Origin of the sequence: Hyalangium gracile (assembly GCF_020103725.1) — a bacterium.
Taxonomy (GTDB): domain Bacteria; phylum Myxococcota; class Myxococcia; order Myxococcales; family Myxococcaceae; genus Hyalangium; species Hyalangium gracile.
Map to the genome: position 1 here is coordinate 57672 of NZ_JAHXBG010000035.1, position 53940 is coordinate 111611.

A 53940-nucleotide genomic window follows, 5' to 3' on the forward strand; every position below is an offset into this window, starting at 1 on the left:
CCAGGTCGAGGGCCAGCGCTTCCCCGACGAGTACGTGCAGCTCAGCCAGCTCGGGGGCGTGCACGACATGATGGCGCAGGCCGCGCAGACCGTGCCCAAGCGCACCGCGAAGGACTACGGAGACTTCGTAAAACGGCTGCGCGCGGTGCCCACGCTGGTGGACCAGTCCATCGCGCTGCTGCGCAAGGGCATGGCCGCGAAGGTGACGCCGCCCAAGGTGACGCTGCGGGACGTGGCGGGCCTCATCCAGAACCAGGTCGTCGACGCGCCCGAGCAGAGCCCCATCTACCGTGCCGTCTTCGAGGGCTTTCCGCCCTCCCTGAAGCCGGAGGAGGCCCGGCTGCGCGCGGAGGTGGCCGCAGCCATCCGCGAGGCGGTGGTGCCCGCGTACCGCAAGCTGCACTCCTTCTTCGTGACGGAGTACCTCCCGGCTGCCCGCGAGTCGATCGCCATGTCCACGCTGCCAGACGGCGAGGCCTGGTACGCCTTCCGCGTGAAGGACATGACGACCACGGACCTCACGCCGGACGCCATCCACCAGATGGGACTGGCGGAGGTGGCCCGTATCCGCGCGGAGATGGAGAAGGTGAGGGCGGAGGCGAAGTTCAAGGGCTCGCTGGCGGAGTTCACCCGGTTCCTGCTCGAGGACAAGCGCTTCACCTTCGCTTCGCGCCAGGCGCTGGTGACGGCCTATCGGGACGTGGCCAAGCGCGTGGATCCGGAGCTGCCCCGCCTCTTCCGAACCCTGCCGCGCCTGCCGTACGGCATCCGCCCGGTGCCGGAGTTCTCGGAGAAGACCGTGCCCGCCGGCTACTACACACCGGGCTCGCAGGAGGTGGGCCGGGCCGGCATCTTCTTCGTCAACACCTATGATCTGCCTTCGCGCCCGAGCTGGCAGGTGGACGCGCTGGTGCTCCACGAGGCCGTGCCGGGCCATCACTTCCAGATCGCGCTCGCGGAGGAGCAGGGGGATGTGCCCCAGTTCCGCCGCTACGCTGGCTACGGCGCCTTCGTCGAGGGCTGGGCCCTCTATGCCGAGTCGCTCGGGGAGGAGCTCGGCCTGTATCAGGATCCGTACTCGAGGTTTGGCGGGCTCGCCTCGGAGATGCTGCGGGCCGTCCGGCTCGTGGTGGACACGGGCCTCCACACGAAGGGCTGGACGCGCGATCAGGCCATCGCCTTCTTCCGGGAGAACTCGGGAGAGACGCCGAACGACATCATCGTCGAGGTGGACCGCTACATCGTCAACCCGGCGCAGGCGCTCTGCTACAAGGTGGGCTCGCTGAAGATCCAGGAGCTGCGCACCTACGCCGCCCGAGAGCTCGGCCCGCGCTTCGACGTGCGCCTCTTCCACGATCAGGTGCTGCGCTCGGGCGCGCTGCCCCTGTCCATCCTGGAGGCCCGGGTGAAGGCGTGGGTGGCTCGCGAGAAGGCGCGATGAAGCGCCTCAGGGCTCCTGCCGGAGGACTCGCTCGAGCTCGGTGGTGAGCGTCCCCAGCGTGGCCGGATCCACGGCCCCACCTCCATAGCGGGCCTGGCGGTAGCGGGTGAGGAACTCCTCGGCGACGGCTCCGGCGCGCGCTCCTCGCGAGGCGCGCAGGCGGTGGAGCAGCTCCTCATCCGTCTCCGTGGGGCCGGGGACGAGGTCCGCGCCTCGCTTCATCGCGCGGAGGTAGCGTGCGTAGGCCGCCGCCAGGCCCGGATCAGCCCCCCGCATGGCCTGGCGAACCTTGGGCGCCCGCCCGAACCGGTACCGCTTCAACAGGCGCCACACCACACCGACAGCCACGACGAGCCAGGTCAGCGGGTGGTTCGCCACGTCGGCCAGCACCTCCAGGGGAGACTCCAGCAGACGCGCCCATCCCCGGCGGAGCGCGGAGGAGAAGGCCTGCCATGCGGCGCCCAGGGTCCCCGTGGACTGCTGGGCCTCGAGCTCCTCCCGGCTCTGCCAGGGCGTGGGATCGAAGGCGACGAAGCGCCCTTCTTCCGGGAGATACACCTCCACCCAGGCGTGAGCGTCGCGCTCGCGGATCAGGAAGGCGTCGGAGAAGGGGTTCTTCTCCTGGGGCACGAAGCCTCCCACCATGCGCGCGGGGGTGCCCAGGGTGCGCAGGAGCGCCGCCATCGCGCTCGCGAAGTAGGTGCACCACGCGGGCCGGCGCTCGCGGATGAGCACGGCCAGGGGGCTGCCCTCTCCACTCAGGTCCACCGAGAGCGAGTACAGGTGCTTCTCACGGAACCACTGCTCCAGCGCCTCGGCGCGGGCCCGGGGCGTGGTGGCGCCGCGGGTGAGCTCCAGGGCCAGGGGGAGCAGCTCGGCCCGCAGCGGCTCGGGGAGCGCCGTGAGGGCCTCGCCCGGAGGCGGCTCCGCCGGGAGTTGCTCTCGCGGCTCGTGGCGCAGGGTGAGGGTGGTGCCTGTCCTTCCTTCCCCGCGCAGCACCCAGCCTCCAAGCACCTTGGGCGCAGCGCCCGCCACCGAGCGAATCCCGGCCGGAGCGGGGAGGTAGGGGCGCAGCGCCTGCAGCAGCGTGAGCTCGGTGGAGCGCAGCGGCTCGTCTGGCCTGGGAGGCACCAGGGGGAGCAAGGTCTGCTCGAGCGTGCGAGAGGTCGTCCACCGGGTACCATCGAAGGTGTCATACACGGTCGTCCGCAGCCGCTCCGGGCGGTCGCCCCTCAGCTCCATGAGGAGCCTGCCGGTGTCGGGCATCCGGCCCCTGCGCTCGAGGGAGATCTCCGACTGCATGGATGCGCCCGAGAACCGGGGCGCATTCTGCGCCAGCCGGAAGACCATGTCCGTCACCACGCCCTCGCTGGCTCGAACGAAGCGCAGCAGCCCGAAAGCGACGCCGAGCGTCACCAGCGCGAAGGCGCCGAACGCGAGCCCTCCCGCCAGTCCAGCCTGTCCGATGCGGCCTCGGATGAACGCGACCACCAGCAGGCTCGCGGCCATGATCCCCAGGCCCACGAACACCGTGCCGGAGCCGCGCACCGCCGCACTGAGCGCCGCCAGCAGCAGGGCATAGGTGGTGGCGTACGTCTGTCTTCCGCAGAGGCCGCAGATGGCGCTCAGGCCCACCAGGGCGCCGCACAGCGGCCCCATCACGATGGGGGGAATGGGACCGATGACGGGCCAGAACCCACTCATCGCCGCGCCCGCCGCGCCTCCCAGGATCGCCGAGATGAGCAGCAGCCGGGGCGAGTACTCCGGCTGCTTCCCCAGCATCACCAGGAGGAGCAGCAGGCCGGCCACGGGGCCGCACAGCAGCCACCGGTCGTGGGCCAGCGCGTTGAAGGCCAGCGCGGCGAGCACCGGCAGCAGCTCCGCTCCTCGCGCGAGGCGGGAGGTCCTGGCAGGCGTCTCGCTCATGGCAGCTCCACCACTTCCTCGGCAGAGAGCCCCTCGGGCCGGCGGTCGGGCCGGACGGAGAGCACCCTCACGGCGACGCCGTGCGCCTTCAGCTTGCGGATCAGCGCGGCCCGCGCCTCGTCCCAGTCCATCATCACCAGGACGACGGCGGAGAGCTTCCCGGCCTCGGGCAGCAGCGCGGCCTCCAGGGCCGTCATGTCCAGCCGATCCTCCGCCTCGAGGCACGCGAGGATCTCCAGGATGTGCTCGAAGTGCGCCAGGGCCCGGCCCGCCTGGAAGTGGAACACCTGGGAGCCGGCCGCGAAGATGTCGATGATGTACTCCTGGCGGGCGAGCACGTCCGCGATGCCCGCGGCCAGCGAGAGGCTGCGCTCGAACAGCGCGTCATCCCGAGCGGTGCGCGTCTCCACGTCCAGCACCATGGCCAGACGGACGAAGTACTCCTCCTGGTACTCCTTCACGACGAGCCGCCCCGTCCTCGCCAGCGAGGGCCAGTGGATGTCCCGGGTGCGGTCCCCCTCGCGCCACTCGCGGGTGCCGGCCAGCTCGGTGGACTCGCCGACGCTGGAGGCGATGGGGATGCCGCCGGGCTGGTAGTTGCGCCCGTGGGGCACATCGAAGCGCGCCAGCGGGGTGAAGCGCGGGTAGACGAGGAGCCGCTCCTTGCCCGGCGCCCGGCGCGGCCACTTCACCAGCGCGGAGGGAAAGAAGCTGGAGGCCTGGAGCCAGGGCAGCTCGTAGGCCCCGCGCGTGGTGCACTCCAGCGACAGCGTCACTTCCGCCTTCTCGCCGGGAGCCAGCACCTCCAGCACGGGAGGATCGCCCGCCAGCTTCAGCTCCGGAGGCAGCATGCGCTCCTCCACCACCACCTTGCGCGCGGGCCTGCTGCCTCGGTTCTCGACCACCACGCGGTAGAGCAGGGTGTCGCCCGCGGACACGGGAGGCGGCATGCGTCGCGAGAGCGTGAGCCGGGGCCGGAAGGGCAGCCCGGCCGAGATGCCCGCCACCAGCATGCCGGCGCAGAAGGAGAAGAAGGCGATCGCCGGAGGCAGGCCCCAGAGCATCATCAGCGCCGCGGCGCCCGTGGCCCACAGCATCGCCTGTCCGAGCGGCGTGAGCCACGCCCGGTAGCGGTCGCTCAGGTACCGGAGGAAGCGGTGCTCCTCCGGAGGCATGAAGAAGGACCAGCGGCGGCGGCGAGCCATGGCGAGCGGCCTAGCGGGGCAGGGGAACGGCGGAGACGATGTCCCGGGTGAGGGCCTGCTTGTCGGTGCCGGCGTACCGGGCGCGGGTGTCCAGCACCAGCCGGTGCGTCAGCACGGGGACGGCCATCGCCTTGAGATCCTCCGGCAGGACGAAGTCCCGGCCGCTCGCGAGCGCCCGCGCCCGGGCCATCCGCGCATACAGGAGCGCCCCGCGCGTGGACACCCCGAGCCGGACGCTGGCATGGCTCCGCGTCGCGTGGACGACGCGCAGCAGGTAGTCCGCGACGGAGCCCTCCATCCGCACCTCCTCCACGGCGCGCTGCAGGGCCACCACCTCGTCCAGGGTGCACACCGTCTCGAGCTCGGTGACGGGATGGCGCGAGCCCCGCAGCTCGGTGAGCAGGGCGCGCTCCTCGGCCTCGGGCGGGTAGCCGAGCGAGAGCTGGGCGGCGAAGCGATCCAGCGAGGCCTCCGGCAGGGGGTAGGTGCCGTGGAACTCCACCGGGTTCTGCGTGGCGATGCACAGGAAGGGCGAGGGCAGCGAGCGCGTCTCCCCATCCACCGTCACCTGCTGCTCGGACAGCCCCTCCAGCAGCGCGGACTGGGTGCGCGGCGAGGCGCGGTTGATCTCGTCGGCGATCAGCACGTTGGCGAAGATGGGGCCGGCCTTGAAGCGGAAGCTGCCGTCCTGGGGATTGAAGAGGGAGGTGCCGACGATGTCGGTGGGCAGCAGATCCGGAGTGAACTGAACCCGCTTGAACGTCCCGCCGATGCTCAGCGCCAGGGCCTTGGCCAGGGTCGTCTTCCCGGTGCCGGGCACATCCTCCAGCAGCACGTGCCCGCCCGCCGCGACGCAGCACAGCACCAGCTCCAGGGACTCGCGCTTGCCGCGGATGACCTTCTCCAGGTTGCCCAGCAGCCTGGCGATGAGGGTGCGAGCCTTGCCTGTCTGCTCGGTGCTGGGAGGAGGGGAGACCTGGGCGGATGCCGTGCGCATGGGCGCAGCGTAGCAGCCTGGGACGCTGCCTCCGAGAGGCCGCCCCGACCGGGAACCCGTGACAAAGCCCCCAACTCCGGGTGAACCTGAGGAAAATCCTCTGGGGGACACCTTGCGCAAGATCCTGTGCTGTCTGGGAGCGATTGCTCTCCTGCTGAGCGCCTGCGATGACGACTCGACATACGTCGGGAGCGTGACGGAGCCACCCGCTCCGGTGCGTCTGAAGCCGGGCGAGGCTGGGGAGCTGTCCCTGTCGCTGCGGAACGACGGGACCGGGACGTGGAAGACCGGAGACGTGAAGCTGGTCCTGAAGGATCAGCCGGACTGGAAGGGCACGCTCGCGCTCGAGAAGAAGACGAAGCCCGGCGAGGTGGCCACCTTCAAGGGCAGCGTCACCGTGCCGGGACAGCCCGGCCTCCACACGCTGAAGTGGACGCCCCAGCACAAGGGCACCGACTTCGAGAGCGCCATCGAGGTGCAGGTGGAGGCCTCCTGCTCGGACGGCGTCTTCTGCAATGGCGAGGAGCGCTTCGCCAACGGGCAGTGTGTCGCGAGCGCCTCGCCCTGTGACGACGAGACGGCCTGCACCGTGGACGCCTGCGACGAGCAGAAGCAGACCTGCAAGCACACGCCGACCGGCGAGTGCGCGATCTGCCAGGCGGGCCCGACCTGCACCCCCCAGTGCGATGGCAAGCAGTGCGGCGATGACACCTGCGGCGGAGAGTGCGGCACCTGTCCCTCGGGGCAGGCCTGCGCGCAGGCCATCTTCCAGTGCAAGCCCGAGGGGCAGCCGGGGACCTGTCGCTCTCCGCTGCCGCTGCTGGCGGACGGCGTCCCGTTCGTCGGAGACCACGTCATCGCCGGCGACAGCTCCGGCGGAGTCCACCAGCTGGTGCCGTCCTGCAACAGCACCAGCACCGCGGTGGAGACCGTCTACACCTTCACCCTCACCGAGCGGATGGGCATGGAGGCGCGCGTCTCCGGGCCCCACTACGACACGGTGCTCCACCTGAGGAAGAAGCGCACCGCAGACGGCGCGGCCGACTGCCTCGACAATACGCCCGCGAAGACGGTCGCGTGCAGCGACGACTCCTCGCCCCCGGGAGACTACGGCTCTCGCATCACCGTGGCGCTGGATCCGGGCACCTACTACCTCATCGTCGATGGCTTCGATGCCACCCAGGCGGGGGAGTTCAAGCTGAGCGTCCGCTTCGCCGCGCAGGGCTGCGTGCCCAAGTGCGACGGCGTGTACTGCGGCGGCAGTGATGGCTGCGGTGGCAACTGCGGCGTCTGCGGCGACGCCGAGTCCTGCGTGAAGGGCCGCTGCCTGCCGAGCCCCTGCTTCCCCCAGTGCGACGGCAAGGAGTGCGGGGATGACGGCTGCGGTGGCCAGTGCGGCTTCTGCCCCGGACAGGAGCTGTGCGTGGTGGCCACCGGCCAGTGTGACACCTTCGCGGCCTGCGACCACCTGCGCCCCACGTGCTCGCCGGGCTGCAGCGCGGCGGAGTTCTGCGGCACGGACTGCAAGTGCCACCTGGTGGGCGAGCCGCTGCCGGACCTCGTCGTGGACGAGAAGCGGCTGCGGGACGAGATCCTCTTCGACAACGTCTACGTCACCGAGAACTCCTGCGCGAAGGTGGAGGAGTGCGTGTCGGGCATCGGCAACCGCCGCGTGCTGCGCTTCAGCGTGGAGGCGGTGAACCAGGGCAATGCGACGCTCACCGTGCCGCCTCCGGCCAACCGGCCCGACCTCTTCACGTTCTCGCCGTGCCACGGCCACTTCCACTTCAGCGGCTTCGCCACCTACGCCCTGCTGGACCTGGAGGGCAACACGGTGCTCACCGGCCGCAAGCAGGCCTACTGCATGGAGGACACGCAGCGCATCGCCGCCGGGCCCCAGATCGCGTGCTCCAAGGAGTTCGACTGCGACAACCAGGGCATCCAGCGTGGCTGGTCCGACCTCTACGGCAACACGCTGGACTGCCAGTGGCTGGACATCACCGACGTCGCCCCGGGCAACTACCAGCTCCAGGTGACCCTCAACCCCGCGCGCTCCTTCCAGGAGGAGACGCTCGACAACAACACCGCCGTCGTCCCCGTCACCATCCCGGCGCCATAGTGTCCTGTTGAAACGCGGCCTGGCTGGAGGCGTGTGAGCGCCTCCAGCGGAAGCTCTGAGCCCGAGCCCTCAGGGGCGCTGGCCGCGCTCCTCGAGCACCTCCAGCGCGCGCACGCGCCCGCGGTGCAGCGAGCTCTTCACCGTGCCCTCGGGGATGCGCAGCACCTGGGCAATCTCCGGGTAGCTGAAGCCGCGCACCTCGCGCAGCCAGAGCACCTGGCGCTGCAGCTCGCTCACCTCGTGCAGGGCTGCCCCGAAGTGCCGCTGCATCTCCTCGCCCACGGCCTGGGCCTCCGGAGAGGTGGGCTCCTGCGGCTCGTGGCTCAGCCGCTCGCGGCGCTTGCGCGCCCGCAGCCAGTTGATGCTGCTGTTCACCATCACACGGTGCAACCACGTGGTCCACGCCGCCCGCCCGTTGAAGCCCTCGGGCTTGCGGGCCAGCCGCGTGAACACGTCCTGCACCACATCCTCCGCGTCATCGGCGTCTCCCACGATCCGCCGCGCGATGGCCAACGCCCGTGTGCGATGCTGACGGTAGAGCTGGGAGATGTGGGGGAGCCCGGCGACACCGGCGACCATGACATGCCTCCTCGTGCCCCCGCATAGGGGGCCTGGGGCATGAAACGCACGAGCGGCTCAAAGGTTCTGTCCCCCTTGCCGCACCGCGCGGTGTCGGTGGGAGGCCTACTCCGTCTCCTCATCGCTCTTCGTGAAGCCCCACTCCCTGAGACGCTTGAAGAGGGTGGAGCGTGCCAGGCCCAGCTCCTTGGCCACCTTCTCCTTGTTGTTGTTGTGGCGGCGCAGGGAGGCCTCGACGATCTGTCGCTGCACGTGCTCCATCATCTGATCGAGGTTGAGCCCGGCGGGGAAGTCGAAGGAGAGGCTGGAGGCGGCGGAGGGGCCGCGGCTGTACTCCTGGTCGAAGGAGATGTCGCCGGTGTCGATCTTCGGGCCCTTGCGCAGCAGCAGGGCGCGGTGGACCACGTTGCGCAGCTCGCGGATGTTGCCCGGCCAGAGGTGCGCCTGGAGCTTCTCCACGGCGCCCTGGGTGAGGTTCACCGTCTGGCCGCGGGGCGCGTAGGTGCGCACGAAGTGCTCGGCCAGCAGGGCGAGGTCCCCCTTCCGGTTGCGCAGGGGCGGCAGCATCAGGGGGATGACGCAGAGCCGGTAGTAGAGGTCCTCGCGGAACTTGCCCTCGCGCGCGGTGGCCAGCAGATCGCGGTTCGTCGCGGCGACGAGGCGCACGTCCACGTGGGTGGGGCGGCTGGCGCCCACGCGCTTGATCTCCCCGCTCTCCAGCGCGCGCAGCAGCTTGGCCTGCAAGTCCAGCGGCAGCTCGCCGATCTCGTCCAGGAAGAGGGTGCCGCCGTGGGCCTCCTCGAAGGCGCCCTTGCGCGCGGTCTGGGCGCCGGTGAAGGCGCCCTTCTCGTGGCCGAACAGCTCGCTCTCGATGAGCTCCTTGGAGATGGCGGCGCAGTTGACGGGGATGAAGGGCCGCTCCGCGCGGGTGGAGCAGACGTGGAGCGCCTTGGCCACCAGCTCCTTGCCGGTGCCGGACTCGCCGAGGATCGTCACGGCGGCGGAGGAGGGGGCCACCCGCTCGATGAGCTCGATGAGGTGCCGCACGGACGGATCATTGCCGATGATGCCGTGGAAGGAGGAGTCCTGCCGGCCCTGGGACTGGGGCTCGAGGATGAGCTCCGTCTCGCCCACGCGCAGGGTGGTGTTCAGCGGCACCTCCACCTCGAAGATGCGCGCGCTGCCCAGGAAGGTGCCGTTGGTGGAGTTCAGGTCCACCACGTGGAAGAGGCCGTCCCGGCTCGTCACCTTGAGGTGCCGGTTGGAGATGAACCGGTCCTGGACGACGATGGTGTTGGACGCCTCCTTGCCGATGGTGAAGGCGTCCTGGGTGAGCTCGTGGACCATCTCGGTGGCGCCCTGCTTCACGCGCAACTGGGCGGGCTGGCTCTCGGCCTCCAGGCCATCCCTGGCCTGGACGTCCGTGCGCCGGCTCACGGCGGTGGGGCCTTCCTTGTCTCCGCCGCCCCGCTCGCGGAACACCGCGCGCCACTGGCCCAGGGTGATGTCCACGCCGTCCGACAGAGAGGCCTGCTTCACCGACTTGCCGGCCACCCGGGTGCCCTTGCCGGACAGGTCCTCCAGCCGGCAGCTCTTCCCGTCATAGAGGAGGGCCACCTGCTGCCGGCTGACCTCCGGATCCGGAATGACGACGTCGCTGCGCTCGCCACGGCCGAGCACCACGCGCTCCTTGTCCACCGCGAACCTGAGCACTTCCTCGCCACGTCGAAAGAACACCAACTCCGGCATGCCGGCCTCCAGCAGAGGAACCAGGGCGGCTTTACACGACAGGGCGTCGTTCCATCAACATCTCAACGCATCAAGTGGGGACGGAGGCACCCGCCGGGACAGGTAGGGTCTGGCTGGAGGACTGCCAGGGGAACAGGTAGCGCAGGGGGATGTGCACCCGGGCGGCCCAGGAGGACTCGGTGTGCCTTCCGCCCTTGTGGGCGTAGTAGTACAGGTCCTTGCCCTGCTCGTAGCCGCGGGCCTGCAGCACGTCGCGCATGGCCTGGGTGGGGGTGAGCGGATCCCGGTTCGTGCCCGCGTCGATGTAGAACTTCACCGGCACCTTCCAGGGCGCCGTCTCCATCTGGCGGACGAACTCCATCCCGTTCCACATGAAGGAGCTGGAGAGGCAGGCCACCTTGGAGAAGACGTCGGGGCGGCGCATGCCCAGGTAGAAGGAGACGAGGCCTCCCAGGGAGGAGCCCATCAGCGCGGTGTCCTCGCGGCCGGGCAGGGTGCGGAAGTGGGCATCCACCCAGGGCTTGACGGTCTCGACGAGGAAGCGCCCGTAGAGATCGGCGCCTCCCGTCCTGCCGGAGGGCGGGCCTGGGGTGTACTCGAACACGCGGCCGGTGCCCACGTTGGAGACGGCGACGATGATGATCTCGTCCATGAGCCCCCGCGAGACGAGCGCGTGGCTCGTCTTGTCCGCGCCCCAGGACACCCCGGTGAAGGAGGTGGCGTCCTCGAAGGCGTTCTGGCCGTCGTGCATGTAGAGCACGGGGTAGCGCTTGAGGGGGTTCTCCGCGTAGCTGGGGGGCAGGGAGATGATGAGGGTGCGCCGGTTGCCGAGCTGGGGGGAGTAGAAGTCGTGCACCTTCTGGAGGGTGCCGACGGGGGGGCCGAAGAAGGGGTACACGTCCTGGGTGGAGCCCGCCCGGAGCTGATAGTTGCCTCCGACGGACCAGCCCCGGTCCTCGAGGAGCGGCTTGAACTCCATCACGCGCGAGGTGTGCGGCCAGACGTAGGTCCAGACGTGACCTTGCGACCAGGAGGTCTCGCGCCCGGTGCTCCAGGACAGGGGACGCCCGCTGCCCCGCACGGCGATGCGACGGCCCCAGCCGGTGTCGTAGTGGATGCGGATGATCGACGCGCCCTGGGGCAGCCGGCCGCGCCCTCCGCGTCGCTGCCCCCGAGTCTGCTCTCCGCCGTCCCCACGCTCAGCCACGAAAGTTCCTCCCGATCCCCTGTCACGCTGCACGGGGCAGATAACCGGAGCCAGGCCGTGGCGCCTCAGGAAAGTGGGCGTAATTCCGGAAGAAGTTTTCTGGGGAAGATCCGGCGTGCGCGCCGTTCACCGAGGTGACTGTCACAAGGAGGCACGCAATGAAGACGCTGCGCATGAAGGTGCTGGGCTCGTGTCTGGGGCTGTCGCTGGTCGCCTGCGGTGGGGCGGAGACGGAGCCTCAACCCCAGGAGCCGGCTTCGGGAGAGCGCGAAGTCAGGCAGATGGTCACGTGCTACGCGTACCTGCTGGATGGCCCCAACTTCTCCGGCGCGCAGCTGGCGCCGTTCCCGGTGACGGCGAGCCCACCGGCGTGCGTCAACCTGCCGTCGACGTCGAACAACCGCACCTCGTCGTTCCGGTTGGCCAACTGCCCGGCCATCTTCTACGACGGCCCCAACTGCACGGGCGCCTCGTTCGGCGCGAACACGAGCGGCACCATGCCCGTGTGGTTCGACAACCTCGCCACGTCCGTATACTTCCCGTAAGGGGCGGGCCCTTCTTCCACACGGGCACCTCACAGGTCGGGCTGGCACGTGTAGGGCGTGTCCGAGTCGGCCTGCGCGCAGCGATAGCCTTCGCCGCATGCGGCATGGGTCTGCGGGTCGCAGGAAGGCCTGCATGCCCAGCCGTCACAGCTCATTCCGGTGGGGCAGGGAGGGGAACCTCCTCCACATGGCTGGATGCACTCCATCCACATGTGTCCTGGCTTCGCCCGGTCATATCGCACCTGGCACGCGCTTCCCGCGGAGCAGGGTGTCTGCTGGCAATCGGCTCCATGGACGACCACGCACTGCGAGGCGCCTTGGTTGTCCTGGATGCAGTGCTGACCCGTGGGGCAGCCGCGCATTTTGCATGTTGGCAGGCACACGGGTTCGGGAATGGTGTTCGCGCAGAAGAAGCCCTCAGGACAGGCGTTCGCCCTGTCCTTGTGACAGGGCCGGGCGCACCAGCCCTCCTGGCCACCGCAGATGAGGTCGGCTGCGCACGCCGCGTTCTTGTCGAGCGTCAGTGCCAGGCATCGTTCACCTTCCTGGCGGCTGCCCGCGGGGACGCAGAAACCCACCAGCGGCCCGCCACCCTCCGAGGCGATGTCCCGGCACACCTGGCCCTCGGGGCAATGCATCTCCGTGGTGCACTGACTGTCGGAGCAGTACCGCGCGGGAATTCGCGTATCCCAGACGCAGCCGAGAGGCGCCTCGCAGGCACGGTCAGGCCCACAGTCGCGGCGGTAGGTGCCCAGCCGCGTGCGTGCCTCGGTATCGAGCACGGGGCTGCGTTGCCGGCCTCCCGCCGCGGTCGCGGGTCGCAGCAGGTGGCCCAGCAGCAGGATGAGTGGCAGCGCCAGGAGAACTCCCGCGAAGCCCGCCAGGACTACGCGCCGTTCTAGCCGCACTTGTCTCGGCACTCCTTGGAGTTCTCCCTGCCGTGCGCACAATAGCGCTGCACTTCCTCGGGAGAGCAGCGCCTGCGGACAAGCTCCAGCGAGTCCTTGTGGGCAGCCCGATCGACCCGACCCTCCTTACCGAATTCAGAAGGGCAACCCGTCATCATCGTGAGGGCCAGCAAGCCAGTTCCTACGTGCTTCCAGTGCATGGCTCCCTCCCGAACCGTTGCCACCTGGGGGAGGGCTTCAGCGCTTGCCCAGGAAGGAGAGCTTGCCGAGCGAGCCGCTCAGGCGGCCCGAGCGGAACTTCGGATCCTCCTTGTCCGCCGGGAGGATGGAGAGCCCCAGCCCGGCCGTGCCCAGCGACTTCACCAGCTCCGGCTCGACGCGGATCTTCACGTCCATGGCCGGCTCGCTGTACTGGAAGCGCCTGGCCAGCTTCACCGTGCCCGTCCCGCGCACCTCCAGCTGATCGCCGCCAATCTTCAGCGCCTCCACCGTGCCCAGGCCCTTCTCGAAGCGGATCAGCGCCGTGAGCTCTCCCACCGGGACGCGCGGCAGGCCCCCGGGGAACGCCAGCGCCACGAGGCTGCCCTTGCTGGCCATTATCGAGCCATCCACGCTCCCCTTGAGCAGCAGGTCCCTCCCCTCGAGCGACAGCTCCCCGTCCGCCTGGGACAGGTCCGGCTCACCCGCGCGCCCGTTGGCCCCTGGCGTCATCGGCATCGTCAGGTTCAGCACGCCGCTCAGCGAGCCTTCCAGGTCCAGCCCGGTGAAGTTCCTCAGGTTGCCCTGGGACGCATCCAGCTTGTCCAGCTTCACGCGGATCCGGTCCCCACGGGCCCCCGCGCTGCCCGAGAGCTGCCCGCCCAGCGCGTCCGCCTGGAACGCGACTCCCGGCGGGAAGAGGGTGGGGCGCAGGAAGAGCGAGTCGACGATGAGCGCCTCGCCCAGCTCCGCCGGCCCCAGCATGCGCGCCGTGTCCGGATCCCCTGTCGTCAGCGCCGCCGTCGTCTCGCTGCTGAGCGGCGCGGGCGGCTGGCTGATGCGCACCCCCTTCGCCGTCAGGCCGATGAATCCCGGCCGCAGCGAGTCGATGCGCACCACGTAGCCCGACTTCAGCGCCTCGGTGGCGATGCGCGCGCGCAGCGCCCCGTACGGGAACGTGAGGAAGAAGCAGAGGATGAGGGCGAACAGCGAGAAGGCGCTGTAGCCGAGGACGATCTTCCAACGGGCGGTCTTGCTCTGGGTTGCCATGGCGTCACTGCTGCGGCTGAGGCTGAGCCGGCTGCTTCAGCTTGTAGGTGGCGACGGTGGCCCACGCCGTCAGGGTGTCGGAGGCCGGGCGGGGCTCGATGCGCAGGTACTTCACCTTGACGATCCCAGGTCCGCTCTCCACGGACCGCAGGAAGTCGGTGAGCTTGCGCAGATCCACGTCCGTGAAGGTCAGCTCCATGCTGCTCTCGAGGATCTTCCCATCCCCGATGCCCACGTCGCCCTTGGGCGTCATGTTCGGCACGTCCAGGCCCGCCGCGGTGGCCTTGTCCGAGACGTAGCTGAGCAGCCGCACGTCGTTGTTGGACAGCTGCGCCTCGATGGCGTTCCGCGCCGAGGTGGCCTGGTTGTAGCTGGCCGCCAGCTCCTGCACCTGCTGCAGCTTCGCCAGCTTCTCCTGCGTCCGGCGCCGGTGCGTGTTGGCGCTGCTGGAGAAGGAGTACAGCGTGAGGAAGAGGACGAAGACCAGCACCGCGGCTCCCGCCACCGTCACCAGCCGCTTCTCTCGCGCGCTGAGCTGCTCGAAGCGCGCTCTCAGATCATTGAGGAGTTGTCTCATGGCTAGGTCTCCGCTCCGGACTGGTCGGGGCACGCCACCTGGATGTCGAGGCGGAAGGTCACCTTCGTCCCGTCCCGCGTCTTCTCCACCTTGCCCGGGTTGACCTCCCGGAAGCAGCGGTGGCTCTTCAGGGAGGTGGTCAGCGTGTCGATCTCCTTGGAGCTGTTCGTCTCGCCCTGGAGGATGATGCGATCCATGTCGATCTGGATGCGCTCGAGCTTCACCGGCACCTCCGGGGAGATCTTCTGCGTCACCTCCGCCAGGAGGTTCACCGCGCTCATCTTCGGCAGGGCCGCCGCCGGGCTCTCCACGCCCCGGAGCATGTTGATCGCTCGGTCATAGTTCGTCTCGCAGTTGCCCAGGATGTTCTTCGTGGTGCTGCACAGCACCGCGTCCACCTTGGCCTCGTTGCGCGAGAGCACCGAGTTGCGCACCACGCCGCTGGCGATGAGCAGCAGCAGCAGCGTGGCCGCGAAGGAGGCCAGCAGCCCCACCTTGTCCTTCACGTAGTCGAAGTCACCCTTGAAGGCGAAGTCGCCCCGGCGCAGGTTGAAGCGCGGCGCCTTGGCGCCCGAGGCCTGGCCCCGCAGCGCCAGCGCGTACGCCTGCGCCGCGGACGGGTGCGCCTCCGCGGGCACCACTCCGCTCGCCTCGTTGGGCAGCGCCAGCACCCGCGTCCGCAGGTGCAGATCCCGCTCGAGCTGCTCGGCGATGCCCTTCAGCCGCGACGTGCCGCCGCACAGCACCAGGGCGCCCACCTGTCGCTTCGTGCGCGCGGTGAAGGACTTGAAGGTGGGGCGCAGCTCGCGCAGCACCGGCTGCAGGCCGCGCACGAAGGCGGCCGCGGCGCGCTCGGAGTCCGGCCCCTGGGCCGTGGCCGCGCTGGCCATCGCCCCGTACGTCTCCTTCCACTGGTGCGCCTCGCCTAGCGGCGTCTGGAACTCGGCGGCCAGCGCGCGGCTCAGGTCCTTGCCGCCACCGGCGAAGGTGCGGGCGAACTCCACCCCCACGCCCGGACGGCCGATGGCCACCGTGGTGCGCTCGTGGCCGATGTCCACCACCGCCACCGCCTCCGCCTCGGCGAGGCCGTCGAAGACCGCGGGCGTCTGGAGGAAGAGGTTCTGGTACGTCACGCCCGGGTGGGTGATGACGCGCGGATCCAGCTTCAGCTCGGCGAGCAGCCCCATCAGCCAGGTCAGCTCCTCCTTGCGCACCACGCCCACCAGCACGTCGCTGCTCGTCTTGTCCTTCTGGCCGACCACCTGGTAGTCGTAGACGGCCTCCGACAGCTCGAAGGGCAGCTGGCTCTCCACCTCGAAGGGGAGGGCGGCCTCCAGCCGCTTCGTGTCCACGAAGGGCATGGTGAAGGCGTGCGTCATCAGCGTCATGCCCGGCAGGGCGACGATGATCTGATCGGCCGGCATCGGGTGCTGGGTGAGCAGCTCGTGCACGGCGGCGCGCAGCGTCTCCGTGCGCTCGCCCTCGCCACGCCGCACCTCGGCGTACGCCTTGGTGGTATAGCCGCGGATTGTCGACTCGAACAGGACACCCTTGACGGAGTAGCTGCCGAGATCGAGGCCAAGAATGCGGGCCATGTTATTCCTCTCTCCAATACAGAATCCGGCCGAGCGAGTCGTCGAGCTTGATGACGGCGGTGAGCGTCTTCTGCACGCTGCCCGCCTCGCCCACGGCCTTGATGGTGAATGTCTGGCTCTTGTCGCCGACGAGCCGGTTCTGGGCCGCGTTGGCCTTGATGCTCGGGTTGATGGCGATGCCCGCGGCCTCCACCACGCTGACGAAGTCCTGCACGGACATGCCGAAGAAGCTGAACATGCGCGCGGAGCGGATGCGGGTGATGAGCTCGTTGATGAACACCGGATCCTGCAGCCGCGGGTCCGGGCGCGCCGGGTCCGCCACCGAGAGGATGGCCATGTACATCATCATCGGATCGTCCGTGTTCACGTTGGGCCGTGAGTTCACGTCCGGGTACACGGTGAGCCGGTCCCGGAAGGCCGCCATGAACATGTCCGTCACGCCGTGCACCCGGTACAGCTCGTCCAGGCTGTCGAAGCGCGCGTTCTTCGCCTCGTAGCGCGGGTCGAAGCGATCGTAGTTGCCGTCCTCCGGCGCGAAGCCCGAGGCGAACGGGTTGACGGGATCCGCCAGGTTGATGGCCGACTGCACCTCGTCCTCGTCCGCCCAGTCCCTGAGCGCGATCACCACGTCCTGCGGCGTCACTCGCACGCGGTTGGCGTCGTCCCGGTTGAAGATGAACTCGAAGCGCTTGTCGTTGAACATGTCCATCATGCGCGCCGCGGTGGGCAGCGCATCCGTGGCCAGCGAGGCCAGGCGGTGGACGTTGAGCTTCTCCTCCTCGTCGTTGATCGTCGACAGGAAGCAGCCCTCGAAGCCTCCGAACGAGCGCTTCAGCGGCTGCTCACCGAAGGCCGCCGCGCCCCGCTCGTCGTCATCCATGGTGAAGTTGTCGTCCTGGGGCTCCGGCTCGTCACGCTCCTTGTCCCCCTCGCCGGTATCGCTCTTCACCATCCCCTTGAGCATGTGGCAGTCCACACGCGCCAGCTTCCAGAGCTGGATGTTGAGCGAGGAGGCGGGCTGCTGCTGCTGGCCGCCCGCGGGGGCCCCGCCGGTGAGCTGCTGCAGCAGGCCACCCAGGTTGGGGATGGGCGTGCTGTCCACCTGCTTCTGGAAGCGCATCAGCAGGCGCCCCAGGGCGACGCCGGAGCGCGCCATGTAGTAGGCCCGCACCTCGTCGCGCTGGTTGGCCGCCAGCTGCAGATCCACCCGCGTGTTGTAGGCGAACTCGGTCGCCACCACGGTGAGCAGGGTGATGGAGATGATGGCGATGATGAGCGCCACGCCGCGCGTGCGGCGATCGCGGCCGGTGGGCGGGAGCGGGCGGGCGGAGCGGCGCCGGGCTGGCTGGGAGAAGAACTTGCGCATCAGAACCTCGGCAGCTCCGTGTTCAGCATGATACGGGCCTGGGTCGTGTAACGCGCTTCCTTGCCATTCTCGTCCAGGGCCACCAGGGTGATGCGCACGCGCGTCGGCAGGAAGGCCTTCTTCTCGGGCCGGCGCGTGTCCCACTCGTCCTCCCACTCCTTGCGCTCGGAGTCCCAGTACTCGAACTCCAGCTTCTTCACGCCCTCGAAGAGGATGTCCGTGGTGCCGCCGCGGTCCATCCGCTCGCCGATGTTGGGGTTCACCCGCCGCTTGAGGTCCTGGCGGCTCTTGGAGCCCTTCTCCGTGGTGGTCTCCACGAAGTACTCCACCACCGCCTGGTCGGACTCCTTCGAGTCCGTGTACAGGCGCTGGTGCGCGAACGTGGTGAAGAGCAGCCGGTCATTCTCGCCCACGAAGTTGGTGGGCCGGTCGTTCTGGTCCCGGTAGCGCTTGGGATCGTACCGGTCGCTCACGAAGGCCGAGCCGATCTCGCGCGCCATGCGGTTCATCGCCACGCGCACCATGCGGTAGTGCTCGGCCTCGCCTTCCACCAATTCCTTGGCGCGGAAGCCCGTCTGGAAGGCCATGGCCACCACCGTGCCCATCAGCGCGGTGATCGCCACGGCGACCATCACCTCCATCAGCGTGAAGCCCTGGCTCGCGCGCTTCATTGGGTGGCCTTTCCGCCGCGCGGCCCGAAGATGCCGCCGCCGCCGGGCGGACGGAAGTTGCTGCCCGGGCTGGTGGGGTTGTTCATCCGGTTGAGCCACTCCATCCGGTTCATCAGCGGCTGGCGCGTGTTCGGGTCCAGCATCTGCCCGTTGGGGCCCTGGAGGGGGTTGGCCACCACCATGCCCGTGGCCGGGTTCACCCACTGGTTGGACGTCTCGGGCGGCTGCTGCCCGGTCGCCGCCGCCGCCGCCGCCGCCGCCCCGCCGTTGCGATCCGAGCCCGGCCCGAGCGACACCACGTGCGTCACCAGGTCGATGCTCTCCACCAGCTTGCCTTCCTTCCAGGTGACGGTGAGGTGGACCTCACGCACCGACTGGGTGAGCTGGTCGATCATCTGCTTGAACATGGGCTGCGCCATGCCCGCCATGCCGGCCATGCCTCCGGCCGCCGGCACCGGGCCGCTGCCTCCGCCCTTGCCGTCCGCGCCGGCCCCGCCCCCGAAGAGGGAGGACAGCCCGCCCAGGTCTCCATCCGTCTCGCCGATGGGCAGGTTGAAGATGGCGCCGATGAGCTGATCGGGCGACACGCCGTCCGTCTTGGGGGCGATGATCTTCGCGCGCCACTTGAAGCCGGGCCAGCCCTCCTCGGAGAAGTCGCCGGACTCCTCGTCGTCGTCGTTGGAGAAGCCCTTGTCGTAGAGCTCCTGCTCCAGGTCCGTCATCTTCGAGCGGGCCAGGAGCGAAGCCACCGTGAGGTGCTTGGAGTAGACGTGGTTGGCCACCGCGCCGGAGTTCAGGTCGAAGATGGCCATCAGCGCCAGCGCCAGGATGGCGAGCGCGACCACCGTCTCCAGCAGGGTGAAGCCTCGGCTCGTGTTCCTCATGAGCGCGGCACCTCCAGCTCCTCGTCCACCACGCTCACCTTGCCGGTGAGCGGGGAGATGGTGAGCGTCCACACGTTGTCGCCCTGGCGCACGTACACCTGGGCCTTCTCCGTGTACCCCTGAGGGAAGAAGTAGAGGTAGGCCACGCCCTGATCCACGGCCTTCTTCTGCTGGCGCGTCCACACGGAGAGGGACACGTTGCTCGGCAGCTCGCGCGGCGCCACCTCCTCGCCAGTGTAGCTGGAGAAGCGCGCGGCCTGCTCCACGCGGTGCTGCTCCTGCTCCATCAGCTCCTTCAGGCCCGGCGCCCCGCTGCCGCTCTGGGTGAAGTTGCGCCGCTCGTCCTTGCCGCGCCTCGCCTCGTCCTCGCGCGAGAGGTTCTCGTCCTTGAGCGCCCCCTCGCGATCCCGGGCGGTGGTGACGGCGCCCTCGGCGCACTCGGCGTGGTAGCGCGAGGCATCGTCGCTCTTCGGATCGGCCAGCTCGAACACCAGCCGGCACGTCTTCCCCGAGAGCGCCGCCGTCTCGTAGAGCGAGCGGATGACGCCGGCCAGCTCGCTCGTCGTCGCCTTGGCCTTGCTGCCGGTGATGGCGCCCACGCCCGTCACCACGGCGGAGAAGAGCACCGCGGCGATCAGCAGCGCGATGCAGATCTCGATGAGCGTCAGGCCGCGCTGGGCGCGACGCGAGAGCGGGGCAGGGGAGTGTCTCATCGCCGGGGCCTCACGAGTCCACCGCTGGAGATGTCCGCGTCCTCTCCCTGTCCGCCCGGCACGCCGTCAGCGCCGTAGGAGATGACGCCCGTGCGCTCGTTGTTGAACTGGTACAGGTACGGCCGGCCCCATGGATCCACGGGCACCGAGTCGATCACCCGCCCCTTGATGAGCGGCGTGAAGCCCTCTTGCTCGGAGGGGAAGCGCCCCATGGTGCGGTGGTAGACCTTGAAGAAGCCCTCCATGCGGCGGATCTGCTCCATGGCCAGGCGCTGTTTGGGCCCCAGGCTGTGGTCCGTCGTGATGTACGCCAGCCCGAAGGCCATCGCGGTGGCCAGCAGGCACACGATGATGACCACGTTCCTCCCCGTCCGGGAGGGACGCGTCGCCAGCTGGGGGCTCTGGGAAGAGGCGTGGTCGGCCATCATGGGACAGGTCCTCGCGTTCGCGTGCCGACTACTTCTGGGCGTTGCCGGAGCCCAGGCTCTTGGACGAGATGTCCGCGTCGTTGCCCTCGCCGCCGGAGGTGCCGTCCGCGCCGTAGGAGATGATGACCGGCTTGCCGCCCTCGTTCATGTAGACGTACTCGTTGTTCCAGGGATCCCTGGGGATCGCCTCGAGCGCCTGCATGTCCACCAGCCCCTTGAGGCCCGTGCCCGTGTCCGGGTAGTTGCCCTTCTTCGTGTAGTAGAGCTTGAGCGCGTTCTGGATGTTCTTGATGTCCAGCTCCGCGCGATCCCGGCGGGCCTGGTTGAGCTGAGGAATGACCGCCACGCCCACCGCCGCGGCGATGAGGCCCAGGATGGTGATCACCACCATGATCTCGATCAGGGTCATGCCGCGGCTGCGGCGGCGCTGCTGCTTCCGCTTCGTCATCGTCTGGTCCATCGTCTCCCTCGATTGACTTTCTGGCAGGGCCCCTGGGCCCCGCCGAGCCTTTGTGTCACGGCACGCTCTGGGTGGTCTCCACCGCGGGCCCGCGCGCCTCGGAGTCCGAGGCATAGAGGACCACCCCCACGGCCAGCAGGGTCGCCGCCAGGGCGACCATGGCCGCCAGGGTGACGCGTTGGATCCACCGGTCGAGCGTGTCGTTCATCGCCTTCTCTCCAGTTACCGGATGACCGAGTTCACCTGCAGGATCGGCATCAGGATCGAGAAGGCCACGAATGCAATCACCGCGCCCATCATCACGATGAGGATGGGCTCGAGCAGCGAGGTGAGGGCGCCGATGCGCACGTTCACCTGCGTCTCGTAGCTGTCCGCCACGGACACCAGCATGTCCTCCAGCTGGCCGGAGCGCTCACCGATGGCGACCATGTGGTACACCAGCGGCGGGAACTGCCCGGAGCGCTTGAGCGGGTTGGAGATGCTCTCGCCCTCGCGGATGGAGTCGCGCGCCTTCTCCACCACGTCCGCCAGCACGGAGTTGGTCATCACCGCCTTGACGATGTCCATGGCGGCCAGCAGCGGCACACCGCTCTTGAGCAGCGTGGCCAGGGTGCGCGCGAAACGCGAGATGGCCAGCAGCCGCACCAGGCTGCCGAAGACGGGCGCCTTGAGCGCGAACTGGTCCCACTTGGGCTTGCCGGCGGGGCTGCGGAAGTACGTCACCGCCGCGACGATGGACAGCGCGATCCCCGGGAAGATGATGAACCACCAGTCCTGCAGCGCGTTGCTGAAGGCGATGAGCATCTTCGTGGTGATGGGCAGCGGGGCGCCCGTGTCCGTGAAGATCTTCGTCACCTTGGGGACGACCACCGTCATCAGCAGCACGAGGATGCCGCCGCCCACCACCATCATGATGGCGGGGTAGAGCATGGTGCCGACGATCTTCTGCCGCAGCCGGGCCTGGCTCTCGGTGAAGTCGGCCAGGCGCAGGAGCACCGTGTCCAGCGCGCCCGAGGCCTCGCCGGCGCGCACCATGTTCACGTAGAGCGAGCCGAACACCTTCTGGTGCTTGCCGAGCGCGTCCGCCAGCGAGGAGCCCTCGTTCACGCGCTGCTTCACGTCCGACAGCACGCGCTTGAGGCGCTCCTTCTCCACCTGGTCCACCAGGGCGGTGAGCGACTCCACCAGGGTGACGCCCGCGCCCAGCAGCGTGGCCAGCTGGCGCGTGGTGATGGCGATGTCGTCGGTGTTGATGCGCCCACCGGCCAGCTTGCGCAGGTCGATGTCGCGCGCGGCCACCGCGGCGCCCGAGCCCTTCATCACCGCGCCGCGGCTGCCCTCCGCCTGGCCCAGCACGTCCGTGAGGAAGATGCCGTCCTTGCGCAGCTGCGCGCGCAGCGTCTTGGGGGACTCCGCCTCGAGCAGGCCCTTGACGGTCTTGCCCGCGGTATTCAGACCTCTGTATTCGAAGACCGGCATGGTGACTCACCCCAGCCCCTCCCAGGAGGGGCGGTGGCTAGATGTCCTCCTGAGTGATGCTGAGGACCTCGGCGATGGTCGTCTCTCCCAGGGCCACCTTGCGCGCGCCATCCTCCAGCAGCGTGCGCATGCCCTTGCTCATGGCGGCCTTCTTGATGGTGGACGCGTCCACGTTCTTCAGCACCAGCTGGCGCACGTCGTCGTCCACGAGCAGCAGCTCGTAGATGCCCGTCCGGCCGCGGTAGCCGGAGCGGTTGCAGTTGGGGCAGCCGGCGGCCTTGTAGATCTTGTCCACCCCGTAGCGCTCCTTGAGGGAGGCGCGAGTGTGGGTCAGCTCCTTGAGCTCGTCGTCCGTGGGCGTGTACTGGACGCGGCAGTCCGGGCACACGCGGCGCACCAGACGCTGCGCCAGGATGGCCGTCAGCGACGAGGCCACCAGGAAGGGCTCCACGCCCATGTCCACCAGACGGGTGACGGCGCCGGCCGCGTCGTTGGTGTGCACCGTGGAGAACACCAGGTGGCCCGTGAGGGACGCCTGGATGGCGATCTCCGCCGTCTCCTTGTCGCGGATCTCGCCCACCATGATGACGTCCGGATCCTGGCGGAGGAAGGAGCGCAGCCCCTGGGCGAACGTCAGCCCGATCTTCGGGTTGATGGCCATCTGGCCAATGCCCTTGAGCTGGTACTCCACCGGGTCCTCGACGGTGAGGATGTTGAGGTCCGGGGTGTTGATCTTCGACAGGGCGCCGTAGAGCGTCGTCGTCTTGCCGGAGCCGGTGGGGCCCGTGACGAGGATGATGCCGTGCGAGCGCTTGATGACCGCTTCCATCCCCGACAGCGTGTGCTGGGCCATGCCGATCTCGGACAGGTCCAGCAGCGTGGACGTCTTGTCCAGCAGACGCATGACGATGCGCTCGCCGTGCGAGGTGGGGATGGTGGACAGACGGATGTCGATGTCGCGGCCGGCCAGCTTGATGCGGATGCGGCCGTCCTGCGGCAGGCGCTTCTCGGCGATGTTCAGCTGCCCCATCACCTTGACGCGGCTGACGATGGAGTTCTGGTAGCGCTTGGGCGGCTTGATGATCTCCTGGAGGACGCCGTCCACCCGGAAGCGCACCATCAGCTCGCGGTCCATCGGCTCGATGTGGATGTCGCTGGCGCGCTCCTTGGCGGCGCGGAAGAGCACGGAGTTCACCAGCCGGATGACGGGCGCCTCGTCGTCCGTGTCCAGCAGGTCCTTGGGCTCCTCCAGCTCATGGGCCAGCGAGTCCAGGTCCGTGGCCTCCATCTCGTCCACGAGCTGCTCGGCCTCGTTGATGGACCGGTCATACACGCTGTTGATGGCGTCCACGATGGTGGAGGCCAGCGCGATGCGCGTGTCCAGCGAGGCGCCCAGCAGCATGCGCGCGTGGTCCATCGCCGCGGTGTCCAGCGGGTCGGCCACCGCGATGGCGATGGAGTCGTCCTTCTGCAGCGACAGGGGGATGATCTTCGCCTGCTTGGCGAAGTTGATGGGGACCTTCTTCACCAGCTCCGGGTCCACCTCCTCCACGAAGATGCGCTGGAGGTAGGGCAGATCCAGCTGGAGACCGAGCGCCTTGGCCACGTCCTCCTCGGTCGCGGCCTTGATGCCCACGAGCACCTCGCCCAGCCGGCCGCCCTTCTCCGCCTGCGCGGCGAGCGCCTCCTGGAGCTTGTCCTCGGGCAGGCCCATGGTGACGCGGAGGATCTCTCCGATCGGGCGGCCGGACAGGAAGGCCGGGCCGTTGGAGACGACCTGGGTGGCGTCGTTGCGCGGCGGGACGGCCTCGGTGGGCTGGGCAGCGGTGGGGGTGGCGTCGGTCGTCACGTTCATGGGGTTCTCATCCCCTCACCAGCCGTATCCGGCTGGATACGCAGTCTCTCGGGGGATTCAGGCGGGGGCACTGATCCCTCCGAACCCTGGGGAGGCGGCGGGACTTCCCGCACCTCCGTTCCCGTCTCCACCGCGGGTGCGTCCCCAGCCGGCGGCGCGCTCGGTGCGGTCTCGGTAGCCGCCCCTCCCGGAGCGTCGGCGGGCGCCTGGCCGCCTGGCGACGGGGCGACGGGGCGCGTGGAGCCCTGGCCGCTCGGCTTGATGACGCGCTCGCCGGGGCTGCCCGGGCCGCCGTTCTCCACCCGCTGCTGCTCGCGCAGCATGGACTGGTTCATGCGCGACAGCGGGCCCGGCTTGCGGCTGAAGTCCACGGCCACGTCGTAGCCCGGCACCTGGCCGTAGAACTCCTCCACGAACTGCTGCCGCTCCCTCATCTTGCGCTCGAAGATGGCACGGAAGTCCGACTGGTCCTTGATGATGTAGGGCGTCAGGAACAGCAGCAGGTTGGTCTTCGTCTTCTTGCGCGTCGTCTGGCGGAACAGGTGGCCCAGCAGGGGCACGTCTCCCAGCACCGGCACCTTGGCGACCGACTCGATGGTGCGGTCCTGCATGATGCCGCCGATGACGACCGTCTCCTGATCCTTGGCCACCACCGTCGTCTTCGCGCTGCGCTTGGAGGTGGTGGGGCCGAGCACCGGATCGCTGGAGGCGATCTCCTCCGTCTGCTCGGTGATGACCAGGCGGATGAAGTCGCTCTCGTTGATCTGCGGCTTGACGGTGAGCTTCAGCTCCACGTTCTGGCGGGTGATGGGGGCGAACAGCGAGCCCAGGCCGCCGAGGCTGCCGAGCAGGGAGTTGGTGCCGGTGGTGCCGGTGGTGCCGGTGCCCAGGCCGCCCAGGCCGCCCAGCGAGCTGGGCGAGAAGCCGGCCTGGAAGGGCACGTTCTGGCCCACGGTGATCTCCGCCTCCTCGTTGTCGCTGGTGAGGATGTGCGGGGTGGAGAGCACGTTCACGTCCGAGCTCTGCTGCAGCGCGTGCAGCACCACGCCGAAGGCGGGGATGTCGATGCCCAGCTTCTGCAATTCGGGGATGACGGGGCCCTGCAGGCCCGCCAGGAAGCCGCCGAAGCTGGCCAGGTTCGCCAGCGAGAACGAGGGCGGCAGGCCCTGGCTGGTGTACTTGGTGCCGAACAGGCCCGGCACCGCGCCCTGGTCCGTGTTCAGCTTGTAGCCGCTGTGGAAGTTGATGCCGAACTCGGAGTTGCGGTCCAGGTTGACCTCCATGATGACGGCCTCGACGAAGACCTGGCGCCGCGGGATGTCCAGCTGCTCGATGACGCGGACGATGTTCTTGAAGTCCGACTGGCTGGCGACGATGACCAGCGCGTTGGTGGACTTGTCCGCGGAGATCTTCACCTCGCCGGAGAACAGCTCGGCGGCCACCGTGGGGTTGCGGATGCCACCGCCCGGGGGCGGCTGCGGGGTGGGCGTGCGCGGCCGGTTGGCGGTGCCCTGCGCCAGCGACTGCAGCGTGCTGGCCAGCTCCTCGGCGTCCGCGTTCTCCAGCGGGTAGACGTTGATGCGGCCGCCCGACTCGGTGGGCACGTCCACCTCGCGGACGATCTGCTGGATGCGCTCGAAGGCGGCGGGGCTGGCCACGATGATGAGCTTGTTGGTGCGCTCATCCGGGATGATCTGCGACAGCGTCACCGCGCCACCGCTGTCCTGCCCGCCGGCGGCGGCGACCTCGCCCGGAGGCGCGCCCGGGGAGACGCTGGGCACGAAGCCACCGGTGCGCTGGCCCGGGCGGGACTTGGCCTCGAAGAGCTTCTGCACCGTGCTGGCCACCTCCTGCGCGGTGGCGAACTGCACCTGGATGACGCGCAGCTCGTCGCTGGAGGCGCGCGTGTCCAGCTGGTTGATGATGCGCTCCAGGCGGTGCATGTTGGAGCCCACGTCGTTGACGATGACGGTGTCCGGCGGGTACGGGATGGTGTCGCCGTCCTTGGAGACCAGCTGCTGGAGCACCCCGCGCAGCGGCTCCACCTCGACGTAGCGGATCTTGAAGAGCTTGGTCACCATCTGCTCGTTCGTCGTGTACGGCGTCTCGCCGTCCACGATCGTCGGGATGGGGTTCTGCTTGGCCGAGCGCTTGTCGACGATCTTCAGGAAGCGGCCGTGCGGGTAGACGGCCAGGCCGTTGGAGTCGAGCGCGGCGAGGAACGCGGCGTAGAAGGAGTCCGCGTCCACCTCCACCCGCCCGTTCTCCGGGCCGATGATGGAGATCTTCCCGCGCACGTTCTCCGGGAGGATGAACGTCTTGCAGGTGGCGTCCGAGACGGTCTGCACCAGCTTCTCGATGTCCACCTTGTCGAAGTAGATGCCGTAGCGGGCGCGGCGGCGGGCCTCCTCGCAGGTGGGCGTGGTGCGCCCCTCCGCCTTCGGAGCGCCTTCGCCGCTGGCGACGACGCCAGGAGCGGGCTGCGGGTTGATCTGTCGGTCCCCTTGAGCAGGGGTGCCAGCGGGCGGCGGGCGGCGCTGCGCCAGGGCGGGCGAGGAAGCCAGCGCAAGGCAAAGCAGGAGCGACCAGGGCGAGAGCGTCTTCATGGAAGGGCTTGCACTGCGGGGGTTAACGGACGTTGTACGTCTTGCGGATCGGCGTGCCGTTGCGCTCGATCTCGATCTCGATGCGGGAGGATTCCTTGAGCTTCGAGTAGACCTCGAGCGCCTTCTCGGGGCTGTTCAGGTCGAAGCCGTTGATGCGGCGGATGACGTCGCCGTTCTGGACGCCGATCTTCGAATAGATGGAGTCCGGGCGGATGGAGAAGAGCTTGAAGCCCTGGGCCTGCCCGTCCTTGAAGGCCGGCACGATGCGCGCCTGCATGGCCACCTCGTTGAGGTTGGCCAGCGTCTTGTCGATCTCTCCGCGCGGCACCTCGTACTCGTTCTCGCTGGTGGCGCGGATGCCCGTGCCCAGCCCGCTGTTGGGCGCGGGCGTGGCGGCGGCCACCGGAGGCGGCGTGAAGGCGGGCGCCGGCGTGCTGCCGTCACCCGGCTGGCCGTCGATGAACTCCTTGCGGCTGTTGTTGATGACGATGACGCGCTCGCGCTGGATGTCCGTGACTTCCGCGCCCTGGATGCGGTCGCCGACCATGTACGTCTGCGAGCGCTGGGTGACCATGTCCTGCACGGAGGCGAAGGACCAGTTCTTGTCGGAGGCCACCAGCGTGCCGAGCAGCTTCACGCGCAGGCCGCTCTTCACCGGCTCGGCGTTGTCGTCGTACGTGGGCGTCGCCGCGGTGGGCTCCTGCACCACGGGCTCGGGCTCGGGGATCTTGATGCCCGTCAGCCGGGACAGGGCCTCCAGCTCCAGCGAGGCCAGCCGCTCGGCTTCCTTGACGCGCTGAGGGGTGCGCGCCGCTGGTTCCGTGCTGGCCTCCGGCGCGATCTTGGATTCCACGAACAGGTTCGCCGTGCGCGCCACCATCCAGGCGACGAGCAGGATGAACACGAGGTTCACGGTCCAGAAGTACTTGCGGAAGAAGAGTTCCATCAGGGAGTCCAGGGGAAGCTACGGGGGATTGAGCAAGCCGGGTGCCACTCCAGGGGCGGCAAACAGCCCGTGGCCTACGGCCAAGTGCTCGAAATTATTCCAGGTGGGGGCGACACCCGGGGCGGGCGGGCAGGGGGTGCCGGGGCTTCGGACAATTTGTCAAAACCGGGCGGGGGAGGGTGTGACGGGCTGTCATTCGTCCTGGGAGGGCGGCTCCCGCTCCTCGGGGGCGTCCGGCTCTCGCTCGGAGGGCAGGCCCGAGGCCTCGCGCTCCAGCTTGCGGTAGATGGTGCGCGCGGCGATGCCGAGCAGGCGGGCGGCCAGCGTCTTGTCCCCCTTGGTGTGGCGCAGCGTCTCGTGGATCACCCGGCGCTCGACTTCCTCCATGGGGGTGCCGATGGGGATGATCAGCTGGCCCGCCGAGCCCAGGGGGCCCTTGCGCACGCTCTCGGGCAGGTCGCTGGCCTCCAGCACCTCGCCCCGGGCCAGGACGACCGCGCGCTCCACGGCGTGCTCGAGCTCTCGCACGTTTCCCGGCCAGGCGTAGTTCTCCAGGATGCGCAGGGCCTCCTCGGAGAAGCCGCGCAGCGACTTGCTGTTCTTGGCGGCGAAGCGGCGCAGGAAGGCGTCCGCCAGCAGGGGGATGTCCTCGCGGCGCGAGGCCAGCGCGGGGACGCGGATCTCCACCACGTTGAGGCGGTAGTACAGGTCCTCGCGGAAGCGGCCCTCGGCCACCTCCTTCTGGAGATCCTTGTTGGTGGCGGCCACCAGGCGCACGTCCACCTTCACCGTCTGGGTGCCACCCAGCCGTTCGATCTCTCCCTCCTGGAGCACGCGCAAGAGCTTCACCTGGGCCGACAGCGGCATCTCTCCGACTTCATCCAGGAAGAGGGTGCCGCCGTGGGCGCGCTCGAAGCGGCCCTCGCGGCGAGCCACCGCGCCGGTGTAGGCGCCGCGCTCCACGCCGAACAGCTCCGCCTCGAGGATGCTCTCGGGCAGGGCGGCGCAGTTGACGGCGATGAAGGGGCCCTTGGCGCGGGTGGAGTGCTCGTGCAGGGCGCGGGCGGCCAGCTCCTTGCCGGTGCCGGACTCGCCGATCAGCAGCACGGTGGCCGTGGAGGGCGCGGCCTGGCGCAGCGTGTCCATCATGGCCCGGAAGGCCGGGGACTGGCCCACCATGGCCTTGCCGCCCGAGGCGCCGATCTCCGCCAGCTTCGCCTTGAGGGACTTGTTCTCCGCGACGAGGGCCTGCTTCTCCAGCGCCTTCTGCACGGCCTTCACCAGCGAGTGGCGCTTGAGCGGCTTGGTGATGAAGTCGTAGGCGCCGTCCTTCATGGCGGCCACGGCCGTCTCCACCGTGGCGTAGGCCGTCATCAGCACCACCTCCACGTCCGGGCGGATGGCGCGCGCGGCCTTGAGCAGCTCCTGGCCGTCCATGCCGGGCATCATCAGATCCGTCACCATGACGCTGACCTCGGGCTTGCGCAGCAAGTCCAGGGCTTCGGTGCCATTAGAGGCGGAGAGGGTGGCGAGCCCCTCTCGCTGGAAGATGCGGGCGACGGAGTCGAGATTGGCGCGGTCGTCGTCAACGACCAGGACCGTGGCGGTAGTCATGGGGGCAGGACCTCTTTACCACGGTCCTGCAATACGCATTCCCCGATTCTCGGTGTATCATGAAATATTGATTTACTCAGATTTCCGCCGCGCTCCCTATGTTGACTCTGCCCGGTTACACGCTTCGAGGTGCTGTGAGGGCCACGGGCACCCACCTGCTCTGCTACGGGGTGCGTGAGCGGGACGGCGCGTCGGTGATGCTCAAGACGCCCACGTCCGTCTCTCCGGCCCCGCGTGAGGCCGAGCGCTATCGCCGCGAGTTCCGGATCCTCCAGCGCCTGCGTGACGTGCGGGGCGTGGCCCGCGTCGTCGGCTACGAGCAGATCCAGGACCGGCCCGTGCTCCTGATGGAGCCGGTGGAGGGGGTGCCGCTGTCCGAGCTGACGGGGCGGCCGCTCGCGGTGGCCCAGGCCCTGGACGTGGCCGTCTCCCTGGCCAGCACCCTGGCCGCGCTCCACCGGCGCGGCGTCATCCACAAGGACATCAAGCCCGCCCACATCCTCGTCACGCCCTCGGGTGAGACATGTCTCATCGACTTCGGGATCGCGACGTTCCAGCTCGTCGAGCACGTGGAGGCGGCCCCCGCGCCCCACATCGAAGGGACGCTGGCGTACATGTCTCCGGAGCAGACCGGGCGCATGAACCGGTCGGTGGACTACCGCACGGATCTGTACTCGCTGGGCGTCACCCTCTACGAGCTGCTGGCGGGGAGCCTGCCGTTCCAGGCGAGCGACGCGCTCGAGTGGTTCCATGCCCACATGGCGCGGGTGCCTCCGCCGCTGAGCGAGCGGGTGCCGGGCCTGCCGCCCATCCTGTCCGCCATCGTGTCGAAGCTGTTGGCGAAGGTCGCCGAGGAGCGCTACCAGAGCGCGGAGGGGCTCAAGGCGGATCTCGATCGCTGCCAGGAGAGCGTGCGCCGGGGCGTGCACGAGGACTTCGCGATCGGCGGGCATGACTTCCCCAACCGCTTCCAGCTCCCGCAGCGCCTGTACGGGCGGGACACGCACGCCGCCCTGCTGCTCCAGAGCTTCGAGCGCGTGGCGCGGGCCGGGAAGCCAGAGCTGGTGCTGGTGCGCGGCTACTCGGGCATCGGCAAGTCCGCGGTGGTGAACGAGCTGCACAAGCCGGTGGTGCGCCAGCGCGGGTTCTTCCTCAGCGGCAAGTTCGATCAGCTCCAGCGCAACATCCCCTATGCCACGCTGGCGCAGGCCCTCCGCGGGCTGACACAGCAGCTGCTGGCGGGCAGCGACGAGGCGCTGGCCCGCTGGAGCGGGCTCCTGAAGGAGGCGTGGGAGGGGTACGGGCAGCTCCTGGTGGACGTGGTGCCGCAGCTGGAGCTCGTCGCGGGCAGGCAGCCGCCGATGCAGGAGCTGCCTCCGGCCCAGGCCCAGCACCGCTTCAACACCGTCTTCCGCAAGTCCCTGGGTGTCTTCGCGACCCCGGAGCACCCGCTCGTCATCTTCCTGGATGATCTGCAGTGGGCGGATCTGGCCAGCCTGCAGCTCATCCAGCACCTGCTCACCCACCCGGAGACGCCGCCGGTGCTGTGGATCGGCGCCTACCGCGACAACGAGGTGGACGCCGCCCACCCGCTGCGGCAGGTGCTGACGGAGCTGCGCAAGGCGGGTGTGCGGACCACGGAGGTCCAGCTGGAGCCGCTGAGCCTCGAGGAGGTGCGGCAGCTGGTCGCCGATACGCTCCCCGGAGCGGGGCCGGAGCTCGTCGGGCCCCTGGCGGTCGTCGTCCGGGCCAAGACGGGGGGCAACCCCTTCTTCCTGCTGCAGCTCCTTCAGACGCTCAACCAGGACGGGCTCCTGGTGCGCACCCCCGAGGGCTCCTGGCGCTGGGATGCCGAGGGCATCCAGGCCCGGGGCTACTCCGACAACGTCGTCGACTTCATGGTGGGCAAGCTGCGGCAGTTCCCGCCGCGGACCCAGCACCTGCTGCGGCTGGCGGCCTGCGTGGGCAGCTCGTTCACGCGCTCCCTGCTGCACCTCATCTCCGATCTCGCGGAGGGCTCCGAGCTGGAGCAGGGCCTGGAGCCCGCGCTCCAGGAGGGCATGGTGGTGCGCGCCGGCCAGGACCACTACCGCTTCCTGCATGACCGCATCCAGCAGGCGGCCTACGCCCTCATCCCCGAGCCGGACCGCAAGGCCATCCACCTGCGCATCGGCCGGCTGCTGCTGGCGAGCATTCCTCCCGAGGCCCTGCCGGAGAAGCTCTTCGGCGTCGTGAGCCAGCTCAACGCGGGCGCGGAGCTGATCGACGCTCCCGCGGAGCGCCGCCGCCTGGCGCTCCTGAACGCGGACGCGGGCCGCAAGGCCAAGGTCTCCACCGCCTTCCGCTCGGCCAGCGCGTACTTCGCGACGGCCTTCCAGCTGCTCCCGGGCAGCCCCTGGGAGACGGAGCCCAAGCTGGCCTTCACGTTCCAGCTCGAGCAGGCGACCTGTGACTTGATGAGCGGCAACGCCGTCGAGGCCCGTCGCCGGGTGGAGGAGCTGCTGACCCGGGCCCGCACCCGCGTGGAGATGGGGGGCGTCTACCGCCTGAAGAGCATGCTGCTCATCGCCTCGGGCGAGATCGAGGCCGCCGCGGAGTGTCTGCTGGAGTGCCTGGCGCAGATGGGCATGTCCATGTCGCTGCGCCCCTCCTGGGAGGAGGTGAAGGCCGCCAACGACGAGCTGTGGGCCATGCTCGGGGATCGGCCCATCGAGAGCCTCGCCGACCTGCCGCGCATGGCGGATCCGGACATGGAGGTGCTGATGAGCGTCCTCAGCCTCCTGTTCCTGCCGGCGTACCTCACCGACCACCGGCTGCTCACCTTGCAGCTGTGCCGGATGCTCCTCATCCTCCTCCAGCATGGCAACACGGCGGCCGCCGCGCATGCGTACGCCTGGTACGGCGTGGTGACGGGGCCCATGTTCAAGCGGTACCGCGAGGGCTATGCCTTCGGCCGGCTGGCCCTCGAGCTCGTCGAGCGGCATGAGCTCGGCGCCCTGCGAGGGAAGATCCTCTACATCATGGAGGTCATCAGCACCTGGACGCAGCCGCTGCCCAGGACGCAGGACTCCATCCAGCGAGCGTTCCAGCACGCGCTCCAGGCGAGTGATCTCCAGATCGCCTGCTACTGCAGCTACCACGCCGTGACGTACCGCTTCGCGGTGGGACAGCCCCTGGAGGAGATCGCCCAGGAGGCGAGCGCGCGCCTGGCCTTCGTGCGGAAGATGGGCTTCATGGATGTGCAGTACATCCTCCTGCACACCCGGAGCTACGCGCAGGGCCTGCGCGGGCTCACGCGCGCGCTCGGCTCGCTGAGCTGGGAGGAGTTCGACGAGACGTCCTTCGAGCAGCAGCTGGTGCCCGGGCGGATGACGACCGCGCAGTGCTGGTACTGGAGCTTCAAGATGCAGGCGCGCTACATGGCCGGCGCCTTCATCGAGGCGCTCGAGGCGGGGGACAAGGCGGTCGCGCTCGCGTGGTCCTCGCTCGGCCAGATCCAGCTGTTGGATCTGCACCTCTTCCATGCGCTGACCGTGGCGGCCTGCTTCGGCACGCTCACCTCCGAGGAGCGGGCGAAGCGCCTCGAGGAGCTGCGGCGGCACCAGCAGCAGCTGGGAGAGTGGGCCCGCTTCTCTCCCTCGACCTTCCTCGCGCCCGAGCGAATGGTCCGCGCGGAGCTGGCCCGCATCACCGGCCGGCACGAGGAGGCGGTCCAGGCCTACGAGGAGGCGCTCGAGGCCGCCACCGAGCACGACTTCATCCAGTACGTGGCCCTGGCCAGCGAGCTCGCCGCCCGGTACTGGCGCGAGCGGCGCGTGCGGACGATCGCGGACACCTACGCCAGGAGGGCTCGGGAGGCGTACCTGCAGTGGGGCGCCACCGCCAAGGTCAAGCACCTGGACGCGCAGTGGCCGCAGCTGGCCACCGCGGCCAATCGCGTCGATCGCGACTCCCTCGAGGCGGACCCGGAGCTGTTCAACGTGGTCAGCCTCGTCAAGGCCCAGCAGCTCGTCTCGGGCGAGCTCGTGCTGGAGCGGCTGGCGACCACGCTGCTGCTGGTCGCCATCGACAACGCTGGCGCCCAGGACGGAGCCCTGCTGCTCCCGCGCGGGGGGAAGTATTCGGTGGTGGCGGTCTCGGGCAGCCCGGCCGAGGGCCTCTCCGTGGGCATGGACGAGTCCCAGCTGCCGGCCTCGCTCCTCTCCTATATCCGGCGCACGCGCGAGCACGTGCTCATCGGCGACACCTCGCAGCCCCATCCCTTCTCGGCGGATCCCTGGTTCCAGCGCGCCAGGGCTCGCTCCGTGCTGTGCCTGCCGCTGGTCCGCCAGGAGGAGCTGCTCGGCGTGCTGTACCTGGAGAACCGTCTCCACGCCAACGCCTTCACTGCCGCGCGCCTGTCGCTGCTGAGGCCGCTGGCCTCGCAGGCGGCGATCTCTCTCGAGAACGCCCGGCTCTACTCCGAGCTCCAGCGCACGGAGGGCGCGCTGCGCCAGGCCAACGACGAGCTGGAGCAGCGCGTGGAGGAGCGCACCCGGGAGCTCAAGCAGGCCCAGGCGCGGCTGATGGAGACGGCGCGCGCGGCGGGCATGGCCGAGGTGGCCGCCAACGTGCTCCACAACGTCGGCAACGTGCTCACCAGCGCGGTGATCAACCTCCAGACGATGCGCAAGACGGTGGACTCCTCGCGCGCGAACCGGCTCAAGCAGGTGGTGGCCCTGCTCGAGGAGCAGAAGGGCGACCTGTCCGGCTTCTTCGCGAAGGATCCTCGCGGGGGCCGGCTGCCGAGCTACCTCGCCGCCCTGTCCGAGGAGCTCCAGCGCGATCAGTCCTCGCTCCGCGAGGACATGGAGGCCATGGACAAGCACCTCGAGCACATCCGCGCCATCGTCCGGGTCCAGCAGAGCCATCACCGCGATCCCTTCGTCATCGAGGAGTGCGATCTGGCCCAGCTCATCGCGGACGCCCTGAGCATCCAGCTGCCGACCCTGCGGCGACATGACGTCACCGTCACGCAGGAGCTGGCCTCGCTGCCTCCGGTGACCCTGGAGAAGCACAAGGTGCTGCAGATCCTCATCAACCTCTTCAGCAACGCCAAGAACGCCATGAGCTCGGTGTCCGCGGGGGAGCGCAGGCTGCACGTGCGGCTCGAGTCGGTAGGGAACAAGGCGCGCATCCAGGTGGTGGACAACGGCGTCGGCATCTCGCCGGAGATCCGCTCCCGGCTCTTCTCCCAGGGCTTCACGACGCGCGAGGGCGGCCATGGCCTGGGGCTGCACTCCAGCGCGCTGGCGGCGCGGATGCTGGGTGGCATCCTCACGCTGGACAGCGAGGGCCCCGGCAAGGGCGCCACCGCCACCTTGGAGCTCCCTCTCGAGTAGACGCCGCGAGGCAGGAGCCGCGCTGTACGTGTCGGTGCCTTCACTCGTGGTGGTTGCCGCGGCGCATTCTGACTTCGAGCGCTCGCGCGGCTCGACCGTCCGCGAGCCCGATCGGTAACATCTCCGCCCTGGCTCATCCTGGGAGGGTCTCGTGAAGGTCGATCAGAAGGCCTGGACCCTGGAGGACGGCTGGCGCGACACGGCGCGAGGCGGCGCCGGAGCGGGTGCGCGGCTGGTGCTGCTGTTCGGCGCGCGCGCGCGGCTGCTGGAGGCCGAGCCCTTGCGGCAGCTTCGCTCCTGGTACCCCGAGGCCCTCATCGTGGGCTGCTCCACCGCGGGGGAGATCTGCGGCACCGTGGTGCGGGACGACTCCCTGGTCGCCACGGCGGTGGCGTTCGAGCACACCCGCCTCCAGCTGGTCCGCTCCCACGTCGAGGTCATGGAGCAGAGCCGGGTCGCCGGTGAGTTCCTGGCCCGGTCGCTCCTCGCGCCGGGGCTGACCCACGTCCTGGTGCTCTCCGACGGGCTGAAGGTCAACGGCACCGAGCTGGTGCGCGGGCTGCGCGCGAGCCTGCCCGCCTCGGTGGGGGTGACTGGAGGGCTCGCCGGGGATGGCTATGACTTCGGGCGCACCGTGGTGTGCGGCAACGGCCCGCCCGCGGAAGGCCAGGTCTCGGCGGTCGGCTTCTACGGCGAGCGGCTGCGCATCGGCTACGGCTCGCTCGGCGGCTGGGATGCCTTTGGCCCGGAGCGCCTGATCACCCGCTCCCGGGACAACGTGCTCTACGAGCTGGATGGTCGCTCGGCGCTGGCCCTCTACAAGGAGTACCTGGGAGAGCACGCGGCCGGGCTCCCCGCCACGGCGCTGCGCTTCCCCCTGGCCCTGCGCGGCAAGCACGAGGGCTCGGTCATCGTGCGCACCATCCTCGGCATCGACGAGAAGGAGCAGAGCATGACCTTCGCGGGCGACATGCCGCAGGGCAGCTACGCCCGCCTGATGAAGGCCAGCTTCGAGCGCCTCATCGACGGCGCCGCCGACGCGGCCCGGGCCGGGCTCGAGCGGCTGGGCCGCTTCCAGCCCGAGCTGGCGGTGCTGATCAGCTGCGTGGGGCGCAAGATGGTGTTCAAGCAGCGCGTCGAGGAGGAGGTGGAGCGCGTGCGAGAGGTGCTCGGGCCGCACCCGGCGCTGGCGGGCTTCTACTCGTATGGAGAGATCTCTCCGCACGGCGTCGTCACGTCGTGCGAGCTCCACAATCAGACCATGACCCTCACGGTGTTCAGCGAATCGTGACCTACCACCCGCTGCTCGAGCGACAGCTTCGGCGGTTCTTCGGTGAGCTGGATCGGCTGCCACCGGGCCTGGAGCCATTCCTGGCCGCGGTGAGCGACGCCTACCGGGCCTCGGACGAGGATGGGCGCCTGCTCGAGCGCTCCCTGGAGCTGATGTCCCGGGAGCTGACGGAGCGCAACGACGAGCTGCGCGGCGAGCTTGCGGGCCGGCAGCGCATCGAGGAGGCGCTCCTCCAGGAGAAGGCCGAGCAGGCGGCGCTGTTCCGCAAGCTGGAGGAGACGCACAGCCAGCTCCTGCAGTCGGAGAAGATGGCCACCATCGGGCAGCTCGCCGCCAGCCTGGCGCACGAGATCAACAACCCCATCGGGTTCGTGAACAGCAACCTGGGCACCCTGCGCGGCTACGTGACGGATCTGCTCGAGCTCATCACCGCCTTCGAGGCGGAGGAGGAGCGGCTCGGCGAGGCCGCCCGCCAGCGCATCGCCACCGTCAAGAAGCAGGTGGACCTGGCGCTCCTCCGGGAGGACTCCAGGTCGCTGCTCGACGAGTCCGCGGAGGGGATCCGCCGGGTGCGACAGATCATCCGGGACCTGACGGAGTTCTCCCACGTGGACGACGCGCGGTGGCGCCTGGTGGATCTGCACAAGGGGCTCGAGAGCACGCTCAACATCGTGCACAACGAGGTCCGCCACGTGGCGGACGTGCTCAAGGAGTACGGCGAGCTGCCGGAGGTGGAGTGCCTGCCGTCCCAGCTCAACCAGGTCTTCCTGAACATGCTGGTCAACGCCACCCACGCCATCAAGGGCCGGCGAGGGACGATCACCGTGCGCACCGGCAGGCAGGATGGCGGGCACGTGTTCGTCGAGATCTCCGACACCGGCGAGGGAATTCCGCCCGAGAACCTCAAGCGCATCTTCGAGCCGTTCTTCACCACCAAGCCGGTGGGGAAGGGGACGGGGCTGGGGCTGGCGCTCTCCGCCGGCATCGTCGCCCGCCACCACGGCCGCATCGAGGTGCGCAGCGAGGTGGGGGCGGGCACCACGTTCCGGATCATCCTGCCCGTGAAGCATGTGGCGCAGCCGGTCGCCGCGCCTGCCTGACGCTCACGGCCGCCAGCTCCCGGTCAGGCGTGAGGTGGCGGGGGCAGACCCTCCGGGATGCCGGTGGGCGTGCCCTCCCGGCGGGAGGCCTGGACCGTGCTGCCATACAGGTGGCTCTCCAGGAACCATAGGTCCTGCTCGACCTCGGCGAGGATCCGGGTGAGGAGGTCCTCGGAGACGGGGTCCTCCAGGTTCTCGCTGCGGTGGATGCCCTGGCGGATGGAGGCCGCGTAGGCGGTGATGCGGAGGAGCAGGGCCCGGACGTGCTCCTCGCCGCTGACGGCGGCCAGGTCATACTCCTCGAGCTCGCTGTTGCGGATCGCCAGGCGGATGGTGCCCTCGGCGTAGCCTCCGAGCGCGCCTGCCCGCTCGGCGAAGTCGTCGGCGTGCTTGCGGACGTGGTCGGCCACCGCGTCGAACAGCTCGTGCCGGCTGATGAAGTGCTTTCCGCGCACGTTCCAGTGCGCCTGCTTCACCTGCCAGTGCAGATCGATGGCGTTGGCCAGGCAGGTGTTGAGCAGCTCGATGAGCTCCTCGCGCGTCTCTTGGGAGAGGCTGACGTGACTGGGAAACTTCATGGCGTGCGCCCTCATGGGAGAGAGTGGGCCCGGAGGGGAAGGCTCCGGTCTGCCCTGAGGGTGGCGATGATGGCCCGGCCCGCCAACCTGGGAAGTGGCATGACCGGCAAGAGGGCGGGCTCACGAGCCGTGGGTCCGCAGGCGATCTGGACCTGGGTCCAATCCCGCCCGCGGCCCCACCGGGCCTCAGTGAGAGGGAGCAGGCGCGACCGTCTCTTCCTCGTCCGCGCTCGCACGCCTGGCGTCACCCCGCAGGCGCTGCACCAGCACGTACAGCCCGGGGATGAAGATGAGGTTGACCACGGTGGACACCAGCATGCCGCCGAAGATGGCCGTGCCCAGCGAGTTGCGCGCCGCCGAGCCCGCGCCCGTGGCCAGCATCAGCGGCACCACGCCCAGCAGGAAGGCGATGGACGTCATGAGGATGGGCCGCAGCCGCACCTCGGCCGCCGCGATGGCCGCCTCCAGGGCGCTCTTGCCCTGCTCGCGCAACTGCTCGGCGAACTCCACGATGAGGATGGCGTTCTTGCTGGCGAGCCCCACCAGCATCACCAGCCCGACCTGGCAGAACACGTCGTTGGCCAGCCCGCGCAGCACCTGCAGCCCCAGCGCGCCCAGGATGGCCAGCGGCACCGAGAGGATCACCACGAACGGCAGGCTGAAGCTCTCGTACTGCGCCGCGAGCACCAGGAACACGAAGACCAGGCCCATGGCGAAGATGATGATCGTCTGCCCGCCGCTCTCCTTCTGCTCCAGGCTGATGCCCGTCCACTCGGCCGTCATGCCCGGGGGGAGGTGCTGGGCCGCCAGCGTCTCCATGGCCTCCAGCGCCTGTCCGGAGGACACGCCCGGCGCGCCCTGGCCGTTGATCTCCGCCGAGCGGAACAGGTTGTAGTGGCGGATGACCTGCGCGGACGTGGTGGGCGCCACCTTCACCAGGGACTCCAGCGGGATCATGTCCCCACTGTCGCTGCGCACGTAGAAGGAGCCGATGTCCGACGGGCTGTCCCGGAACTGCTGATCGGCCTGCAGGTACACGCGGTAGGTGCGGCTGGCGTAGTTGAAGTCGTTGACGTACTGGCTGCCCATGTAGAGCTGCAGGGTGCTGAAGATCTGCTCGATGGGCACGCCCAGCGCCTTGGCCTTCTGGCGATCCACCTCCACGTCCAGCAGCGGCGAGTCCGCGGTGAAGGAGGAGAAGACGCCGCGCAGGGTGCCTTCCTCGTTGCCCCGGGCCACCAGCTCCGCCACGGCCGCGCCCAGGTTGTCCAGCGTGCCGGTGCCGGAGGTGTCCTCGAGGATGAACTGGAAGCCGCCCACCTGGCCCACGCCGCGGATGGCCGGCGGCTGGAAGGGCAGCACGCGCGCCTCGCCGATGCGGCCCAGCGGGCCACGCAGCCGCTCCACGATGCCGGCCACCGAGTGCTCCCGGCCCACGCGCTCCTCCCAGGGCTTGAGCATGACGAAGGCGGTGGCGATGTTGGGGCCGGAGCCCGTGAAGGAGAAGCCACCGATGACGAACATGGTCGTCACCTCGGGCTGGGCCCGCAGCACGTCCTCCACCTGGAGCAGCACCTTCTGCGTCTGCGCCAGCGACATGCCGTCCGGACCCTGCACGGAGATGATGAGGTAGCCCTGGTCCTCGTCGGGGATGAAGCCCGTGGGCACCGCGCGGAACAGCGCCACCGTGCCGCCCACGCACAGGAAGAAGGCCAGCAGCACCAGCACCGGCCGCTTGAGCAGCACGCCCAGCGCCCGCCCGTACGAGCGCTTCGTCCAGTCGAGCGCCTGGTCGATCTTCCGGAAGACGATCCACTTCGGCCCGTGGCCGTGGCGCAGCAGCCGGGCGCTCAGCGCCGGGGTGAGGGTGAGGGCGCAGAAGGTGGACAGCGCCACCGAGGCGGCGATCGTCAGCGCGAACTGCCGGTAGATGGCGCCCGTGGTGCCCGGGAAGAAGGCCACCGGGACGAACACCGCCACCAGCACGATGGAGATGGCCACCACCGCGCCGGACACCTCCTTCATGCCCTCGCGCGCCGCCTGTCGGGCGCTCAGCCCCTTCTCGGACATCAAGCGCTCGATGTTCTCGATGACCACGATGGCGTCATCCACCACCAGGCCCGTGGCCAGCGTCAGGCCGAAGAGGGTGAGCGTGTTGATGGAGAAGTCGAACAGCTTCACGAAGGCGAAGGTGCCCACCAGCGACACCGGCAGGGTGATGGCGGTGATGAGCACGCTGCGCCACCCGTGCAGGAACAGGAAGATGACCAGGATGACCAGGATGATGGCCTCGATGAGGGTGCGGACCACCTCCTTGATGGAGGCGCGCACCGCCAGCGTGGTGTCCGTGCCCGGCTTGTACTCCATGCCCGGCGGGAACTGCTTGGACAGCCGCTCCATCTCCTTGGTCACCGCGTCGCGCACGTCCAGCGCGTTGGCCGTGGGGAGCTGGAAGATGCCCAGGCCCACGCCCTCGTAGCCGGTGAAGCGCATCATCTGCCCGTAGTTCTCCGCGCCCAGCTCCGCGTGGCCCACGTCCCGCACGCGGACGATGCGCCCGTCGTTGGTGCGCTGCAGGACGATGTCGTTGAACTCCTCGGGCTCGATGAGCCGGCCGCGCGCGCGCACCGCGAGCTGGTAGGGCTGATCCTCCCGAGAGGGGGACTGGCCCACCTGGCCCGCCGCCACCTGCAGGTTCTGCTCCTGCAGCGCGCGCTGCACGTCCTGCGGGGTGAGCTTGCGGCGCGCCAGCTCCGTGGGATCCAGCCACAGGCGCATGGAGAACTTGCGCTCGCCGAAGATGCGCACCTCGCCCACGCCGCGCACGCGCTTGATGGCGTCCTTCAGGTTCACGTCCGCGTAGTTGCTGAGGAACTTCGAGTCGTAGGTGCCGTTGGGGCTGTAGAGGCCGAAGCTCATCAGCAGCTGGCTGGAGGCCTTGTTGACGACGATGCCCGTCTGGTTCACCTGCGCGGGCAGGCGCGCGGCGGCGCGGCTGACGCGGTTCTGCACGTCCACCGCCGCCACCTCGAGATCGCGCGTGGGCTCGAAGGTGATGGTGATGTTGCTGGTGCCGTCGTTGCTGCTCGTGGAGGAGATGTAGCGCATGCCCTCCACGCCGTTGAGCTCCTGCTCGAGCGGGATGGTGACGGCCGTCTCCACCACGTCGGAGCTGGCGCCCACGTAGTTGGCGGTGACCGTCACCTGGGGCGGCGCCAGGTCCGGGTACTGCGAGATGGGCAGCGTGGGGATGGCCAGCACGCCCACCAGCGTCAGCAGGATGGAGCAGACCGCCGCGAAGATGGGCCTGCGGATGAAGAAGTCGACGAACACGGTGCTTACGCCCTCTCTCTGTCTGCCGGGCCCGGACTAGCGGGCGCCTCCGGTCGAACCGCCGCCCTCGTTGCCCGCGGACGAACCCACCACGGAAGGCATGGCGGCCGCCTTCACCTTCACCGGCGCCCCGTCACGCAGCGACTGGAGCGAGGACACGGCGACGCGATCACCCTCGCGCAGGCCGTTCTCCACGATGTAGTTCCGCTCTCCCAGGCTGCCCAGGGTGATGGGGCGCCGCTGCACCACCGTCTTGCCTTCCTTCTCCTGCACCACGAAGGCGAAGGGCTGGCCGCTCTGGCGCACCACCGCGAGCGCCGGCAGCTGCAGGGCGCGGCGGGTGGAGTACACCAGGCGCGTGCGCACCAGCTCGTTGGGGCGCAGGCCCACGGTGTTGCGGAAGGCGGCCTTGAGCTCCACCAGCTGCGTGCGCGGATCGGCCTGCGGAGCGACGAAGAAGACGGGGCTGGACATGAGCACCTTGCCCTCCGCGTCGAGGATCTCCAGCGGCGTGTTCGGCTGCAGCGCGCGGGCACGCGTCGAGGGCACGGACACGCTCACCTCGAGCACGTCCGCCTGGGCCACGCTGGTCAGCGGCGTGGTGGCCCCGACGAAGTCACCCACGCGCACCAGCACGTCACCCACGGTGCCGGCGAAGGGCGCGCGCACCACGTAGTACTGGAGCTGCACCTCGCGCTGGGACACCTGCGCGGAGGCGGCGCGGGTGGCGGCCTCGGCCGTCTGCGCCTGCGAGCGGGCACGCTCCAGCTCCTGGGCGCTCACCAGCCCCTCCTTATAGAGGGCCTCGGTGCGCTCCAGCGTCTGCCGCGCCAGCTCCAGCGCGGACTGGGCGGAGCTGCGCTGGGCCTGGGCGCTCTCGAGCGCGGCGGACTCCTGGCGCGCGTCCACATCCAGCAGCGCCGCTCCCGCCTCCACCTTCTGGCCGGGGTTCACGTGGATGCGGCGCACGTAGCCGGCAACCTGCGGCAGCACGTTGACGCTCTGCCGCGAGAGCAGGCTGCCCAGGTACTCGCCCGTGTCGCGCGTCTCGCTCGGCGCCAGCGTCACCGCCTCCACCTCGCGGGGAGGGGGCGGCGCCTTCGGAGGCGGCGGGCTGCCGCAGCCCACCACCGTGGCCACCAGGGCCAGGCCCCACACACTCTTCATCAGCGCCTCAGGGGGGCGCACCCGTCTCACCAGTCGCACCGGGCCTCCGTCAAGAATGCATCCAGGCGTGCCTGGACGAGCTCGAACTCACGCAGCGCCAGGGCCAGCTCCGCCTGACGCAATGCCGCCGCGCTCTGAACAAGCTCGAGGCTACCGCTGCGGCCAATCTCGAATGAACGGCGGGTCAGTTGGTCCGTCTGCTCGGCGAGCGAGCGACCCTCCGCTGCTGTCTTCACTAACGCCTCGGCCACCTCCACGCCGCGCCGGGTGCGAGCCACCTCCAGCTCCACGTCGCGCCGGGTGCGCTCCAGCGTCGCCGCCGCCTGCCGCTCGATGCCGGCACGCTCGCGCACCAGGCCGCCGCGCAGGCCGCCTTCCCAGATGGGCACCGACAGCACCGCGGCGATGTTCCACGTCAGCACACGGCCCGGGCCGGGCTCGGTGGTGAAGGCCAGCGCGTTGCTGGTGAGGGCCAGCGTCGGCAGGTAGCCGGCCGTGGCCTGGCGGCGACTGTCTCGGGCGGACTCGAGCTGGGAGCTGGCGGCCACCAGGTCCGGCCGCTCGTTCACGGCCTTCAGCGGCGCGCAGCTCTCCTGGGTCTGCACCACCAGCCCCTGGAGCTGGAAGCCCTGCGTGACGCCCACGCCCTGATCGAGGCCCAGCGCCAGGCCGAGCGCCTCGCGCGCCCGGCGCAGCTGCTCGTCGCCGGAGATGAGGGACTGGCGCGCCACCTCCACGTCCTGCCGCGTGCGTGCCAGGTCCAGCTGCGTGGCCGCGCCCAGCTCCACCGTGCGCTGGACGAGGGCGGCGCGCTCGAGCGCCTGCCGCAGCCCCAGCCGGTTGAGCTCCGCGGCGCGCTCGGCGGACACCACCGCCACCAGCGTGCGCGCCAGCCCCAGCGTCAGCCGGCGCTGGACGTCCTGCAGGCTGGCCTCGGCGCTGCGCTGGGAGGCCTCGGCCGAGGACAGCCCCCGCCACGCGCTCACGTCCACCAGCGACTGCGTCAGCGCCACCGTCCCGGAGCCCAGGGGCGCGGTGGGGGTGCGTCCATTCTCGGAGGGGGGCAGGTTCAGCACGCCGCCCGAGCTGGCCAGCACGGGGTTGTCGGGGTGGAGCACGTCCACGGCAACGCCGCCCGACAGGCGCGCGTTGGGCAGGAGCGCGGCCAGCGCCTGGCGCCACCGTCCCTCGGCGCGCTCCACGCCGGCCTGAGCGCTGTCCAGATCCGTGGAGCGCTCCCTCAGCAGCGCGAGGGCCTCCTCCCAGCTGGCCACCTGGCGTGACGCGGGCGGGACGGGGGCCAGCATGGGGTCCTCGACCTTGGGCTGGAACGGGGTGGGAGGGGGCAGGGGGGCGGCGGGCTGCGCCAGGGCCGCGGTGCTGAAGAGCCCGACGAGGAGCGCGAGGCGAAGGGGCATACCAGGGGCGGAAGGCGAGGGGACTGCCCCGACGGACCTTTCCGGCGCTCGCCCTGGAGCAGCCGTGTTCATCGGTGCAGTTGACAATCGTTGCAAAGTGCAACCATTAATACGTGCAATGAACCTCGCGGAGCAAGTCGCTTCTGTTCGCCGCGCCATTCACCGGCTGCTCAAGCGCCGGCTGAGCAAGCGTACGGATCGACCGTTCACGCAGATGTTGGTTCTCAAAGTGATCGACCGGGGTGGGATTCGCAGCCAGGCGGCGATCGCGGAGCAGCTGGTGATGGATGCGCCCGCGGTGAGCCGGATGGTGGATCGGCTGGTGGAGGACGGGCTGCTGAGTCGCTGCGAGGGAGCCGATCGCCGCTGCGTGCGCCTGGAGGTGACGGAGGCGGGCCGCAAGGAGCTGGCGGTCTGTCTGTCCGAGCTGGAGCGGCTCGAGGGCGAGATGCGCAGGCACCTCACGGTGGAGGAGATGAAGACGCTCCACCAGCTGCTGGAGAAGGTGCACGCCGGGGTACAGCGCGCCGACTCCTCCGAGGATGAGGAGCCGGCGACGTAGGGGGGCTGGAGCGCCTTACGGCCCCTGGACGCCGAAGCAATCGTCCACGCACGAGGAGAACGCCTCCGCGCAGGTGCGGGACTCGACGCACTGCGAGCACTCCTCGACCTTCTCCCGGTGGTTCTCGTTGTCGTTGGCCTCCTCGCACCTGTCGGCGCACTGCCCGGTGTCGAGGTCCGCGTTGAGGCACTCCTTGTAGTGGTCACAGTAGCTCTGGCAGTGGCTCGAGCATCCCGTCGCGCCGAGCAGCGACAGGGTGGCCAGCAGGACTCCCGTCATCAGGTTCTTCATGTCGTTCCCTCCGGGCGCGGATGCTCGCATGGGAGTCCGGGCACGGCCAGCCTCATGCGCTGGCGGCCGACACGGGAGCCGAGGCTTGCGGCAACTGGATGACGAAACGGGCGCCTCCTTCCCGGGGAGACTCGGCCACCAGCGAGCCGCCGGCGCGACCGATGTACTCGCGGCAGAGCGCGAGCCCCAGCCCGGTGCCCTTGCCCGGGGGCTTGGTGGTGAAGAAGGGCTCGACCAGGCGCGGCATGACGTCCGGAGGAATCCCCGGGCCGTTGTCCTCCACCTCCAGGCACACCCCGTCGGCGGAGGGCCGCGCGCGCAGGACGATGCGGGCGGGCCGCCGCGGCTCGGAGTGCTCGATGGCATCCGCGGCGTTGACGAGCAGGTTGAGCAGCACCTGCACCAGCTGGCGCTGCCCCACGCGGACCCGGGGCAGGTCCGCCGGTATCTCGCGCACCACCTCGCCCAGGCTGTTCAGGCGCACGGAGGCCAGCCGCTGCGCCTCCTCCACCGCGTCGGCCACGGCGCACTCCTCCACGGTGATGGACTTGCGGGAGAACTGGCGCAGGTCCGTGACGATCTGCTGGATGCGCAGCACGCCCTGCTGGGTCTCCGCGAGCACCTCTCTCAGGTCCTCCCGGCCCGGCACCGGCGGGTGCTCGACGAGCTCCTCCTCCAGGAAGCTCAGGTTGGCCTTCACGAAGGCCAGGGGGTTGTTCACCTCGTGGGCCACTCCAGAGGCCAGCTGGCCTACCAGCGCCAGCCGCTCGATCTCCGCGCGATGGCGCTCGGCCTGTACGCGGCGCTGCTCGCTGTCCGCCAGCTGCTCGAGTGCCTCCAGCCGCGCGTGGTGGGCCTTCTTCTCCGCCGCGACCAGCCGTCGATAGGTCAGCGCGCCGTAGGCGGACACCAGGGACGTGAAGCCCAGGCCCATGAAGTGGGAGGCGATCAGGCGCGCGGGCGCGGCCGAGAGCACATCCACCAGCAGCAGGCTCAGCAGGGTGCTGGGGATGGTCACCAGCACGGGCAGCCAGCGCTCCGGGATGAAGGCGGCCATCATGAGCGGCAGGATGTAGAAGGCCCACAGGTGGGGGCTCTCGGTCCCGCCCGACAGCTGCACCTCGGTCGTGAGGGCGATGGCGCTCGTGACGCCCGCGATGATGCCCACCGCATCCAGCGAGAGCGTCTGCCGCGTCACGAGGACGCCCAGCAGGGCGAAGACGGCGGCCCAGGCCAGCTGCGCCCCGGCGACCGGCAGGTGCAGGCCGCCGAACATCAGCGGGTGCATGCTGAGGCTCAGGACGAGCGCGGCGGCACAGATGAAGAAGCTGCGCCGCCGCATGGCCAGGGAGGCCTGCGCCTCGGAGGGCTTCTGGGGGGCGGCGTCGGACACGGCGAGCAGGACGGGACGAGGAGAGAGGTCTGGCGGACGGCCCGCTCGAAGTCCACAGGAGGGCCTGGAGAGAGTCAACCCCTGGGGGCTCTCCCGAGGCCCTCGGCCCGCGGTCGAAGCCAGGAGGGCTCAGAGCCGGCAGGAGCCGCCGGGCAGGTAGATGGCGGCGTGGTCGAAGTCGCTCGAAAAGTGGATGAGCCCGAAGCCGTCGGTGGTGTTCGAGTACCCGCTCAGGGTGAACGAGTGCGAGCAGCTCGTGCAGCTCAGCGTGTAGTTCACGGTGGTGGGGTTCACGCCGGCCCAGGTGGTCGAGGCGTCATGGGCCCCGAGGTACTGGTCCGAGGTGATCACCGCCGAGTGGCCGTGCCCCCAGCGATCCACGAGCGAGTAGTTGAAGAGGCGGCCCTGGGGATCGAACGCGATGAACGTGAAGCTCAGGTCCGCCGAGCCGCTGGTGATGAGGGCGCACTCGTCCAGCGGCAAGCCGTCGTGGGTGATCTGGCTGAGCTGCATCGTCGGGCCGGTGTTGTCGACGAGCAGGCTCACCTGTCCCTGGGTGGCCAGCTCTCCGAAGGTCGCGTTGTACGTCTTCACGGTGACGGTGTGCTTCACGTTCGTGCTCAGCGCGCGGGTGTCCAGGATGAAGCCCAGGTCCGGGATCGCCCAGGTGTCGGTCGAGGCCGGCACCTTGAAGTAGCCAGCGCCATCCGGAGCCACCTGGGTGAGCACGAAGGTGGAGCCGTTCCACTTGTAGTTGTTCCACACGGCCTTCGAGGGCGTGAGGCTGCCGTCGACGTGGACGCTGTAGTACGCCCCGCCCGCGCGACGGATGGCGGGGAAGTTCAGCATGAGGTGCGGGGTCCCTCCGAAGGAGGCGTTCTTCACATAGAAGAAGTACGTCGGATCCGTCGTCGCCAGGCCGGTGGCCGCGTCGATGTTCGTCGAGGGGATGTTGCCCACCCGGGTGATGACAGGGCCGAGCGGCATCCCGCCGGACAGGCGGATCTGGTTCAGCGAGCCCTCGCTCACCTCGTACAGGATGTCGGGATCGAGCGCTCGCGCCACGGACGAGGCGTAGCTCGGGACGTCCGCCACCAGCGCGCTCGACGCGGGCGTGGTGGCCAGGTCGATGCGGCGGATGCGCCCGATGGGAGAGGTGCGCTCGGCCACGTAGAGGGCGGTCCGCGCGTCATTGGCCCACGCGAGGCGATACGCCCGGTCGAGGCCAGGAACCAGCGTGGTGCGCGCGAGCGTCTTGAGGTCGAACTTCACCAGACGCGTCCCGTCGGAGATGTACGCGGTCTGGAAGTCCGCGCTCATCGCGAGCCCCACGGCGGAGGTGAGCCCGGTGGCGATGGGCGTCTTCTGGCCGCCGAAGAGGTTCACCTTCCAAAGGGTTCCGCTCGAGCTGTCGGCGATGTAGCCCACGGCGTTGGCTGAATCGATGACGATCTGGTGCGGCGTGCCGAGGCCGTTGGTGACCTCGTTGTGCGTCGGCGAGCCGGGCGCCGTCTTGAAGAGCCGTCCGTCTCCGGTGGTGACGTAGGGATAGAAGCTGCCGGAGACGTAGAGGATGTCGACACCGAGCGGCCCGGGGATGCCCGTGTGGACCGTGGTGACGGTGCCGGTCGCCACGTCGAAGCGAGACACCTCGCCCGCGCTGTACTCGGTGAAGAAGAGCTGCTGGGTGGTGGGGTTGAACGCGCTTCCATAGCCCCCGCCCAGTCCCGTGGCGAGGGTGGTCACGGTGGCGGCGCTCGCCCCTGTGGCAATGAACAGGGCCAGGGCGGCTGCCAGGCGCAGAACCTTCATCGTCGTCTCCTTTGAGGTGGGAACTCGAAAGGAGTACGAGCGTCTTTGGGGATATTCCCCGGATTTCCTCCGGCGATTTCCGGGGGGCTTCACACCCCCCGGGAGGAGCCAGTGCTCAGCTCGGCGCCGGGCCCTGCCGCGCCCAGTTGCGGTGCGCGGCGATGGCGGTGATGAAGAGCGCGTTGAACTTCTTCATGTCCGCCTTGGCGTTCTGGACGACGCCCGGATCGCTCGCGAGGTCCTGCGCTGCGGCGATCTTGCTCAGGCCCGCGGCCTCCACCAACTGCGTCCCCGCGCCGGAGAAGCCCAAGGCCTTGCAGTGCTTGTAGGCCTCGCGCACGAAGTCCGCCGCGTCCGGGATGAGCTGCAGCGCGGCCACGCTCTTCTCACCGCCCGGGACGTAGATGGCGTCGTACAGCACCGAGTGCGTCGTCAGGAACGTGCGCACCGGCGCCACCTCCGTGCCGTCGTCGCTCTTGACGGGGCTGAGCGAGGGGCCCACCACCTCCAGGATCGCGCCGCCAGCCTCCAGCGCCTTCTTCACCTGGGCCAGCTCCTTGGCGGAGAACCCGTCCGCGATCAGCGCCGCGACCTTCCGCGTCCGGATGGAGTCCTTCGGCGTGTTCTCCATGCTCAGGGACGGGGCCTTGTCGACGGTGTTCTTCGCCTTGCTCGCCTTGGCCGGCTTGGGCGCCTTGGGCACCGTGACGCCCACCGCCTTCGCCACGCGGGTAGCCAGCTCCGCGTCGATGTTCGCGAGGATCTGCTGCACGACGCGCTCGCGGACCACCATGCGCTCGCACTTGCCGAGCTCGAACTGCAGCGCGGCGATGAGGTGCTCCTGCTCCGGCTTGGAGAGGCTCTTGTAGAAGAGGGTGGCCTGGCTGAAGTGATCGTTGAAGCTCTCGCTGCGCTGGCGGACCTTGTTGCCCTCGAGGCGCTCCGGGTGATGCTTGAAGGCCTGCTGGGGATTGGCCAGGAACGGGCACCCGCCTCCCAGCGAGTTGGGGTGGTAGTTGGCCCGCCCCGTGTTGATCGTGTCGCGGTGGAAGCCGTCCTGCTGGTGGTTGTGCACCGGGGCCACGGGCCGGTTGATGGGAATCTCCGCGAAGTTGGGCCCGCCCAGCCGCGTCAGCTGCGTGTCCAGGTACGAGAACAGCCGGGCCTGCATCAGCGGATCATTGGTGAAGTCGATGCCCGGCACCACGTTGCTCACGCAGTACGCCACCTGCTCCGTCTCGGCGAAGAAGTTGTCCGGGTTGCGGTCGAGCACCAGCTTGCCCACCCGCTGCACCGGCACCTGCTCCTCCGGCAGGAGCTTCGTCGCGTCCAGCAGATCGAAGCCGTACTTCTGCGCGTCCTCCTCGGAGACGATCTGCAGGCCCAGCTCGTACTCGGGGAAGTCGCCGGCCTCGATGGCCTCCCAGAGATCGCGCCGGTGGAAGTCCGGATCCTTGCCGGCGATCTTCTGCGCCTCGTCCCACACCAGCGCGTGGGTGCCCAGCAGGGGCTTCCAGTGGAACTTCACCAGGTGGGACTTGCCCTGCGCGTTGATGAGGCGGAAGGTGTGGACACCGAACCCCTCCATCATCCGGTAGCTGCGGGGGATGGCGCGATCCGACATCACCCACATGATCATGTGGGCCGTCTCCGGCACCAGCCCGACGAAGTCCCAGAACGAGTCGTGCGCCGAGCCGCCCTGGGGCATCTCGTTGTGCGGCTCGGGCTTCACGGCGTGCACCACGTCCGGGAACTTGATGCCGTCCTGGATGAAGAAGACGGGGATGTTGTTGCCCACCAGATCGAAGTTGCCCTCGGGCGTGTAGAACTTGGTGGCGAAGCCGCGCACGTCGCGGACCGTGTCCGCCGAGCCTCGCGAGCCCTGCACCGTGGAGAAGCGGACGAACACCGGCGTGCGCAGGGACGGGTCCGTGAGGAACTTCGCCTGGGTGTACTTCTCCAGGGACTTGTACACCTGGAAGTAGCCGTGGGCGGCCGAGCCCCGCGCGTGGACCACACGCTCGGGGATGCGCTCATGGTCGAAGCGCGTGAGCTTCTCGCGGAGGTGGAAGTCCTCCAGCAGGGTGGCGCCCCGGAGGCCCGCCTTGAGCGAGTCATCCGTATGCGAGATGGGGATGCCCTGGTCCGTGGTGAGCACCGTGTCCGCCGGGCGCTCTCGGAAGGGCTCGAGGCTCTGGTTCTTGCTCTGGGTAGAGGAGGTCGAAGCGGGCTTGCGCGGTGCCATAAGCTCCTGAAGGTGTAGGCGTGGGATCGCCCCGGGATGGCGTCGCAAGGTGTTCACGCACGGGCCGTGCGGCAAGGTGGAGCGGCGCGGGTGTGTCCTCGTGGACGATCGGCCTGCACCGCCGGGGCCCGGAGCCGGGCTCAGCGCAGGCGCAGACCGTGGATCCAGTTGCCGCGGGTGGCCAGCACGGCCATGTCGCCGAAGATGGCGGGAGAGGCCTCGATGAGGCCCTGGAGCTTGAGCGAGTCCAGCTCCTCGCCGGTGCGCGCGTCGAGCAGGTGCACGGTGCCGAGGATGTCGCCCTGGAGGATGAAGGTGTGGCCCTGCTCGTCCTTGCAGGCGGTGGGCGAGGACCAGGCGTAGCTGTCCAGCTTCTTGCGCCAGCGCTCCTCGCCGGTGGCCTTGTCGAGCGCCACCATGAGGCCATCGTTGAAGCCCGGACAGCGCGAGAGGGTGAAGACGACCTGTCCGGCGATGTCTCCGGTGCCGACCAGGGGCGTGGCGAACGCGCCCGCGTCCACCTTCTTCGGCGGCCCGAGCGAGCCCTCGCACGGGTAGGAGCGCTCCCAGAGCACGCGGCCGGTGAGACCATCCAGCTTGCGCAGCCAGGACCTGCCGCGCGGGCCCGTCTTGTCCACCTCGGTGCCGGTGTAGAGGACGGGGCGGTCGTTCTCGAGCTCCACGGGGATGCTGGCGTCGGTGTCGTCGCCCGCGTCGAAGGTCCACAGGGGCTTGAAGGTGCGCAGATCGATGGCCTGGATGGTGCCGCCGTTGTCGGCGAAGAAGGCCAGGTTGCCCACGGCGGAGATGGAGTTCTCGATGCCGTAGTGGGGGCTGCCCTCGGGCGTGTAGCGGTAGCGCAGCACCTCGGGGCGCACCTTGAGGCGCAGCTTGATGGAGTCGAAGTCCGTGTTGAGCTTCAGGGCGTAGAGCAGGCCGTTCTCGCCGCCCAGCAGGTAGCTGTCGGTGCTGCGGTTGAGCAGGCCCGAGCTGTCGAACGCCCCCCAGCTTCGCGGCGAGGCCTTGTCCTTGCCGGGCAGGAAGAAGACCTCGCGGTGGCTGATGAGATCGTAGACGTGGAGCCCGATGGGCTTCTTCTGGGGGATGCCCTGGCCGACGAAGAGCAGCGGGTAGCCCCGGGGATCGAGCGAGACGCTGCCCTTGATGGGGTTGCCGGTGACGATGGGCGGCCGGGTGGGACGGCCTGTCTTCAGATCCAGGAAGTACACCGAGCCGTCGAGCGAGCCCTGGATGACCTCGACGAGGCCCTTGTCGAAGCGGCGGCGGCCCAGGCGGACCATCGAGTGGCGCATGACGTCGGGCCACTGGATGATGACGGGCTCGCCCGTCCAGCCTGCACCTCCGCGCCAGGGTGGGCGGCCCTTCGTGGTGTTGGCCGTCCAGGCGAGCTCGAGCTTGCGCTCGCGCATTGGACAGATGCCCCAGGCGCCGCCGGTGCGGGTGGCTCCGCCGCGGAAGGTGAAGACGCCCGCGGCCTGTGAGTACTGCTCGGGGAAGACCTGGGCCAGCCGCGAGGGCGGCGCTTCGAGCTCCTGGCCCTTGACGGTGAGCTGATAGCTGGCGAGCCGGGTGTCACTCGACGGGACGTCGAAGATGCGGGGCTCGGGCCTGCGCGGGCGGGTGGGCTCGGTGCGAGGGGACGCCGGAGGCGGGGCAGGGGAGGGCGCTGGCGTCGCCACCCCGGCGGGGCGAGGCGCGGGCTCTGGCGGAGGCGTGACGGGGGCCGGCGGAGGCGTGCGGCAGGCGCTCGCGAGACAGAGCCCGAGCCCGACGAGGACAGCCAGGAGCCCCCGGCGTCCACCCGCTCGTGCGCTTCGCACACCTTCCACGCCCGCTCCCACGGTGGGTCCTCTGCTGCGCTCTGGCGGACTCAGGTCCCGGTCGCTCGCTGCGGAGCCAGGGCCGGATGGGTGGCGCGCTTGAGGAACTCGGAGGTGGCGAGGATGCCGTTGTCCACCAGCTTCTGCTTCAGCTCATCCGAGAGCGTGAAGTCCGTGGTGGAGACGTTCGCGTTGTCGATGAACACGGTCCGCGTCATCGAGTCCGGATCCAGCCGGAGCTGGTTGGCCGCATCCAGCATGAAGCTGAACAGCGCCTTCGCATAGGTCCTCAGGTCGGTGATGGAGACCTCGGGGGGCGTGCCGAACCGCTCCAGGTGGGCGATCTGCTCCGCGGTGCCCAGGCTGAAGCCCACCGTCTCCATGCACACGCCGACCTCCGGGGCCACCGCTGGCTTGCCGAGGACTGGCTGCCGGAGGAGCCCATCGAAGAGATCGATGGGGTAGTTCCACGAGATGCCGCCGTCCACGTACAGGTTGTTGTTGAAGCGGAAGGCCTCGAAGAAGAGGGGGATGCTCATGGACATGCGCACCGCCTGCCAGATGGGCACGTCCGGCTGCGTCTGCGCAGAGAACACCTCCGGCGTCTGCCGGGTCAGGTTCGTCGTCACCACATAGAGGTTGCGGAAGCAGCCAGGCTCCTTCGCCGCCAGCGCGGAGAGCTGCGCGAAGGTGAGGTCCGGCTGGGGTGTCCCGGTGATGCGAGTGGTGATCTTGCCGATCTGCGCGCGGCACCACTGCTCGAACTCATCGCCCTTGTAGATGCCGAACTCGCGGACCAGCCGCACCGCGTCGCCGATGTAGCCGAACTTGCCGTCCATGAAGGCGGCGAAGTCCGTGCTGCCCAGGATGGAGTTCATCTCGTCCGAGGTGGCGCCCACGGCCACGAGCGCCGCGGTGATGGCGCCCGCCGAGGTGCCTGCCACGTTCTCAACGGTGCGCAGCAGATCCTGCGCCTGGAGTACCTGCAGGGCGCCCACGTAGGCAATGCCCTTCACGCCGCCGCCCTGGAAGACGAGGTTCTTGATGGCCATGGCCCGAGCTTAGCAGGCTCCAGGCTCCAGGCCCGAGCCATGCCTGCCTGCCTACTCCTCGTCAGGCTCGGCCGCGCCACCACCCATGCGGGTGATGTCGTCCTTGTTCACCTTGTCCACGTTGAACTTCTGGGCGCTGGCGATCATCTTCGACACCGTGGGATCGAACTCCACGGGGCTGTCGTCCTTCTTGAAGCGCAGGAAGTTGATGCGGGCGACGACGAAGTTCTTCAGGTAGGGGCTCTGGAAGCCCTTGTCCTTGAGCGTCGTGACGACCCGCGTCACGGCGTCGTCCAATTCCAGGAGCTTGTCGGCCCGGGCCTGGCGCACCTTGAGGGCCTCGGCCATGGGGAGGTCCAGGAAGCGCTCGGCGCGCTTGACGAAGGGGTTGTAGGCGCCGGCGGCGAAGCGAGGGCGCTTCTCGTAGGCCGCGCCCAGGGTGATGAAGGAGGGCTCCTCGAAGAGGTGGGCGAAGTCCGCCTCGCGCCCGGCGCGCGAGCCGGTGAGGCCGCGGTGCATGCGGATGACCTCGAGGGAGCGCTCCTTGAGGTTGTGGGCCTTCTCGGTGTTGAGCGCGAGGATCTGGTAGGCCACGTCCTCCTCGGGGAGGACGAGGGCGACGATGGACTTGGCCCCCAGCAGCCGAGAGGCGTTCAGGCGGTGGTTGCCGTTGGGGGTCCAGTACTTGCCTTCCTTGCGCACGGCGATGACGGGATCGAGGAAGCGATCCAGCCGCTCCATGGCGGAGGCGAGCCGCTTGACGTGGGGCTCGGAGAGATCTCGCTGGTAGGGGGTGGGCTCCACCTTGTCGATGGGCAGGGCGGCGAACACGACGGTGTGCGCGCCCAGCGGATCGCGGTAGACCGAGAGCACCTGGCCACCGTCCTGCTGGATGGCCTGGATGAGCTCGGTGGGCTGCGCGGCGGCTTCGCTGGCCACCTCGGCGGCGCTGAGGCCCTTGGAGCGCGGCTCGACCTTCTTGCGGCGCGGCGTGCTGGGCGTGGTGCTACGCGTCTTGGTCGCTGCCTTCTTCGCTGCCATACATCCCTTTCTAACTAGTGGACTCCCAGCTGGTGGTCCCAGTCATACTCCCCGTCGCTCGCGGCGTGGTGGGTATAATCAAGACCTCATGAGCCCAGTGCCTCGATCATTTCGTCGTCTCATTGGTTGCGCCCTGTTGTTGGGGCTCGTGTTCCTGGTGCTGGTCGTCGTCGTCGCGTCCCTGGTCATCGACAACCAGGTTGGCGAAAGAGCGGAGCGGGCGCTCGCCAAGCAGCGTCGGGAGGTCACGGACAACGTCGATTTCTTCTGTGAGCAGCAAGAGAAGCTCGCCGCGGATCCGTGGTTCCACGAACCAC

Annotated in this window: 39 protein-coding genes (1 of these 39 cut by a window edge); 7 read left to right on the top strand and 32 right to left on the bottom strand. The window is 69.4% G+C overall.

Translation table 11 applies throughout. The features are described 5' to 3' along the window. Window positions 1–1441: the 3' portion of a DUF885 domain-containing protein gene (locus KY572_RS42115; protein WP_224249417.1), read on the top strand. The gene continues 350 nt to the left of window position 1, outside the view; only the last 1441 of its 1791 coding nucleotides appear in the window; its start codon lies off the left edge, out of view; the stop codon is at window positions 1439–1441. Between the two features lie 6 nt (window positions 1442–1447). Here KY572_RS42115 and KY572_RS42120 read toward each other — a convergent pair whose 3' ends face one another. Genes KY572_RS42120 through KY572_RS42130 form a run of 3 tightly spaced genes read right to left on the bottom strand, consistent with a single transcriptional unit; the run spans window position 1448 to window position 5569 of the window. Then, window positions 1448–3367 carry a transglutaminase family protein gene (locus KY572_RS42120; RefSeq protein WP_224249418.1) on the bottom strand — a complete coding sequence of 640 codons (1920 nt, stop codon included), beginning with the start codon at window positions 3365–3367 and terminating at the stop codon, window positions 1448–1450. Further along, window positions 3364–4572 carry a DUF58 domain-containing protein gene (locus KY572_RS42125; protein WP_224249419.1) on the bottom strand — a complete coding sequence of 403 codons (1209 nt, stop codon included), beginning with the start codon at window positions 4570–4572 and terminating at the stop codon, window positions 3364–3366. Before KY572_RS42125 ends, KY572_RS42120 begins: the two co-directional genes overlap by 4 nt. 10 nt (window positions 4573–4582) lie before the next feature. Further along, window positions 4583–5569 carry an AAA family ATPase gene (locus KY572_RS42130; RefSeq protein ID WP_224249420.1) on the bottom strand — a complete coding sequence of 329 codons (987 nt, stop codon included), beginning with the start codon at window positions 5567–5569 and terminating at the stop codon, window positions 4583–4585. A 112-nt stretch (window positions 5570–5681) separates the two neighbouring features. On the opposite strand from KY572_RS42130, the gene KY572_RS42135 reads away from it, so the two are divergent. Then, window positions 5682–7688 carry a lysyl oxidase family protein gene (locus KY572_RS42135; protein ID WP_224249421.1) on the top strand — a complete coding sequence of 669 codons (2007 nt, stop codon included), beginning with the start codon at window positions 5682–5684 and terminating at the stop codon, window positions 7686–7688. A 69-nt stretch (window positions 7689–7757) separates the two neighbouring features. On the opposite strand, the gene KY572_RS42140 is transcribed toward KY572_RS42135, so the two are convergent. From KY572_RS42140 to KY572_RS42150, 3 genes are all read right to left on the bottom strand, one after another. Beyond that, on the bottom strand, window positions 7758–8267 hold the full coding sequence (locus KY572_RS42140) for an RNA polymerase sigma factor (protein ID WP_224249422.1): 510 nt from the start codon (window positions 8265–8267) through the stop codon (window positions 7758–7760). A 105-nt stretch (window positions 8268–8372) separates the two neighbouring features. Continuing rightward, window positions 8373–10016: a sigma 54-interacting transcriptional regulator gene (locus KY572_RS42145; protein ID WP_224249423.1), complete on the bottom strand. Its 1644-nt coding sequence runs from the start codon at window positions 10014–10016 to the stop codon at window positions 8373–8375. Window positions 10017–10086: 70 nt separating this feature from the next. Next, window positions 10087–11223 carry an alpha/beta hydrolase gene (locus tag KY572_RS42150; protein WP_224249424.1) on the bottom strand — a complete coding sequence of 379 codons (1137 nt, stop codon included), beginning with the start codon at window positions 11221–11223 and terminating at the stop codon, window positions 10087–10089. A 158-nt stretch (window positions 11224–11381) separates the two neighbouring features. Here KY572_RS42150 and KY572_RS42155 point away from each other — a divergent pair, with 158 nt between their 5' ends. Then, window positions 11382–11768 carry a hypothetical protein gene (locus KY572_RS42155; RefSeq protein WP_224249425.1) on the top strand — a complete coding sequence of 129 codons (387 nt, stop codon included), beginning with the start codon at window positions 11382–11384 and terminating at the stop codon, window positions 11766–11768. Window positions 11769–12913: 1145 nt separating this feature from the next. Here the strand turns inward: KY572_RS42155 and gspN are convergent. The 15 genes from gspN to KY572_RS42230 all read right to left on the bottom strand — a co-directional run bounded on the left by gspN (window position 12914) and on the right by KY572_RS42230 (window position 29118). Continuing rightward, a complete protein-coding gene (gspN, locus tag KY572_RS42160) occupies window positions 12914–13924 on the bottom strand; it encodes a type II secretion system protein GspN (RefSeq protein ID WP_224249426.1) in 1011 nt (336 codons plus the stop codon). Between the two features lie 4 nt (window positions 13925–13928). Further along, window positions 13929–14501, bottom strand: a complete 573-nt coding sequence (gene gspM / locus KY572_RS42165) for a type II secretion system protein GspM (RefSeq protein ID WP_224249427.1) — start codon at window positions 14499–14501, stop codon at window positions 13929–13931. 2 nt (window positions 14502–14503) lie between these two features. Then, complete coding sequence (gene pilM / locus KY572_RS42170; RefSeq protein ID WP_224249428.1) at window positions 14504–16096, bottom strand: pilus assembly protein PilM; 1593 nt, start codon at window positions 16094–16096, stop codon at window positions 14504–14506. Window position 16097: 1 nt separating this feature from the next. Further along, complete coding sequence (locus KY572_RS42175) at window positions 16098–17462, bottom strand: type II secretion system minor pseudopilin (RefSeq protein ID WP_224249429.1); 1365 nt, start codon at window positions 17460–17462, stop codon at window positions 16098–16100. Continuing rightward, on the bottom strand, window positions 17462–18133 hold the full coding sequence (locus KY572_RS42180; protein ID WP_224249430.1) for a type II secretion system protein GspJ: 672 nt from the start codon (window positions 18131–18133) through the stop codon (window positions 17462–17464). The genes KY572_RS42175 and KY572_RS42180 overlap by 1 nt, the downstream gene beginning before the upstream one ends. Beyond that, on the bottom strand, window positions 18130–19017 hold the full coding sequence (locus KY572_RS42185) for a prepilin-type N-terminal cleavage/methylation domain-containing protein (RefSeq protein WP_224249431.1): 888 nt from the start codon (window positions 19015–19017) through the stop codon (window positions 18130–18132). Before KY572_RS42185 ends, KY572_RS42180 begins: the two co-directional genes overlap by 4 nt. Next, window positions 19014–19730 (bottom strand): pilus assembly FimT family protein, encoded by a 717-nt coding sequence (locus KY572_RS42190; protein ID WP_224249432.1) that lies wholly within the window; start codon window positions 19728–19730, stop codon window positions 19014–19016. Before KY572_RS42190 ends, KY572_RS42185 begins: the two co-directional genes overlap by 4 nt. Continuing rightward, on the bottom strand, window positions 19727–20158 hold the full coding sequence (locus KY572_RS42195; RefSeq protein WP_224249433.1) for a type II secretion system protein GspG: 432 nt from the start codon (window positions 20156–20158) through the stop codon (window positions 19727–19729). The genes KY572_RS42190 and KY572_RS42195 overlap by 4 nt, the downstream gene beginning before the upstream one ends. 28 nt (window positions 20159–20186) lie before the next feature. Further along, the gene (gene gspG / locus KY572_RS42200) at window positions 20187–20618 is read right to left on the bottom strand and encodes a type II secretion system major pseudopilin GspG (protein ID WP_224249434.1); all 432 of its coding nucleotides are present in this window, start codon (window positions 20616–20618) and stop codon (window positions 20187–20189) included. A gap of 55 nt (window positions 20619–20673) precedes the next feature. Continuing rightward, window positions 20674–20826, bottom strand: a complete 153-nt coding sequence (locus KY572_RS42205; protein WP_224249435.1) for a hypothetical protein — start codon at window positions 20824–20826, stop codon at window positions 20674–20676. Window positions 20827–20840: 14 nt separating this feature from the next. Further along, window positions 20841–22097 (bottom strand): type II secretion system inner membrane protein GspF, encoded by a 1257-nt coding sequence (gene gspF, locus KY572_RS42210; protein WP_224249436.1) that lies wholly within the window; start codon window positions 22095–22097, stop codon window positions 20841–20843. 37 nt (window positions 22098–22134) lie between these two features. Beyond that, the gene (gspE, locus tag KY572_RS42215) at window positions 22135–23952 is read right to left on the bottom strand and encodes a type II secretion system ATPase GspE (RefSeq protein WP_224249437.1); all 1818 of its coding nucleotides are present in this window, start codon (window positions 23950–23952) and stop codon (window positions 22135–22137) included. Beyond that, window positions 23949–26558, bottom strand: a complete 2610-nt coding sequence (gene gspD / locus KY572_RS42220) for a type II secretion system secretin GspD (protein WP_224249438.1) — start codon at window positions 26556–26558, stop codon at window positions 23949–23951. The genes gspE and gspD overlap by 4 nt, the downstream gene beginning before the upstream one ends. 22 nt (window positions 26559–26580) lie before the next feature. Beyond that, entirely contained in the window at window positions 26581–27504 is a 924-nt protein-coding gene (gene gspC, locus KY572_RS42225; protein WP_224249439.1) for a type II secretion system protein GspC, read from the bottom strand. Window positions 27505–27696: 192 nt separating this feature from the next. Continuing rightward, the gene (locus KY572_RS42230; protein WP_224249440.1) at window positions 27697–29118 is read right to left on the bottom strand and encodes a sigma-54-dependent transcriptional regulator; all 1422 of its coding nucleotides are present in this window, start codon (window positions 29116–29118) and stop codon (window positions 27697–27699) included. Window positions 29119–29216: 98 nt separating this feature from the next. Here KY572_RS42230 and KY572_RS42235 point away from each other — a divergent pair, with 98 nt between their 5' ends. The 3 genes from KY572_RS42235 (at window position 29217) to KY572_RS42245 (ending at window position 36890) form a co-directional block, all read left to right on the top strand. After that, the gene (locus tag KY572_RS42235) at window positions 29217–34499 is read left to right on the top strand and encodes a trifunctional serine/threonine-protein kinase/ATP-binding protein/sensor histidine kinase (RefSeq protein ID WP_224249441.1); all 5283 of its coding nucleotides are present in this window, start codon (window positions 29217–29219) and stop codon (window positions 34497–34499) included. 151 nt (window positions 34500–34650) lie between these two features. Beyond that, window positions 34651–35790, top strand: coding sequence for an FIST signal transduction protein (locus tag KY572_RS42240; protein ID WP_224249442.1), 1140 nt, complete (start codon window positions 34651–34653; stop codon window positions 35788–35790). After that, window positions 35787–36890: an ATP-binding protein gene (locus KY572_RS42245; protein ID WP_224249443.1), complete on the top strand. Its 1104-nt coding sequence runs from the start codon at window positions 35787–35789 to the stop codon at window positions 36888–36890. Before KY572_RS42240 ends, KY572_RS42245 begins: the two co-directional genes overlap by 4 nt. A gap of 23 nt (window positions 36891–36913) precedes the next feature. Here the strand turns inward: KY572_RS42245 and dps are convergent, their stop codons facing one another. From dps to KY572_RS42265, 4 genes are all read right to left on the bottom strand, one after another. Continuing rightward, complete coding sequence (gene dps, locus KY572_RS42250) at window positions 36914–37468, bottom strand: DNA starvation/stationary phase protection protein Dps (RefSeq protein ID WP_224249444.1); 555 nt, start codon at window positions 37466–37468, stop codon at window positions 36914–36916. A gap of 186 nt (window positions 37469–37654) precedes the next feature. Further along, a complete protein-coding gene (locus KY572_RS42255; RefSeq protein ID WP_224249445.1) occupies window positions 37655–40801 on the bottom strand; it encodes an efflux RND transporter permease subunit in 3147 nt (1048 codons plus the stop codon). Window positions 40802–40837: 36 nt separating this feature from the next. Next, window positions 40838–41968 carry an efflux RND transporter periplasmic adaptor subunit gene (locus KY572_RS42260; protein ID WP_224249446.1) on the bottom strand — a complete coding sequence of 377 codons (1131 nt, stop codon included), beginning with the start codon at window positions 41966–41968 and terminating at the stop codon, window positions 40838–40840. 26 nt (window positions 41969–41994) lie between these two features. Continuing rightward, window positions 41995–43386, bottom strand: a complete 1392-nt coding sequence (locus tag KY572_RS42265; protein ID WP_224249447.1) for a TolC family protein — start codon at window positions 43384–43386, stop codon at window positions 41995–41997. A 214-nt stretch (window positions 43387–43600) separates the two neighbouring features. Here KY572_RS42265 and KY572_RS42270 point away from each other — a divergent pair, with 214 nt between their 5' ends. Then, window positions 43601–43948, top strand: a complete 348-nt coding sequence (locus KY572_RS42270; protein ID WP_224249448.1) for a MarR family winged helix-turn-helix transcriptional regulator — start codon at window positions 43601–43603, stop codon at window positions 43946–43948. A 15-nt stretch (window positions 43949–43963) separates the two neighbouring features. Here KY572_RS42270 and KY572_RS42275 read toward each other — a convergent pair whose 3' ends face one another. From KY572_RS42275 to KY572_RS42305, 7 genes are all read right to left on the bottom strand, one after another. Then, the gene (locus tag KY572_RS42275) at window positions 43964–44239 is read right to left on the bottom strand and encodes a hypothetical protein (protein WP_224249449.1); all 276 of its coding nucleotides are present in this window, start codon (window positions 44237–44239) and stop codon (window positions 43964–43966) included. A gap of 52 nt (window positions 44240–44291) precedes the next feature. Then, window positions 44292–45632 (bottom strand): sensor histidine kinase, encoded by a 1341-nt coding sequence (locus tag KY572_RS42280; protein WP_224249450.1) that lies wholly within the window; start codon window positions 45630–45632, stop codon window positions 44292–44294. Window positions 45633–45761: 129 nt separating this feature from the next. Next, window positions 45762–47444 carry a YncE family protein gene (locus tag KY572_RS42285; protein ID WP_224249451.1) on the bottom strand — a complete coding sequence of 561 codons (1683 nt, stop codon included), beginning with the start codon at window positions 47442–47444 and terminating at the stop codon, window positions 45762–45764. 115 nt (window positions 47445–47559) lie between these two features. Next, on the bottom strand, window positions 47560–49689 hold the full coding sequence (locus KY572_RS42290; protein ID WP_224249452.1) for a catalase: 2130 nt from the start codon (window positions 49687–49689) through the stop codon (window positions 47560–47562). Between the two features lie 140 nt (window positions 49690–49829). Next, window positions 49830–51530: an outer membrane protein assembly factor BamB family protein gene (locus KY572_RS47970; RefSeq protein WP_224249453.1), complete on the bottom strand. Its 1701-nt coding sequence runs from the start codon at window positions 51528–51530 to the stop codon at window positions 49830–49832. A 50-nt stretch (window positions 51531–51580) separates the two neighbouring features. Beyond that, window positions 51581–52582, bottom strand: a complete 1002-nt coding sequence (locus KY572_RS42300) for a patatin-like phospholipase family protein (protein WP_224249454.1) — start codon at window positions 52580–52582, stop codon at window positions 51581–51583. Between the two features lie 51 nt (window positions 52583–52633). After that, window positions 52634–53623: a ParB/RepB/Spo0J family partition protein gene (locus KY572_RS42305; RefSeq protein WP_224249455.1), complete on the bottom strand. Its 990-nt coding sequence runs from the start codon at window positions 53621–53623 to the stop codon at window positions 52634–52636. Window positions 53624–53940: the final 317 nt, after the last annotated feature.

What these genes read in the sequence shown, in the direction of transcription:
- KY572_RS42120 (WP_224249418.1), bottom strand. Translation starts at nt 3,367, where the DNA reads ATGAGCGAGACGCCTGCCAGGACCTCCCGCCTCGCGCGAGGAGCGGAG.
- KY572_RS42125 (WP_224249419.1), bottom strand. Translation starts at nt 4,572, where the DNA reads ATGGCTCGCCGCCGCCGCTGGTCCTTCTTCATGCCTCCGGAGGAGCAC.
- KY572_RS42130 (WP_224249420.1), bottom strand. Translation starts at nt 5,569, where the DNA reads ATGCGCACGGCATCCGCCCAGGTCTCCCCTCCTCCCAGCACCGAGCAG.
- KY572_RS42140 (WP_224249422.1), bottom strand. Translation starts at nt 8,267, where the DNA reads ATGGTCGCCGGTGTCGCCGGGCTCCCCCACATCTCCCAGCTCTACCGT.
- KY572_RS42145 (WP_224249423.1), bottom strand. Translation starts at nt 10,016, where the DNA reads ATGCCGGAGTTGGTGTTCTTTCGACGTGGCGAGGAAGTGCTCAGGTTC.
- KY572_RS42155 (WP_224249425.1), top strand. Translation starts at nt 11,382, where the DNA reads ATGAAGACGCTGCGCATGAAGGTGCTGGGCTCGTGTCTGGGGCTGTCG.
- gspN (WP_224249426.1), bottom strand. Translation starts at nt 13,924, where the DNA reads ATGGCAACCCAGAGCAAGACCGCCCGTTGGAAGATCGTCCTCGGCTAC.
- gspM (WP_224249427.1), bottom strand. Translation starts at nt 14,501, where the DNA reads ATGAGACAACTCCTCAATGATCTGAGAGCGCGCTTCGAGCAGCTCAGC.
- pilM (WP_224249428.1), bottom strand. Translation starts at nt 16,096, where the DNA reads ATGGCCCGCATTCTTGGCCTCGATCTCGGCAGCTACTCCGTCAAGGGT.
- KY572_RS42175 (WP_224249429.1), bottom strand. Translation starts at nt 17,462, where the DNA reads ATGCGCAAGTTCTTCTCCCAGCCAGCCCGGCGCCGCTCCGCCCGCCCG.
- KY572_RS42180 (WP_224249430.1), bottom strand. Translation starts at nt 18,133, where the DNA reads ATGAAGCGCGCGAGCCAGGGCTTCACGCTGATGGAGGTGATGGTCGCC.
- KY572_RS42185 (WP_224249431.1), bottom strand. Translation starts at nt 19,017, where the DNA reads ATGAGGAACACGAGCCGAGGCTTCACCCTGCTGGAGACGGTGGTCGCG.
- KY572_RS42190 (WP_224249432.1), bottom strand. Translation starts at nt 19,730, where the DNA reads ATGAGACACTCCCCTGCCCCGCTCTCGCGTCGCGCCCAGCGCGGCCTG.
- KY572_RS42195 (WP_224249433.1), bottom strand. Translation starts at nt 20,158, where the DNA reads ATGATGGCCGACCACGCCTCTTCCCAGAGCCCCCAGCTGGCGACGCGT.
- gspG (WP_224249434.1), bottom strand. Translation starts at nt 20,618, where the DNA reads ATGGACCAGACGATGACGAAGCGGAAGCAGCAGCGCCGCCGCAGCCGC.
- KY572_RS42205 (WP_224249435.1), bottom strand. Translation starts at nt 20,826, where the DNA reads ATGAACGACACGCTCGACCGGTGGATCCAACGCGTCACCCTGGCGGCC.
- gspF (WP_224249436.1), bottom strand. Translation starts at nt 22,097, where the DNA reads ATGCCGGTCTTCGAATACAGAGGTCTGAATACCGCGGGCAAGACCGTC.
- gspE (WP_224249437.1), bottom strand. Translation starts at nt 23,952, where the DNA reads ATGAACGTGACGACCGACGCCACCCCCACCGCTGCCCAGCCCACCGAG.
- gspD (WP_224249438.1), bottom strand. Translation starts at nt 26,558, where the DNA reads ATGAAGACGCTCTCGCCCTGGTCGCTCCTGCTTTGCCTTGCGCTGGCT.
- gspC (WP_224249439.1), bottom strand. Translation starts at nt 27,504, where the DNA reads ATGGAACTCTTCTTCCGCAAGTACTTCTGGACCGTGAACCTCGTGTTC.
- KY572_RS42230 (WP_224249440.1), bottom strand. Translation starts at nt 29,118, where the DNA reads ATGACTACCGCCACGGTCCTGGTCGTTGACGACGACCGCGCCAATCTC.
- KY572_RS42235 (WP_224249441.1), top strand. Translation starts at nt 29,217, where the DNA reads ATGTTGACTCTGCCCGGTTACACGCTTCGAGGTGCTGTGAGGGCCACG.
- dps (WP_224249444.1), bottom strand. Translation starts at nt 37,468, where the DNA reads ATGAAGTTTCCCAGTCACGTCAGCCTCTCCCAAGAGACGCGCGAGGAG.
- KY572_RS42260 (WP_224249446.1), bottom strand. Translation starts at nt 41,968, where the DNA reads ATGAAGAGTGTGTGGGGCCTGGCCCTGGTGGCCACGGTGGTGGGCTGC.
- KY572_RS42265 (WP_224249447.1), bottom strand. Translation starts at nt 43,386, where the DNA reads ATGCCCCTTCGCCTCGCGCTCCTCGTCGGGCTCTTCAGCACCGCGGCC.
- KY572_RS42270 (WP_224249448.1), top strand. Translation starts at nt 43,601, where the DNA reads ATGTTGGTTCTCAAAGTGATCGACCGGGGTGGGATTCGCAGCCAGGCG.
- KY572_RS42275 (WP_224249449.1), bottom strand. Translation starts at nt 44,239, where the DNA reads ATGAAGAACCTGATGACGGGAGTCCTGCTGGCCACCCTGTCGCTGCTC.
- KY572_RS42285 (WP_224249451.1), bottom strand. Translation starts at nt 47,444, where the DNA reads ATGAAGGTTCTGCGCCTGGCAGCCGCCCTGGCCCTGTTCATTGCCACA.
- KY572_RS42290 (WP_224249452.1), bottom strand. Translation starts at nt 49,689, where the DNA reads ATGGCACCGCGCAAGCCCGCTTCGACCTCCTCTACCCAGAGCAAGAAC.
- KY572_RS42300 (WP_224249454.1), bottom strand. Translation starts at nt 52,582, where the DNA reads ATGGCCATCAAGAACCTCGTCTTCCAGGGCGGCGGCGTGAAGGGCATT.
- KY572_RS42305 (WP_224249455.1), bottom strand. Translation starts at nt 53,623, where the DNA reads ATGGCAGCGAAGAAGGCAGCGACCAAGACGCGTAGCACCACGCCCAGC.